At 35.0% G+C, this 42,981-nt stretch carries 34 protein-coding genes and 1 pseudogene (1 of these 35 cut by a window edge); 28 read left to right on the forward strand and 7 right to left on the reverse strand.

What is annotated here, in order from left to right; all coding sequences use genetic code 11:
- Both PBV87_RS16050 and PBV87_RS16055 read left to right on the forward strand, forming a co-directional pair.
- On the forward strand, positions 1–1,542 hold the 3' portion of the coding sequence (locus PBV87_RS16050; RefSeq protein WP_271012934.1) for an ATP-binding protein. The gene continues 780 nt to the left of window position 1, outside the view; only the last 1,542 of its 2,322 coding nucleotides appear in the window; the start codon falls outside the window, past its left edge; it ends in the stop codon at positions 1,540–1,542.
- A gap of 85 nt (positions 1,543–1,627) precedes the next feature.
- Positions 1,628–2,587, forward strand: coding sequence for an RluA family pseudouridine synthase (locus PBV87_RS16055; RefSeq protein WP_271012935.1), 960 nt, complete (start codon positions 1,628–1,630; stop codon positions 2,585–2,587).
- A 72-nt stretch (positions 2,588–2,659) separates the two neighbouring features.
- Here PBV87_RS16055 and PBV87_RS16060 read toward each other — a convergent pair whose 3' ends face one another.
- Positions 2,660–3,364: an MIP/aquaporin family protein gene (locus PBV87_RS16060; protein WP_271012936.1), complete on the reverse strand. Its 705-nt coding sequence runs from the start codon at positions 3,362–3,364 to the stop codon at positions 2,660–2,662.
- Positions 3,365–3,411: 47 nt separating this feature from the next.
- A complete protein-coding gene (glpK, locus tag PBV87_RS16065) occupies positions 3,412–4,902 on the reverse strand; it encodes a glycerol kinase GlpK (protein WP_053985900.1) in 1,491 nt (496 codons plus the stop codon).
- Between the two features lie 247 nt (positions 4,903–5,149).
- Here glpK and PBV87_RS16070 point away from each other — a divergent pair, with 247 nt between their 5' ends.
- The 4 genes from PBV87_RS16070 to PBV87_RS16085 all read left to right on the forward strand — a co-directional run bounded on the left by PBV87_RS16070 (position 5,150) and on the right by PBV87_RS16085 (position 8,979).
- Positions 5,150–5,716 (forward strand): glycerol-3-phosphate responsive antiterminator, encoded by a 567-nt coding sequence (locus tag PBV87_RS16070; RefSeq protein ID WP_053985899.1) that lies wholly within the window; start codon positions 5,150–5,152, stop codon positions 5,714–5,716.
- A gap of 195 nt (positions 5,717–5,911) precedes the next feature.
- On the forward strand, positions 5,912–7,372 hold the full coding sequence (locus tag PBV87_RS16075) for an NAD(P)/FAD-dependent oxidoreductase (RefSeq protein ID WP_271012937.1): 1,461 nt from the start codon (positions 5,912–5,914) through the stop codon (positions 7,370–7,372).
- Complete coding sequence (locus PBV87_RS16080) at positions 7,365–8,621, forward strand: NAD(P)/FAD-dependent oxidoreductase (RefSeq protein ID WP_271012938.1); 1,257 nt, start codon at positions 7,365–7,367, stop codon at positions 8,619–8,621. The genes PBV87_RS16075 and PBV87_RS16080 overlap by 8 nt, the downstream gene beginning before the upstream one ends.
- Before the next feature lie 10 nt (positions 8,622–8,631).
- A complete protein-coding gene (locus PBV87_RS16085; protein WP_053985896.1) occupies positions 8,632–8,979 on the forward strand; it encodes a DUF1667 domain-containing protein in 348 nt (115 codons plus the stop codon).
- Between the two features lie 382 nt (positions 8,980–9,361).
- Here PBV87_RS16085 and PBV87_RS16090 read toward each other — a convergent pair whose 3' ends face one another.
- Positions 9,362–10,012, reverse strand: a complete 651-nt coding sequence (locus tag PBV87_RS16090) for a GNAT family N-acetyltransferase (protein WP_271012939.1) — start codon at positions 10,010–10,012, stop codon at positions 9,362–9,364.
- 378 nt (positions 10,013–10,390) lie between these two features.
- Here PBV87_RS16090 and PBV87_RS16095 point away from each other — a divergent pair, with 378 nt between their 5' ends.
- The 4 genes from PBV87_RS16095 to PBV87_RS16110 all read left to right on the forward strand — a co-directional run bounded on the left by PBV87_RS16095 (position 10,391) and on the right by PBV87_RS16110 (position 19,134).
- The gene (locus tag PBV87_RS16095; RefSeq protein WP_271012940.1) at positions 10,391–14,776 is read left to right on the forward strand and encodes a PolC-type DNA polymerase III; all 4,386 of its coding nucleotides are present in this window, start codon (positions 10,391–10,393) and stop codon (positions 14,774–14,776) included.
- Between the two features lie 166 nt (positions 14,777–14,942).
- Positions 14,943–15,443 carry a hypothetical protein gene (locus PBV87_RS16100; RefSeq protein WP_271012941.1) on the forward strand — a complete coding sequence of 167 codons (501 nt, stop codon included), beginning with the start codon at positions 14,943–14,945 and terminating at the stop codon, positions 15,441–15,443.
- 215 nt (positions 15,444–15,658) lie between these two features.
- Positions 15,659–17,383 carry an ABC transporter ATP-binding protein gene (locus PBV87_RS16105; protein ID WP_271012942.1) on the forward strand — a complete coding sequence of 575 codons (1,725 nt, stop codon included), beginning with the start codon at positions 15,659–15,661 and terminating at the stop codon, positions 17,381–17,383.
- 2 nt (positions 17,384–17,385) lie between these two features.
- Positions 17,386–19,134 carry an ABC transporter ATP-binding protein gene (locus tag PBV87_RS16110; RefSeq protein ID WP_271012943.1) on the forward strand — a complete coding sequence of 583 codons (1,749 nt, stop codon included), beginning with the start codon at positions 17,386–17,388 and terminating at the stop codon, positions 19,132–19,134.
- A gap of 83 nt (positions 19,135–19,217) precedes the next feature.
- On the opposite strand, the gene PBV87_RS16115 is transcribed toward PBV87_RS16110, so the two are convergent.
- Positions 19,218–20,105: an alpha/beta hydrolase gene (locus PBV87_RS16115; protein WP_271012944.1), complete on the reverse strand. Its 888-nt coding sequence runs from the start codon at positions 20,103–20,105 to the stop codon at positions 19,218–19,220.
- A gap of 132 nt (positions 20,106–20,237) precedes the next feature.
- On the opposite strand from PBV87_RS16115, the pseudogene PBV87_RS16120 reads away from it, so the two are divergent.
- The 11 genes and pseudogenes from PBV87_RS16120 to PBV87_RS16175 form a co-directional block, all read left to right on the forward strand.
- Positions 20,238–20,534: pseudogene (locus tag PBV87_RS16120) on the forward strand (undecaprenyl-diphosphate phosphatase); the annotation flags it as partial.
- Positions 20,521–21,258, forward strand: coding sequence for a tRNA pseudouridine(38-40) synthase TruA (gene truA, locus PBV87_RS16125; protein ID WP_082238873.1), 738 nt, complete (start codon positions 20,521–20,523; stop codon positions 21,256–21,258). The pseudogene PBV87_RS16120 and the gene truA, both read left to right, overlap by 14 nt.
- A 141-nt stretch (positions 21,259–21,399) precedes the next feature.
- Positions 21,400–22,122 (forward strand): selenium cofactor biosynthesis protein YqeC, encoded by a 723-nt coding sequence (gene yqeC / locus PBV87_RS16130; RefSeq protein WP_271012945.1) that lies wholly within the window; start codon positions 21,400–21,402, stop codon positions 22,120–22,122.
- An 18-nt stretch (positions 22,123–22,140) separates the two neighbouring features.
- On the forward strand, positions 22,141–22,932 hold the full coding sequence (gene yqeB, locus PBV87_RS16135) for a selenium-dependent molybdenum cofactor biosynthesis protein YqeB (RefSeq protein ID WP_198524949.1): 792 nt from the start codon (positions 22,141–22,143) through the stop codon (positions 22,930–22,932).
- Positions 22,925–23,749, forward strand: a complete 825-nt coding sequence (locus tag PBV87_RS16140) for an XdhC family protein (protein ID WP_271012946.1) — start codon at positions 22,925–22,927, stop codon at positions 23,747–23,749. The genes yqeB and PBV87_RS16140 overlap by 8 nt, the downstream gene beginning before the upstream one ends.
- Positions 23,750–23,867: 118 nt before the next feature.
- Positions 23,868–24,548 (forward strand): YoaK family protein, encoded by a 681-nt coding sequence (locus PBV87_RS16145; protein WP_271012947.1) that lies wholly within the window; start codon positions 23,868–23,870, stop codon positions 24,546–24,548.
- 130 nt (positions 24,549–24,678) lie between these two features.
- Entirely contained in the window at positions 24,679–27,537 is a 2,859-nt protein-coding gene (locus PBV87_RS16150; RefSeq protein WP_271012948.1) for a glycoside hydrolase family 38 N-terminal domain-containing protein, read from the forward strand.
- Between the two features lie 458 nt (positions 27,538–27,995).
- Positions 27,996–28,958: an ABC transporter ATP-binding protein gene (locus tag PBV87_RS16160; protein ID WP_271012949.1), complete on the forward strand. Its 963-nt coding sequence runs from the start codon at positions 27,996–27,998 to the stop codon at positions 28,956–28,958.
- A gap of 306 nt (positions 28,959–29,264) precedes the next feature.
- Positions 29,265–29,627, forward strand: coding sequence for a DUF2089 domain-containing protein (locus tag PBV87_RS16165; RefSeq protein WP_271012950.1), 363 nt, complete (start codon positions 29,265–29,267; stop codon positions 29,625–29,627).
- A gap of 20 nt (positions 29,628–29,647) precedes the next feature.
- Positions 29,648–30,025: an SHOCT-like domain-containing protein gene (locus PBV87_RS16170; protein WP_053985876.1), complete on the forward strand. Its 378-nt coding sequence runs from the start codon at positions 29,648–29,650 to the stop codon at positions 30,023–30,025.
- A gap of 8 nt (positions 30,026–30,033) precedes the next feature.
- Positions 30,034–30,273, forward strand: coding sequence for a hypothetical protein (locus PBV87_RS16175; protein ID WP_053985875.1), 240 nt, complete (start codon positions 30,034–30,036; stop codon positions 30,271–30,273).
- 849 nt (positions 30,274–31,122) lie between these two features.
- Here PBV87_RS16175 and PBV87_RS16180 read toward each other — a convergent pair.
- Together PBV87_RS16180 and PBV87_RS16185 are read right to left on the reverse strand one after the other, a co-directional pair.
- Positions 31,123–33,000 carry an aryl-sulfate sulfotransferase gene (locus PBV87_RS16180; RefSeq protein WP_271012951.1) on the reverse strand — a complete coding sequence of 626 codons (1,878 nt, stop codon included), beginning with the start codon at positions 32,998–33,000 and terminating at the stop codon, positions 31,123–31,125.
- A 26-nt stretch (positions 33,001–33,026) separates the two neighbouring features.
- Positions 33,027–34,493 (reverse strand): SLC13 family permease, encoded by a 1,467-nt coding sequence (locus PBV87_RS16185; protein WP_271012952.1) that lies wholly within the window; start codon positions 34,491–34,493, stop codon positions 33,027–33,029.
- Positions 34,494–34,677: 184 nt separating this feature from the next.
- On the opposite strand from PBV87_RS16185, the gene PBV87_RS16190 reads away from it, so the two are divergent.
- The 6 genes from PBV87_RS16190 (at position 34,678) to PBV87_RS16215 (ending at position 41,237) form a co-directional block, all read left to right on the forward strand.
- On the forward strand, positions 34,678–35,361 hold the full coding sequence (locus PBV87_RS16190) for a Crp/Fnr family transcriptional regulator (protein WP_271012953.1): 684 nt from the start codon (positions 34,678–34,680) through the stop codon (positions 35,359–35,361).
- A gap of 300 nt (positions 35,362–35,661) precedes the next feature.
- Positions 35,662–37,005 (forward strand): MATE family efflux transporter, encoded by a 1,344-nt coding sequence (locus tag PBV87_RS16195; protein WP_271012954.1) that lies wholly within the window; start codon positions 35,662–35,664, stop codon positions 37,003–37,005.
- A 13-nt stretch (positions 37,006–37,018) separates the two neighbouring features.
- The gene (locus PBV87_RS16200) at positions 37,019–38,470 is read left to right on the forward strand and encodes a DEAD/DEAH box helicase (protein WP_271012955.1); all 1,452 of its coding nucleotides are present in this window, start codon (positions 37,019–37,021) and stop codon (positions 38,468–38,470) included.
- A 722-nt stretch (positions 38,471–39,192) separates the two neighbouring features.
- On the forward strand, positions 39,193–39,726 hold the full coding sequence (locus PBV87_RS16205; protein ID WP_271012956.1) for a GNAT family N-acetyltransferase: 534 nt from the start codon (positions 39,193–39,195) through the stop codon (positions 39,724–39,726).
- Positions 39,727–39,821: 95 nt separating this feature from the next.
- Complete coding sequence (locus tag PBV87_RS16210; protein ID WP_271012957.1) at positions 39,822–40,562, forward strand: NAD-dependent protein deacylase; 741 nt, start codon at positions 39,822–39,824, stop codon at positions 40,560–40,562.
- A 39-nt stretch (positions 40,563–40,601) separates the two neighbouring features.
- A complete protein-coding gene (locus PBV87_RS16215) occupies positions 40,602–41,237 on the forward strand; it encodes a YczE/YyaS/YitT family protein (RefSeq protein WP_271012958.1) in 636 nt (211 codons plus the stop codon).
- A gap of 94 nt (positions 41,238–41,331) precedes the next feature.
- On the opposite strand, the gene PBV87_RS16220 is transcribed toward PBV87_RS16215, so the two are convergent.
- A complete protein-coding gene (locus PBV87_RS16220) occupies positions 41,332–41,961 on the reverse strand; it encodes a superoxide dismutase (RefSeq protein WP_271012959.1) in 630 nt (209 codons plus the stop codon).
- Between the two features lie 234 nt (positions 41,962–42,195).
- On the opposite strand from PBV87_RS16220, the gene PBV87_RS16225 reads away from it, so the two are divergent.
- On the forward strand, positions 42,196–42,948 hold the full coding sequence (locus tag PBV87_RS16225) for an exodeoxyribonuclease III (RefSeq protein WP_271012960.1): 753 nt from the start codon (positions 42,196–42,198) through the stop codon (positions 42,946–42,948).
- Positions 42,949–42,981: the final 33 nt, after the last annotated feature.

Here is a 42,981-nt window from a genome sequence, read left to right on the forward strand (position 1 = left end):
TTTAATATAGAAAGGATTCAGAAAGAATTTGAGGGGCATATAGATTTACCATTATCAAAGCATCAAGCAGAAAGGATTAAAAATGGAGGAGAGGTTGTTGTTAGGACCAATACGTTTCCATTTAGACGAAACAATATTAGGTTAGATCAAACAAAACCTATTTTTTATACGTTATATTATCCTATTGTATATGAAAATAAATTATTAGGGTTATTAAATATTGTATTAGATAAAGAACCTAAACAGTTTGTTGTGAAAAATTATTATATGAACAGCATATGTCAGCATATTGCTATTATCTTGGCGACACAACATCTAAGCAATCAACTGCAAAAAGAATGTGAGCAAAGAATTAATATTGAAGAAGATTTGAGAAAGATTGTAAGTATTGTTACGGACCTTATTATAGTAGTAGATACAGAAGGCTACTTTAAATGGGGAAATGAAGGCTGTAAGCAAATATTAGGGTGGAATGAAGAAGAATTTCTACATATGAAATGGCAAGACATGATTCATCCAGATGATTATGAAAATGCAAAGAGTAAACAAAAAAAATGGATTCAATATGGTAAACAAGAACCTTGTATCAACCGGTATCAATGTAGAGATGGAAGTTATAAGTGGCTTAGATGGGATGGCTACTATAAAAAGGCAAGTGATACGTTTATTGCTACAGCTAAAGATATTACTTATGAGATAGAGTTAGAAATGAAAGAAAAGTTAGCAAAAGAGGTACTTCAAATAGAAAAATTGCGAAATGAATTCTTTGCTAATCTATCTCATGAATTTAAGACACCTCTTACTCTTATTATGTCTGCTTTGCAAATGTTAGAAGGTTTTATGAATGATTCATTAGAAGATCAATCATTAACAACTAAATATGTAGGTATTATGAGACAAAATAGTTATCGGTTACTAAGGTTAGTCAATAACCTTATTGATGTTACTAAAATTGATGCAGGATACTATGAAGTAACAATGCATAATTATAATATTATTAATGTAGTAGAAGAAATTGTCATGTCGGTGGCAGAGTATGCAAAAAATCAAGAGATAGAAATTATATTTGATACAGAAGTAGAAGAAGAAGTCATTGCTTGTGACCCTGAGAAGATAGAAAGAATCATACTTAATTTACTTTCTAATGCACTTAAGTACACTTTGGGAGAAGGGAGAATTCAAGTAAGTATAGAAGTAGGCACAAAAGACGTACTTATTATAGTACAAGATAATGGGATAGGTATTCCAGCTGAAAAGGTTCCTTATATTTTTGAACGTTTTGTACAAGTAAATGATGTTTTAACGAGACATTGTGAAGGAAGTGGTATAGGGTTATCACTTGTGAAGTCTCTAGTAGAACTTCATGAAGGAACAATAGATGTAGAAAGTAGTCTAGGAGAGGGAACAAGATTTGAAATAAGATTACCTCGCATACAAAAAGCTGGAGAAGAATTATTAATAGAAAATATAGATGATTGTCAAATGAGTCAAAGAAGAATTGAAAAATGCCATATAGAGTTTTCGGATATTTATAAGATATAACTTTTACAGTAACCTTTTGAAACTATGATATAATTTAATTATTAAATGACTATACTTTGATTAGAACAAAAGAGTAGGAGAAGAAATGACACGAAGGTTACAATATAAGATACAAAAACAACATAATGGCAAGAGTATTGGGATGTTTTTAAAGGAAAAGGAGTACTCAAGAGCAGTTGTTATAGAACTTAAGAAAACACAAGCAGGCATTAAAAGAAATGGTACTTGGGCAGGTGTAAATGAAATTATAAAAACAGGGGATATTCTAGAGATTTGTTTAGCAGAACAGGCATATTCTGAAAATATTGTTCCTAAGAAAGGTAGATTAAATATTTTGTATGAGGATGAAGATATTCTTGTAGTTAATAAACCTTATGATACACCTATCCACCCATCAGTTAATAATTATGATAATACTTTGGCAAATGCCATCAGCTATTACTACCATCAGCAGAATAGACCTTATATATTTCGCTGTATTAACCGATTAGATCGTGATACTACAGGCGTAACCATTATTGCAAAGAACTTGCTTAGTGGAAGTATTCTATCAAGGCGAATGAAAGAACACCATTTAAGTAGAATCTATGTAGCGTTTGTAGAAGGTATTACAGAAGAAGAAGGTACCATTGATCTACCTATTGGAAGAATGGAAGATAGTATCATTAAAAGAAAAGTAGATAAAAAAGAGGGTAAGAGTGCAGTAACTCATTATCGTAGACTCGAAGTATTTCAAATAGAGGGGCAAGCAGTATCGGTTGTTGCATTACAACTAGAGACAGGACGTACCCATCAAATACGGGTGCATATGTCTGCTATAGACCATCCTCTTCTTGGAGATTTTTTATACAATGAGAATAATCACATGCTTACAAGACAAGGGTTACATGCTGCTTATTGTGCCTTTTATCATCCTATCACAGGAGAATATATGAAAATAGCGGCACCGCTATCTCAAGATATGGAAAGACTAATACAACAAGGGCTTAATAGAAGTCAGGAAGGGTATGACTTAGAAAATAAGTTACTGGCTTTAAAATGGTAAAAAATAGGGATCACTTCATTAAATGAAGTGATCCCTATTTTTAGTTATTATAGAAATGATATCTTTGTATGATTAGAAGATTAAATTGAAGATTAAAGCAGCTACAATCCCACCACAAATTGGTGCTACAACTGGGATCCAAGCATATTTCCAGTTAGAATCCCCTTTGTTTGGAATAGGGAGAAATGCATGAGCAATTCTTGGTCCTAAGTCACGAGCAGGGTTGATTGCATAGCCTGTAGGTCCACCAAGTGTAAGACCGATTACCCAAATAACAAGACCTACAACGATAGGTGAAAGACCATCTACCATAACTGTATTACCAATACCAAGTAAGGCAAATACTAGAACGAAAGTTCCAAGGAATTCAGAGATAAAGTTACCAGTTGTACTTTCGATAGCAGGACCTGTTGCAAAGCAACCAAGTTTAGCGCCTTTGTCATCAGTTTCTTTCCAGTGTGGAAGATAGTGAAGGTATACAAGACAAGCACCTAAGATGGCACCTAGCATTTGAGCAATGATATACATTGGTACATCTGCCCAAGCAAAGTTACCGATTGATGCATTTGCAAGTGTAACAGCAGGATTGAAGTGAGCCCCACTAATAGGTCCAAAGATATATACAGGAATTGCTACGGCTAATGCCCAACCAGTAGCAATAACAATCCACCCACCATCTTTACCTTTTGATTTGTTAAGAGATACGTTTGCTACAACACCATTCCCTAAAAGGATAAGAAGAGCCGTTCCTAAAAATTCCGCAAGAAATGTTGACATATTAATTCCCCCAGTTTATTAAATTATTTATTTGATTAATTTGCTTATTAGTTTGCCCAGCCAAGTGAGTGACCAACAGCACGATGCCAACCTTCAAGGAGTTCATTTTGTTTTTCTTCAGCCATTTTTGGTTTGAATGTTTTAGAGATAGCCCAGTTGTTGCGAGCATCTTCAAGATCTTTCCAGTAGCCTACAGCAAGACCTGCAAGATAAGCTGCACCAAGAGCAGTTGTTTCAATAACTTCTGGACGTTGTACAGGTACCCCTAAAATATCTGTTTGGAATTGCATTAAGAAGTTATTTGCGCAAGCACCGCCATCAACTTTAAGTGTTTTAAGTTCGATACCAGAGTCTTCTTGCATTGCTTTTAATACATCAAATGTTTGATATGCTAAAGATTCAAGAGTAGCACGGATGAAGTGTTCTTTTTTAACACCACGTGTTAAGCCTAAGATCGCACCTCTAGCGTATTGATCCCAATATGGAGCCCCAAGTCCTGTAAATGCAGGAACAACATAGACACCATTTGTATCAGGCACAGCTTTTGCATAAGTTTCTGTATGTGATGCATGATCAATAATACGTAATTCATCACGTAACCACTGGATAGCAGCACCAGCCATAAATACGCTGCCTTCAAGAGCATATTCAACTTTATCACCAATACCCCAAGCGATAGTTGTTAAAAGGCCGTTTCTAGATTCAATAGCTTGCCCTCCTGTGTTCATAAGCAAGAAGCAACCTGTACCGTATGTATTTTTTGCAGTACCTGGTTCAAAGCATGTTTGACCAAATAAAGCAGCTTGTTGGTCACCAGCAGCTCCAGCAATAGGAATTTCACCACCTAAAAGTGAAGGATCAGACATGCCGTATACACAGCTTGATGGTTTAACTTCTGGTAACATACAAAGTGGAATATTTAATTTTTCTAAGATTTCTTTATCCCATTCTAAGGTGTGGATGTTGAATAACATTGTACGTGATGCATTAGAGTAGTCTGTAACATGTACAGCACCTTTTGTAAGGTTCCAAATAAGCCAAGTATCGATTGTACCAAAGAGAAGGTCGCCTTTTTCAGCACGTTCCCTTGCACCTTCTACATGATCTAAAATCCATTTTACTTTTGTGCCAGAGAAATAAGCATCCATAATAAGACCTGTTTTAGCTTTTACGATTTGATCAAAGCCCTCAGCTTTTAATTCATCGCAAATATTAGATGTACGACGGCATTGCCATACAATCGCATTGTAAACTGGAGCCCCTGTGTGTCTATCCCATACAACAGTTGTTTCGCGTTGATTTGTGATACCAATTGCAGCAATATCACTAGCTGTAGCGTCAACATTTTGTAAAGCTTCGCGAGCTACACTAAGTTGAGTAAACCAGATTTCTTCTGGATTGTGTTCAACCCAACCTGGAGTAGGAAAGATTTGAGTAAATTCTTTCTGTGCCACACTTTCGATAAGTCCTTTCTCGTTGAAAAGAATACACCTTGAACTTGTTGTACCTTGATCTAAAGCCATAACATATTTTGCCATTGCAATTCCCCCTCGAATGGTTATTTTCTACACAAAATAAAAAAGTGCACAAAAAAACTGTTGAAGTTTTTTGTGCACTACTCTTGGTCTCTTGTGCAAAAGTTATAAATGAATTATAATTAAATAAATTTTATAAGTCAATATTGATTGCAAAAGTTAATTATTTGTCAAGTGAAATTTGAAAAGTGTATAAATTGTGGTAAAGTGATATGGAGGAAATGAGAGTATATAGAAGGGATGTTATGCGATGAATAGAACAATTATTGACCAATTAGAGGATACACCTATTGTAGCAGCTATAAAGGATGACAATGGACTTGAAAAATGCTTAACTTCTTCAAGCCAAGTAGTTTTTGTTTTATATGGAGATATTTGCAATATAGGGGGAATCGTTAAACGTTTAAAAGATCATGGGAAAACTGTAATGGTTCATTTAGACTTAGTAGAAGGATTAGAAGCAAAGAGTGTTAGTGTAAAGTTTTTAAAAGAAAATACTTTATTAGATGGGATTATCTCTACGAAGATTGCTGTAATTAAAGCGGCTAAGAAACAAGGCTTAGCAACAGTAATGCGATTCTTTGCTTTAGATTCTATGTCTTTAGAGGGGATAAAGAAACTTGTAGAGCCAGATCTTATTGATTTTATTGAGATTTTACCAGGGGTAGCGCCAAAGATTATTGGTAAGCTAGTAGCAGAGATAGATATTCCTCTTATTGCAGGTGGATTAATTGCAGACAAAGAAGACGTTATAGGAGTATTGCAAAGTGGTGCAATAGCTATTTCTACAACCAATCAAAAAGTTTGGGAAATGTAAAGTTGGACGATATACATATAATGTTTGTTAAATTTTAAATAAAATTGACAAATACAACTAAATTAGATATGATAAAGATAATTCAATACATGATAGCAGAGAAAAAGAGTAATGCTAAACAGGGATATAATACCTTTGTTTGCGTTGCTCTTTTTTTGCTTTTCAAAAACAAGTTTTATAGAGGAGGCATTAACGATGTATGATGTAATAATAATTGGAGCGGGCGTATGTGGGGCAAGTATTGCAAGAGAACTTTCAAAATATGAGGTAAATGTAGCAGTTGTAGAAAAAAATAATGATCTTGCATCAGGCACAACAAAAGCTAATAGTGGAATTGTACATGCGGGCTATGATCCAGAACCTGGCACACTTATGGCAAAATACAATGTAGAAGGCAACAAGTTGATTGAAGTGTTATGCAAAGACCTGGATGTTCCATATAAAAAAGTGGGTTCTTTAGTACTAGCTTTTGACGAAAAAGATTTATTACATCTACAAAAGCTTTATGAAAGAGGCGTGGAAAATGGAGTTCCAGGCTTAAAGCTTCTAACTAAAGAAGAAGTATTAGAAAAAGAGCCATCTATTAATAAAGAGATACACGGTGCCCTTTATGCACCATCTGCTGGGGTAGTAGGACCTTATGAACTTGCTATAGCTCTTATGGATAATGCAGTAGAAAATGGCACAAAAGTATTCCTTAACCATGAAGTTGTAAATATCCATCAAGAACAAGATAAGTTTAAAGTAGAAGTGAAAACTGCAAAAGAAACAAAAGTAATGGAAGCACGCTATGTCATTAATGCAGCAGGACTTCATGCAGATGATGTTTACAATATGATTGAGCCTACTGATTTTCATATTATAGCTAATAAAGGACAGTATTACCTTTTAGATCAAGCACAAGGTGGACTTGTAAGTCATGTTATTTTCCAATGTCCAACAGCAAAGGGGAAAGGGGTATTAGTTTCTCCAACAGCCCATGGCAATCTTATTATAGGACCAGATGCTGCAGATGCAAGTGCCAAACATGATGTAGCAACCTCACAAGGTGGATTAGATTATGTAAGACAAATGGCTGCACTTACATGTAGTAACATTGTATATAGAGATAATATTCGTAACTTCTCAGGAAATCGTGCATTAACTAATCGTGATGAATTTATTATAGGACCAGCAAAAACCAATGCACATTTCATCAACGTTGCAGGGATTAAATCACCTGGTTTAACATCAGCACCGGCAATTGCAGTAGATATTGTAAAAATGCTTGAAGATAGTGGACTTAGCTTAGCAGCAAAAGCAGAATTTAAAGGTACAAGAAAAGTAAAGTCTTTAGAGAAACTTACAAAAGAGGAGTTACAAGCATTAATCAAAGAAAATCCAGCTTATGGACGTATCATTTGTCGTTGCGAAAAGATTACAGAAGGTGAAATTGTTGAGGCCATTCATTCACCAGTACCAGCAACTACAGTAGAAGCGGTTAAAAGACGTGTACGTGCAGGGGCAGGAAGATGCCAAGGTGGTTTCTGCTCACCTAAGGTTGTTGAGATTATTGCAAGAGAACTTAACATACCATTAGAAGCAGTAAGACAAGAAGACTTAGATTCTTATATCTTAATTGGTAAAACTAACAAAGGGGGCGTTGACCATGAATAATAGAAATTATGAACTTGTTGTTATTGGTGGTGGACCAGCAGGTCTTGCAGCAGCTTATAAAGCTTATGAAACAGGCGTGAAAAGTATCTTGATTATTGAAAGAGATAAAGAACTTGGCGGGATTTTAAATCAATGCATACATAATGGATTTGGTTTACACTACTTCAAAGAGCAGTTAACAGGTCCAGAGTATGCACAAAAATTCATTCATATGTTAGAAGATACAACAGTAGAAGTCATGACAGATACAATGGTACTTGAACTTACTCAAGATAAACGTATTTATGCAATGAATAGTACAGAAGGGTATATGGAAATTCAGGCAAAAGCAGTTGTCCTAGCAATGGGATGTCGAGAGAGAACAAGAGGTGCCATTGCCATTCCTGGTGATAGACCAGCAGGAATCTTTACAGCAGGTACAGCACAACGCTATGTGAATATGGAAGGCCAAATGGTAGGTAAACGTGTTGTAATCCTTGGATCTGGAGACATTGGACTAATTATGGCAAGACGTATGACATTAGAAGGTGCGAAAGTACTAGCAGTTGTTGAGCTAATGCCATATTCAAATGGATTAAGCCGTAATATTGTACAATGCTTAGAGGATTTTGATATTCCATTATACTTATCTCACACTGTAACAGGTGTAGAAGGTAAATCACGTCTTGAAAAAGTTATTGTAAGTCAGGTAGATGAAAATAGAAGACCAATAAAAGGTACAGAAATGACGTTTGATTGTGACACGCTTCTTTTATCCGTTGGACTGATTCCAGAAAACGAAGTCACTAAGTCTGCCAATATTACTATTGATCCACGTACAAATGGAGCCGTTGTATATGAAGATATGCAAACAGAATGTGAAGGAATCTTTGCGTGTGGGAATGCACTTCATGTACATGACCTTGTTGACTTTGTAACCAAAGAAAGTATGCGTGCAGGTGAATCAGCAGCCAAGTATATTGGGTCACACTATACACATTCAAATCAAGTCATCACCCTCAAAAATGGTAATTGCATTAACTATACAGTACCACAGAAGGTAGAATACGATAGAGTAGGTAACTTTGTAGAATTATTCTTTAGAGTCAATCAAGTACTTCATGATGTGAATATTGTTGTAAAAGCAGGTGATGAAGTGATTACAACAGCTAAACGTGAACACATGTTACCAGCGGAAATGGAACGCTTAGTATTACCTAAGAAGCTTTTAAAACCAGAGTATAATGAAATCCAAATTGAGATTAATTGAGGTGAAGAAAATGGAAAGACAACTTATTTGTATTGTATGTCCTAAAGGTTGTAGATTAACTGTATCAGGTGAAGAAACATTAAGTGTAACAGGCAATACTTGCCCAAAAGGTGCTGAATATGGTGTAAAGGAAGTAACTGCTCCAACACGTGTTGTTACTTCAACAGTAAAAATAGAAGGTTCCATTCATCCAACTTTGCCTGTTAAAACCAATGGAGATATTCCAAAGCAAATGATACCGGAATGTATGGAAGTGATTAATAGCTTAACTGTTCAATCACCAGTTAAGATGGGTGACGTACTTGTTGCTGACTTACTAGGTACTGGAGTTGAACTTGTAGCTTCAAGAGATCAATAAATATGGGGGGATAAGTGAGGGCTAGAGGCAATCTTATTGTATTCCAACTTCTAGTCCTCGCCTTTTAAGAGAGGCTAAGTTCATTTCATCAAACTAACGGTCAAAACTCGGAAAAGAAGTTCACTTTTCCTCAAACATTTCCCTAAAACCAGTTTGCTTCCATTCACTAAACCTCTCTAAAAAGTCTGTGGAGAAAGTCTCCATACAATAGCTTACCTACATCCCATCACTTAGTAAACTGCACCGACGAAGACAATATTGATGATATAGCAAAAAATTAGCCTTACCCCAACGATAGTGGAGTAGGGCTAATTCAAGTAAACAAATAACTATTTTATTAGTTATAAGGATAATTATTTAATTTCTATTATCCTTGTAACACTTAGTAATCCATTTTATCAATTTCAGCTACTGCCTGTTCAAATACTCCCTGACATTCTTTTACTTCCTTTTTGAGCTGTGGAAATTTTGCATCAAAGATATCAAGTCCGCTTTCCCCTGGCTCCAACGCCTCACTAAAATAAACGACACCTTTTTTTATATCATCCAGATAATTATCCTTTAATGGAAGTGCCATAATGCCAGTGTAGTAATTCCCATCTTCTAAAGCAATATTATATTTTTTTGCTCCCACAAAACCGTATGGTTTGTAATGATATGGAAAACCACCTATAATTATTGCTCCATAATCCTGTAGCTTTGCTTGGTCTATAGAATGAGAGATTAACATTCTCCCAAATCCTTGGCGATGAAAATCAGGTCTAATACTAACTGGACCAAATGTAATGGTTTTGTATTCTGTTCCGTCTAAATCAACAACTTTTGAGTGGCTATAAAAAATACTTCCGATAACCTCACCTGCCCTTTCAAGAACAAAGCAAAGTTCAGGAATAAAATCCTTGTGATTTCTCAATTTATGAATCAGAAAGTGCTCATTACAACCAGGTGTATATAAATTCCAAAATGCATCCCGAGTTATTTTTTCAACTAAAAAGCGTTCTTCTTCCTTTTCATTTCTAATGGTAATCTTCATGTGCAATTCCTCCAAGTATACAAACTTCCTAATATTTGATTACTATATTTGCTTTATGCATATAGTATATGTTCATATTTAATTTTAACTCTTTAAAACAAATTATAAATACTATCAACCAAACAAATATCTAATTGTTTTATGTAGATTTATTATTAGTATTATAACAAGATTTATTGATTAATAATAATATTTAGGTATTTTCATACTTTTGCTTATTGAATTCAATATTTGTTTTTTAAACACAGAGAGGCTTTAATGTGAAGCCATTCTGTGTTTTATTATTTGTTCCCCCAAAATAGAAGGGGAATCTTCCTTGTTATTTGTAGCAAACAATTATAAAATAGGTATATTGAAAAAAATTGTGGAGGAGAGAGCATGAGTCAAGATACAGAAGTAAGAAGCTTTTTTGAAGTATTGCCAGAACTTAAAGTAGACGACAAGCTTCATCAGCTTTTTCGTGACATAGTGGTAGACAAAGTTGTTTTTGATAATGCTACCACCACACTAGCCATTCATATGAGAAGTAGGCAGATTGTTCATTTTGCTCAGATTGAGAAAATGCAAGATGCTATTAAAAATAAACTATTTCCAACAACAGATTTAACTGTGCGACTTAACCAACAATATGTGCTGTCAGAACAGTATACATTGAAATATTTAGTTCAGGAGTACAAAAGTAGTTTACTTCACGAAATAGGTTCACAAAGTGAAATGTTTTCTGCTTTAATGCGTTTATCTGAATGGGAAGTAGAAGGTGATACATTAACCGTTACATTAGATAACAGTTTATTTGCAAGACGACGTTCAGAAGATATTAAGAAGCAACTTCATGATATTTTTATGAATCGTTTTAGCATGAATGCACAAATTATATTTGAGTTTAGAGCATTCTCTAACAATACACTTATGGAAGAGAATGAAAACAAGCTAGCAAGAGAGGTGCATACTGTTATGGGTAATGTAAGACAAACACCAAAATGTGACGAAGAGCAACCCAAAAAACAAGAAGAAGAGAAAAAGCCAGCACCAAAGAAATATACCAAACAGCCAGCTGACCCAGATGTATTTTATGGACGTTCTTGCGATGGTGAAGTGACAAACATTGATGAAATTCAAGATGAAATCGGTGAAGTTGTTATCCAAGGACAAATTGTTGGTATGGATACCCGTGAGATTCGTATGGAAAAAACAATCATTATGTTTGATATTACGGACTTTACAGATACCATTACAGTGAAGCTTTTTGTGAAGAATGAAGACCTTCCAGAGATTATGGGTAACTTGAAAAAAGGTGGTTTCTACCGTATTAAAGGTATGGCGATTTTAGATAAGTATGATAGAGAAGTAGGTATTGGTTCTGTACAAGGGATTAAGCCTATTGCAGATTTTACAACAAAGCGTATGGATATGAGTGAAGAAAAACGTGTAGAACTTCACTTACACACAATGATGAGTGATATGGATAGTGTTGTAGACATTAAGAAGATGATCAACCGTGCCAAATCATGGGGGATGCCAGCCATAGCGATTACAGACCATGGTTGTTTACAAGCCTTCCCTATTGCCAACCACTGTGTATCTAAGGATGAACCTTTTAAAATTATCTATGGTGTAGAAGCCTACTTTGTAGATGATTTAAAAGAGATGATTATTAACTCAAAGAATCAAAGTTTACGTGAAAGCTATGTAGTCTTTGACTTAGAGACAACAGGATTTAGTGCACATCAAAATCGTATTATTGAGATTGGGGCAGTAAAGGTTGTAAATGGTAAAGTCGTTGATCAGTTTAGTGAGTTTGTCAATCCAGAAGTTCCTATCCCTTATGAAATTGAGAACTTAACAGGGATCAATGATAGTATGGTTATGGGCTCACCGACTATAGAAGTTATCTTACCTAAGTTTATGGATTTCTGTGAAGGTAGTATTATGGTTGCTCACAATGCTGACTTTGATATGAGCTTTATTAAGGCGAATGCAGATAGACAAGGATTAACTTGTGAATACACGGTTCTAGATACTGTTGCTTTAGCACGTGTTTTAATGCCACACTTAGGGAATTTTAAGTTAAATAATATTGCTAAACACTTATGTATTAGTCTAGAAAATCACCACCGTGCAGTAGATGATGCTACTGCAACAGGGGAAATCTTTATGAAGTTTATAGAGATGCTAGAAGAAAAGGAAGTGCATACACTAGATCAAATCAATGATTTAGTAGATGTGTCACCAGATTATATTAAGAAGCTTCCAACATACCATGGGATTATTCTAGTGAAAAATGAAACGGGTCGTATTAACTTAAATCGTCTTGTTTCAGCATCTCACTTAGATTACTTCCAACGTCGTCCACGTATGCCAAAGAGTCTGATTCAAAAATACCGTGAAGGTCTTATTATAGGTTCAGCTTGTGAGGCAGGAGAGGTATTCCAAGCTATTTTACGTGAAAAGGATGAAGCTGAGATTGCACGTATTGTAAGCTTCTATGACTATTTAGAGATACAGCCAATAGGTAACAACAGTTTTATGCTTAGAAGTGATAAATATGCTGCCACAACAAACGAAGACTTAATGGACTATAACCGTAAGATTGTAGAGCTTGGAGAAAGTCATAATAAACCTGTTGTAGCAACGTGTGATGTACACTTCTTAGATCCAGAAGATGAAGTATATAGACGTATTATTATGGCAGGTAAAGGTTTTAAGGATGCTGATGACCAACCACCTCTTTATTTACGTACAACAGAAGAAATGTTAGATGAGTTCAAATATCTAGGGAAAGAGAAGGCAAGAGAAGTTGTTATTACCAATACTAACTTAATCAATGATCAGATTGAGCGGGTATCTCCTGTACTTCCAGATAAATGTCCGCCAGAGATTGCAAACTCAGATGAAACACTTAGAAGTATTTGTTATGATAAGGCCCATGAAATCTATGGACCTAATCTACCAGAAGTCGTAGTAGAGCGTCTTGAACGTGAGCTTAACTCTATTATTAGCAATGGTTTCGCTGTAATGTACATTATTGCACAGAAACTAGTATGGGATTCTAATGACCATGGTTACTTAGTAGGATCAAGGGGATCTGTAGGATCCTCATTTGCAGCAACCATGTCAGGGATTACAGAGGTTAATCCTCTTGAACCACATTATATTTGTCCAAACTGTTATTACTGTGACTTTGATTCACCAGAAGTTAAGGCTTATGCAGGAAGATCAGGATGTGATATGCCAGATAGAAAATGTCCAGAGTGTGGACATGATTTAAATAAGGAAGGACATGATATCCCATTCGAAACATTCCTTGGATTCAAAGGTGATAAAGAACCCGATATCGACCTTAACTTCTCTGGAGACTACCAAGCTAAATCACATAAATATGTAGAGGTACTCTTTGGAGAAGGAAAAGCCTTTCGTGCAGGAACCATTGGTACAATGGCAGAAAAGACAGCGCTTGCTTATGTGTTTAAATACAATGAGGAACGTGGTATCCACAAAAGACGTGCTGAGATGAGACGTATTGCTGAAGGCTGTACAGGTGTTAAACGTACAACAGGACAGCATCCAGGAGGGATTATCGTAGTACCTCATGATAGAGAAATCTATGAGTTTACAGCCATACAGCACCCTGCTAATGATACGACAACCCCAATTATTACAACTCACTTTGAGTACCACTCCATTGACCATAACTTACTCAAACTAGATATTCTAGGGCATGACGATCCAACGATTATCCGTCGCCTAGAAGATATTACAGGTATAGATGCTAAGACCATTAGGTTAGATGATCCAGCGGTTATGTCTTTATTCCACTCAACTGAAGTCCTAAAAATTAAGCCAGAAGATATAGGTGGGATTAAGTTAGGCTGTCTTGGAGTACCAGAGTTTGGTACAGACTTCGTTATCCAGATGGTACTAGATGCAAAACCACAAAGTTTCTCTGACTTAGTACGTATATCTGGACTTTCACATGGTACAGACGTGTGGCTAGGGAATGCACAAACTTTAATTGAAGAGGGTAAAGGAACCATTTCTACCGTAATCTGTACACGTGATGATATTATGACTTACCTCATTAACCAAGGGGTAGAAAAAGGGTTATCGTTCACCATCATGGAAAGTGTACGTAAAGGGAAAGGATTAAGGCCAGAATGGGAAGAAGAAATGCTTGCTCATGATGTACCAGACTGGTATATTGATTCATGTAAGAAAATCAAGTACATGTTCCCCAAAGCCCATGCGGCAGCTTACGTTATGATGGCATGGCGTATTGCTTGGTTTAAGGTATTTTATCCACTGGCTTACTACACAGCTTACTTTAGTATTAGGGCATCTGCTTTCTCTTACGAAACTATGTGCTTTGGAAAGGAACGTCTCGAGTACAATATGAAAGAGCTGCAAAGTAAAGGTAAAGAGAATCAGACTACCAAAGAGCAAGATACAATTAAAGATATGCGTCTTGTACAAGAAATGTATGCGAGAGGATTTGAGTTCGCACCTATTGAGTTAGAAATTGCACATGATAAGAACTTCCAAATCATTGATGGTAAGATTATGCCATCATTAAGTGCCATTGATGGTCTTGGTGAAAAAGCGGCAGAAGGTATTGTGAATGCCATTAAAGATGGTCCATTCCTTTCAAAAGAAGACTTTAGAAACCGTACAAAAGCAAGTAAGACCATTACAGATAAGATGTGTGAGTTAGGTATTTTACAAAACTTATCTGAATCCAACCAATTAAGTTTAGATTTATTTGCATAGGGGTATACTTAAGCCAATAAGTCTAAACGTACAGGGAAAAATTATTATCCAAACATATTGTCATGGGATAAAGTGATGCAATACAATAGTAGACAGATAAAAGTATGGCTAGGAAGCTGAAGTCTAGTAAAGCTTCCTAGGCTATGAGATAGAAAGAGGAAAGACAATGGAACACCACGTAGAAATTAGCGATTTAACTTACTATGCACCAGATTATGATTTAGAAGGCCTTATTCGTGTAGCAGATAATGTAGAAGCAGCATTTGTCCTTATGGAATATGATGACTTAGAAGGCAAATACTGCCGTAACCGTTATGATGTGATAGAGCCTCATATGAACATTGCAACCATCATAAAAGGTGTAGACCGTTATTTAGCACAAGGAGAAGAAAATGCTTTATTGGTTTCTTTTGCAGTAGATGATGGGAAGCAACTCATTGTTTTTGATGGAAGAGAGCAAAATTACAAAGGAATTGACTTAGGTGATTTAGAACTAGGCGAGAACCTTATTTATGGCTTACTTATTCGTCTAGAAGATGAGGCTTATAGATTTGAAGAAGTACTTTATCAAGATGGGGGACTTAAGAAACAATCTTGGGCAGAAAAAGTATATGATGCAGGTGAATTAACTTATTTACTTGCAGATTTCATTCAGCAGTTTATATAGAAATGAGTATATGACCAACAGTTTCTGAAACCGTACGTCGTAAGTTATTGGATACCAATAACCTACGACGTTTTTATTTATACTTAATTAAAAATTGTTTTTAAGCATGTTAAATAGATTTTAATTAAATATAAGTTTAAAAATGAAACTAAAAATGTTACCATTAATATGAAAAATACAGTGGGGTATAGTAGAGAAGAGGAGAGATGAAAAGGTTGAAAAAATTATTAGTCTATCTAAAAGATTATAAAAAAGAATGTGTACTAGCACCTTTATTTAAAATGTTAGAAGCTTCTTTTGAATTATTTGTGCCATTAGTAGTTGCTGCCATTATTGACCAAGGGATAGGGCTTAGTGATCAGGGATACATTACTAAAATGGTTGCCGTTTTAGTATTATTAGCACTCATTGGTCTTATTTGCTCTGTAACAGCCCAGTACTTTTCAGCTAAAGCTGCTGTAGGGTTTGGAACCAAGTTAAGACATTCACTTTTTGAGCATTTATTAGGGTTATCCTTTACTGAAGTAGATACAATAGGAACTTCAACAATGATTACCCGTATGACAAGTGATGTCAATCAAGCACAAAATGGTGTAAACATGGTGTTACGCCTATTTTTACGTTCACCGTTTGTTGTATTTGGCGCAATGATTATGGCATTTACTATTGATGTAAAGTCAGCCATGTTGTTTGTAGGTGCGATTATTCTTTTATCTTTTGTAGTTTTTGGGATTATGTTATTAAATATCCCAATGCTTAAGTCAGTTCAACAAAAGTTAGATGGTGTACTTGGTAGTACAAGAGAGAATCTAGCAGGTGTGCGTGTTATTCGTGCTTTTTGTAAAGAAGAAGAGGAAGTAGAAGCTTTTGCAATCAAAAATGAAGGATTAACTAAGATACAACAAAAAGCAGGAAGAATTTCTGCTTTAATGAATCCTTTTACCTATGTCATTATTAATGTGGCTATTGTCCTATTGATATGGACAGGCGCTATCCAAGTGGATCATGGTGTACTGAGCCAAGGGGAAGTGGTTGCTCTTTATAACTATATGTCTCAAATTTTAGTGGAGCTGATTAAGCTTGCAAGTTTGATCATTACCATTAATAAATCTGTAGCTTGTGGCAATCGTATTTCAGAAGTATTTGACATACAATCCAGTATGGAAGAAGGCTTAGAAAGAATCTTTGGCCAAGCTACTAAGGCACCTGTTGTTGAATTTAAAAATGTATCTTTAACTTATGAAGGTGCAGGGGAGGCTTCTTTAACAGGAATAGACTTTAGTGTACAAAGAGGCCAAACAATAGGTATTATAGGTGGAACGGGTTCAGGTAAAACATCTCTTATACATATGATTCCTAGATTTTATGATGCTACATCCGGTGAGGTCCTCATCAACGGAAAGAATGTTAAAGCTTATGCTTCAGACATTTTAAGAGATAAGATAGGGATTGTGATGCAAAAGGCAGTCCTTTTTAAAGGAGATATTGAAAGTAATATTAAATGGGGTAAAAAAGATGCGACTCATGAAGAGTTAGAAGCAGCCATTGAGATTGCACAAGGAAGTGATGTGGTTGCAAGTAAGGGCGGCTTGAAAGGGCAAATTGACCAAGCAGGGAAGAACTTATCAGGTGGGCAAAGACAGCGCATGAGTATTGCACGCGCGCTAGTGAAGAAACCTGAAATCTTAATTTTAGATGATAGTACCTCTGCATTAGACTTTGCAACAGATGCTAAACTCCGTAAAGCAATTAAAGAATTAGAGGGTAGTCCCACAGTCTTTATAGTTTCTCAAAGAGCATCTTCCATTCAATATGCTGATCAAATCATTGTATTAGATGATGGCAAGATGGTTGGTAAGGGGACACATACTGAACTTTTAGTAAACTGTGAAGTGTATAATGAGATTTATTATTCTCAATTTAAAAGAGAGGAGGCATAAGGATGAAACAAGATAAAAAAGGCCAACAAGCTATCCTTAAGAAAGTCATGCAGTATATTAAAAGATATACTAGACTGATGGCGCTTTCCATTCTACTTGCTGTTGTGATTGTTATTTTAACCCTTTATGTACCTATTTTAATAGGTAAGGCCATAGATGGTATTGTATATGGTGGTGTAGAGTTTGAAGGCATTTTAGGACACTTGGTTAACGTTGTAATCATAGTAGGTGTAACAGCTCTTGCCCAGTGGATGATGAATACGATTAATAATAAAGTGACCTATCAAGTAGTACGTGATATTCGTGAAGAAGCTTTTGATAAAATAGAGATTCTTCCACTTAAATATTTAGATGGACGCTCACAAGGTGAGATTGTAAGCCGTGTCATTACAGATGTAGACCAATTTGCAGATGGATTACTCCTCGGATTTACACAACTCTTTACAGGGGTAATGACCATTGTAGGGACACTCATCTTTATGCTTAGGATTAATGTAGGAATTACTTTTGTCGTTGTACTTGTAACGCCACTATCTCTTTTTGTAGCAAGTTTTATTGCGAAGAAAACGTACAGTATGTTCAAATTACAATCTGAAGCACGTGGTGAACAAACCGCTTTCATCGATGAGATGATAGGCAATCAAAAAGTTGTTAAAGCCTATGGCCACGAAGAAGAAGCCATGAAGCAGTTTGATGAAATTGGAGATAGACTTGCTCAATACTCTTTGCGTGCTATTTTCTTCTCATCTTTAACTAATCCTTGTACACGTTTTGTAAATAGTATTGTTTATGCTGGCGTAGCACTTACAGGCGCATTTGCAGTTATTACAGGAAAAATGACAGTGGGAGCATTATCTTGTTTCTTAAGTTATGCTAATCAATACACAAAGCCATTTAATGAAATTTCAGGCGTTGTAACAGAACTTCAAAATGCCATTGCTTGTGCAGGGCGTATCTTTGAACTTATTGAAGAAGAGCCACAAGTAGAAGAACCAGCAAATGCTATTGTATTAGAAAATGTGCAAGGAGAAGTGACTTGTAAGGATGTAAGTTTTTCTTATGTACCAGAGAAAAAACTTATTGAAAACTTTAATATTGCCATCAAGCCAGGACAAAAGGTAGCCATTGTAGGACCTACAGGCTGTGGTAAAACAACGATTATCAACTTACTCATGCGTTTTTATGATGTAGATCAAGGTGCAATTTGTGTAGAAGAAACAGATATACGTCAGATGACAAGAAAAAGTCTACGATCTAATTATGGTATGGTGCTTCAAGAAACTTGGCTCAAAAAAGGAACCATCAAAGAAAATATTATCATGGGTAAGCCAGATGCCACGGAAGAGGAAATCATTCAAGCAGCGAAAGCTTCTCATGCCCATTCCTTTATCAAACGTCTGCCTAAGGGGTATGATACGGTTATTGGTGAAGATGGCGGCATGCTTTCACAAGGGCAAAAGCAGCTTTTATGTATTACAAGAGTAATGCTTTGCAAACCACCTATGCTGATTTTAGATGAGGCTACCTCATCTATTGATACAAGAACAGAAATTCAAATTCAAAGTGCCTTCAACAAATTGATGAAAGGTAGAACAACCTTTATTGTAGCTCATCGACTTTCTACTATTCAAAATGCAGATGTGATTTTAGTGATGAAAGAGGGCGAGATTATTGAACAGGGCAACCATGAAAGCCTTTTAGAGCAAAAAGGTTTCTATGCTGAACTTTATAATAGCCAATTTGCAATATAGAATAGATCTAAAATACAAAAGCTCTCAAACTGTAATGTACTACAGCTTGAGAGCTTTTTATGTTATAAAAGGATAATTATATATTAAGTCAAATAAAGATCAAAAAAATCAAAGACTAAGTCAATATTATCAGGCGTTTGAAATTGAGATCCACCGTGACCAGCACCATCTATAAGGCGGAGATTAATAAATGTATCTGGGATGTTATACATTAATTGCTGAGAGAAGACGACAGATTGTTGATAGGGAATATTTTTATCTTTTGTACCATGTTCAATAAGAAAAGGAGGGGCTTTGCGGTTTAAGTAGGTCTCTGGATTACTTTGTTTAACTTTGCCAGGAACTTTAGTGATTTGCGCACCTAAATATAAGGATTCAAAAGAGTCAGGAGCATCATGAACTTGACCTGCAATCCCATTAATAACAAATTGAGGATCCATAGTTAAGAAGTTAATAGGTCCAAAGAAATCAACTACAGCCTGAACATTCCAAGGAACTCTAGGTGCCCCCAAGCTTGAATCTACAAAAACAGGGGTATATCCTGTTGTACCTGCTAAAGCAGCTAAATTACCACCAGAGGAAGAACCCCATAGCCCAATTTTGTCAGGATTTAAGTGATATAGAGAAGCATTTTTACGTATAAATCGGATGGCGGCATTAACATCTTGAGGAGCAGCAGGAAAAGTAGCCTCTGTACTCAAACGATAATTAATAGAGACTATGGCATAACCACGCTTAAGACCAGGTTCTAAAGCCATTTTTAATTCAATACCTTGTTTATCACCAAAACGAAAGCCACCTCCATGAATAATAATAATGACAGGATAATGGTCGCCATTTCCATTAGGTAAGAAAATATCAAGTTTTTGGGCAGGGGACTTATTTGCATAAGGGACATTGAGCCATTTACGCTTAATAGAAGAAAAATCAAAGGTTACTTGTGCTTCTTCAGGAAGAAAAGGTAAATCCATAGCATATTCCTCCAATATAAAAGTATTCATCTCATTTATATACAGATAATGACCTAGAGTATTACAAGTAAATAAGGAAGCAAGTCTAATAAACAATGATTTAGAATGAGAGAGCGTTGATAATTAATGTTTAAATTTACTTTCTTCTTAGCTATTCCGGTCATGTTTGGAGCAAGCTTGCTTAAAGTACTTAAGTTTGGAGTTGTCTTTACAAGTGCAGAGCTTACCATATTATTAGTGGCAATGGTAGTAGCTGTTGTAGTATCTATTATAGTTATTAAAGGGTTAATGCAATACATTAAGAAACATCACTTCACTGTATTTATAAGGAGAGCCAATAAAAGGGACTATCTAAATCATAAAATCAACGTTATAATAAAGGCTACATTCAAAAGAAAGTATATAGGTAAATTTAATGAGAAATTTTAAAATGGTTATTCAATATGATGGAAGTCGTTATAAAGGTTTTCAAACTCAAAAAGACACAGATCTTACAGTACAAGCTAAAATAGAAGCTGTGCTTGAGAAGATGGCAGAGGAAAAAGTAGAGCTTATTGGGTGCGGTCACACAGATGTTGGGGTTCACGCAGAAAACTATGTAGCAAATTTTAAAACAGAATGTACATTAAGCCCTGAGCTTATGTTAGATTATTTATATGAGTTTTTACCAGAAGATATTGTGGTAAAAAGTATAGAAGAAGTGCATGAGCGTTTCCATGCCCGTTATAATGCAAAAGCTAAAACTTATATGTACACTATTAATTGTGGAAAGACTAGAAATGTCTTTACAAGAAAATATGTGCATCATATGGATGAGGACTTTGATCTTGAAAACATGCAAAAAGTTGCTGCTGTTTTTGAAGGGACACATAATTTCCAAAGCTTCACTAGTTTAAAACCAAATGGTAAATCAACAACAAAAACAGTTCATAGCATTGAAATTATTAAATCAGAAGATATGATTCAGATTAAAATAACAGCAGATGATTTTCTACTTCATATGCAAAGAATGCTTATCGGAACACTTATTGAAGCTGGTAGAGGTACAGTAACAGCAAAACAAACACAAGAAGTAATGGATAAAGAAGAAAAGGCTGCAGGCTATCCTATAGCTAAACCTAAAGCGCTTTCATTAGTAGAAGTAAAGTATTAATATAAAGGTATTTTAAAGCCCTTGCTAGAGATATAAGTTAATGTCTCTAGCAAGGGCTTTTTAGTTCACTATTATTGTAAAGTAAGTTATAATAGAAGTAGAATTTGTTAAATATAGGAAACTATAAAAGAAGGAACGCAAATGAAAAAACTTATAGAGTGTCTAGAGATTAATCCAGGGGTAACCACTTTTGTTGGAGGAGGAGGCAAGACTTCGTCTATTTTTCAAGTAGCTAAGGAATTACAGGCACAAAATAAAAGTGTTATTGTTACAACGACGACCAAGATGTATTATCCGACTAAAGAGCAAGCAAAAATTGTCCTAATCAATCCAGCTAAGGAGCAAATAAGAGAAGCTTTAATGCAAAACACACTCATTGTTATAGGGCAAAGTCATGAAGAAGGAAAAATTACAAGTGTATCAGATGAACAAATTGAGATGATGGAGCAGTTGGCTGAATATGTATTAGTTGAAGGAGATGGCTCCAAGCATCTACCTATCAAAGTACCAGGTGAGCATGAACCTGTTATCCCTAAATCTACCCAGAAGGTGGTTATTGTAGTAGGTATGAAAGCCTTAAATGTACCTCTTGAATCCTGCTGTTTTAGAAAAGAAAGAGCAATGGCACTATTAGAAGTACAGGCATCTCATCTCATCAGTGAGATGGATATTATAACCCTTATAACAAGTAAAGTAGGATTGCAAAAAGGCATAGATGAGAAAGCACAAACTATCCTTATCAATCAGATTGATTTAATAGAAGCAAAAGTATTAGAATGCTTTTCACAGTGTTTAAAAGAAAACTATAAAGACACAATTGTACTTGCAGCAATTAACCAAGGATATTGGAAACAAGTTCAATAGGAATTGAGGAGGATGATGATGTTAGTCATTATAAAAGGTGCAGGGGACTTAGCCACAGGCATTGGCTATAGATTAAGTGTAGCTGGATTTGATGTTGTGATGACAGAGATTGCAAAGCCTACAGTTGTACGACATACCGTAGCTTTTGCAAGCGTAGTTTATACAGGAAGTATCTGTGTAGAGGGTGTAACAGCAGTACTTTGTAACAATCTACAAGAGGTAGAAAACACCTTAAAGCATAAGCAAATACCAGTAGTTATTGATCCTGAAGCAGAAATTATCAAGTCACTTAAACCAGATGCAGTAGTAGATGCCATTATAGCCAAGCGTAATATAGGAACAAAAAAAGAAGATGCACCCATTGTAATAGGTGTTGGACCAGGCTTTACAGCAGGACAAGACTGTGATTATGTAGTAGAAACAAAACGTGGACATTATCTAGGACGTGTTATTGTAGAAGGAAGTGCTATACCTAACACAGGTGTTCCAGGTGATATAGGTGGCTATACTACAGAACGTATTATTCGTTCAACTAAAGAGGGGGTATTTAAACCTGTTGCACATATAGGTGATCAGGTACAAAAAGGAGATATTGTAGCCTATGTAGATGATACACCTATTTTAGCAGAGTTAAGTGGGATAGTAAGAGGGATGTTAATAGACAACATGATGGTGCCCAAAGGCTTTAAATGTGGGGATATTGACCCAAGATGCGTAAGAGAGCATTGCTTTAGTATATCTGATAAAAGTAGATCTATAGGTGGCGGCGTATTAGAAGCCGTTATGAGAGGAGCATGTAAAAATGAATAGAGAAGCGTTAAGGGAACTTGCACAAGAAATGGAAAGATTTAAACCAGTCCTTGTTATTTGTGGTGGAGGTCATGTAGGCTACTATATAGCCAAGATGGGGCACATGCTAGACTTTGAAGTGGTTGTGATTGATGATAGAGAAAGCTTTGCCAACGCAGAACGATTTCCAAATGCAACAGTTATATGTAAGCCTTTTGTAGAGGCGATTGGTGAGATTGAACATCCTGAAGCCTGCTATTTTACCATTGTTGCAAGAGGGCATGCACATGATACAGATTGTTTAAAAGCAGTACTTGATAGAGACTTTGCATATGTGGGTATGATGGGAAGCAAAGTTAAGATTAAAGTAGTTATGGAACATATGAAAGAAGTCGGTTATGATGAAGCTTTACTTAAACAAGTACATACACCAATAGGCCTTCCATGTAGTGCAATCACACCGGCAGAGATTGCAGTAAGTGTGGCAGCAGAGCTTGTACAGGTGAAAAACACATTAAATAGTGAAGGCTATGTAGGGAATGATGTGACTCAAGCTATGTTGAGGGATGAAGTAGCAGTTATAGCAAGGATTGTAGAGAAAAAAGGAAGTGCGCCTAGAGGCATAGGGTCTACTTTAGTACTGAAAAAAGATGGTACAGTTGTTGGAACTGTTGGTGGTGGCAATGTAGAGAACCTTGTTATAGAAAGAGCAAAAGAATTAGTAGGAACAGATACTACAGAATATATGGACTGTAATATGATAAGTAAGGCAAAAGGTAATATTAATATGGTATGTGGTGGTATTGTTAAAGTACTCATTGAAACCATAGTTGAATAGGAAAAGTTATAAGAGGAATCCACTGTTTAAAACGATAAACAGTGGATTCTTTTTGGAATAAAAGTAAGCAGAGTGGACAACTCTATTTTTAAAGAAAATAAGGATAGAGGATAAAACAATGAAGCAACTTTTAAAGCAAGATAAACTGGCAGAGTCTTTTAGTATTGCCATGCTCCTTGCACTTGTAGGCGGTTATTTAGATATTTATTCTTATTTAGCAAGGGGCAAAGTTTTTGCCAATACACAGACAGGCAATTTAGTTTTGTTAGGATATAATATTGCTCAAGGTAATTTGGAAAAAATACTTTATTATATCTTACCTATTTCATCTTTTGTAGGGGGAATTTGGCTTGCCAAAATTATAGAGTACAAAATGAAGGAAGGGAAGTACTTTGACTGGTTACACTTTTTACTAGGTATTGAGATAGTAGTGTTATTTATCGTTATGTTTATTCCAGAGGGGAAACTTAATGTCATTGCTAATATTATGGTTTCTTTTGTATGTGCCTTACAAGTACAAGGCTTTCGTAAGGTCAATGGCAACTCTTATTCAACAGTGATGTTTACAGGTAACTTAAAAAACGTGGCAGAGCGCTTTTCACATTATTCTATAACTAAAGAATCGGATGCATTAGAAAATGGAATGATCTATTTAGGGATTACCCTTATGTTCGTAATAGGAGGATGGTTGGGGGCTTTAATAACAATGGAATATGAAGCCAAAGCTGTGGGCCTTGTAAATATTGTGTTAGGACTAGTTTTTATTTTATTGTATATAGAAAAAAGAAGAGATATTTAATCTATTTAGTAGGATTAAAGATAGGTAAAAAAGTACATGAAAAGGATAAGATAGGACATGTTGATAGGAGATAGAATTCGGTATAATTGAGGTATAGCAAAATCACTCTACTAAAAAGGATGATCAAGATATGAAAGCATATAATGAACTGATGAAGTACAGAGAAGATTATACCGGGCATTATTGGAATCAAATGGTTGAGGTGAATAACCCAGCTCTAGATGGACGTACAAGTTATTGGGAAGACCGTATTTTACAACAAATACGTTTTGCCATGGCATGTTCATTAGCACAAGAGGGCACAGATCATGCTCTTATTGAAAATGTTAGTGAGAAAGTCCTAAACCTTAAAAAGACACAAGGTTATATTACAAAAGAGCAAGTATTAGAATTTGAGCAAGAAATGATGAGTTTAAGTGAGAAAATGAAGGCTTATACGGTACACTGTGTGGCACATGCTCATATTGATATGAACTGGATGTGGGGATGGCATGAGACTGTGTCAGTAACCATTGATACTTTTAGAACCATGCTGAATCTCTTAGGTGAATATAAAGATTTTACCTATTCTCAATCACAGGCATCTACTTATCAAATCATTGAGAACTATTGTCCAGAGATGATTGAAGAAATCAAGCAATATGTACATGAGGGCAGATGGGAACTAGCTGCTTCTACATGGGTTGAAAATGATCGTAATATGTCTAGTGGGGAAAGCTTTGCAAGACATATTCTTTATACTAAAAACTACTTATCCAAACTTTTTGATATAGATGTAGATACATTACAATTAGATTTTGAGCCAGATTGCTTTGGACATTCAGCCCATATTCCAGAAATTTTAGCAAATGGTGGGGTTAAATACTATTATCACTGTAGAGGTTTAGAAGGTCATAGTTTATACAAATGGCAATCTCCGTCAGGCGCAAGTCTTTTAGCTTATAGGGAACCTATTTGGTATGCGAATTCTATTACAGGCAATTCTTTTAGTCATATTCCAGAAATCTGTAATCCATTTGGGGTTAAAGATGGTCTGTATGTTTATGGTGTAGGTGACCATGGGGGCGGACCAACAAGAAGAGATATTGAAAAACTTCAAGATATGAATACTTGGCCAATTTATCCAACTTTAAAATTCAGTACCTATCATAATTATTTTAAAGCTGTGGAACATGCAAAAGACACATTACCTGTTGTGGATCATGAATTAAACTTTACACTTACAGGATGTTTTACATCTTCTTCACGTATAAAAATGGCAAACCGCTATAGTGAAAATGTACTTGTAGATTCAGAATATATCAATAGTATGACACATGCTTTATTAGGCAGACCGTACTCTAATAAAGGTTTTGAAGATGCTTGGCAAAAAACACTCTTTAACCAATTCCACGATATCTTACCAGGATGTGGTATCAACTTTACAAGAGAATATGCATTAGGCAAATTCCAAGACATTATGGCTGGAGCAAATACCATAAGAAAACTGGAGTTAGAAAATCTAGTTAGACAAATTGATACAACAGAGATTACAAGTAAGTTGAGCCATGAAGTAGAAACAGCAGAAGGTGCTGGAGTTGGTGTACATACAAGACGTATGATTGGTAAAGAAGGCGTATCCTTTAACTTAGGCCTTTCACAAAATGCCAGATATGGCGGTGCAACAAGACTTTATACTTTATTCAATCATACAGCTTATACAGCTATGCGTTATGTAGAAGTGATGATATGGGACTACAAAGAAGACTTGAATCAGTTAGCAGTATACAACTCAAAAGGAGAAGCACTTAACTTCGAAAAGCAAGAAGATGGATATAATCAATATTGGGGCCATTGGTATACTAGACTTTTAGTAGAAGTGGCACTTCCAAGCTATGGTTATGAGACCATTTTAGTGACACAAAAAGAAGACATGAGTCATTCATCAGCCTTTGCAAAAGATTCTCGTGTGAACACTTATATGGATTATACATTAGAAAATGATTATGTAAGAGCAACTTTTGATCCTACAACACTAGATATGACTTCACTCTTTGATAAAGTAAGAGAAGAAGAAATGCTAGAAGAGGGAAAAGGTGCAGGCTTCCACTATATTAAAGAAGATGGTAAAGAAGCCAATGCGTGGATTGTTGGGCGCTATGTAGCCATAGATGATGTAAAAAGAGAATGTATTGATATTAAGAAACATAAGGGGGCAACCGCTGAGAGTCTAAGCTATACAATGAAACTTGCTCATTCTACACTTAAGGTGACAGCAACCCTTTACAAAGGCAAACATTCAGTGGAATATCATGTAGAGACTATGTGGAATGAAATAGGCGATACTACCTATACACCACAACTTAATTTCCAAGCGCACTTAAAACAACATACAGGAGAATTTATCTATGACGTGCCAATGGGCGAAGTGACTCGCTTGCCACTTGTAGAAGATGTACCAGCAAGTAGCTTTGGATGGGCACATTGTCAGTCTAACTATGGACTTTATTTAACAAGTGAATCTAAATATGGCTATAGAGGACTTCAAAATAGTTTAGCGCTTTCACTTCTTAGAAGCAGTCATCATCCAGATACACATCCTGAAAATGGTACACATAGCTTTGACTTTGTAATAGGTGTAGGTAGAGTTGAAGAAGCTAGACAAGAAGCCGCACTCCTTAACCACCAAGTGGATGTCATTGGTTGTAAACCAAATCAAGAAGGAAGTTTGCCACAAACCATGTCATTCCTTAAAGTAGAAGGAGAAGGGATTATCGTTGATACTATTAAGAAGGCAGAGGGCTTAGATCAAGCATGGATTGTACGCTACCATGAAGTAAATGGCTTAGAGACAACTGTTGCATGCCAATTTGCAAGAGAAATTGAGACAGCCTACCCAGTTGATTTCTTAGAAAGACAAGTAGGGGAAGAGCTTACAGTAGAAGGAAACTGTGTAAGTAGTCTCATTGCACCTTACAGTATTCAAACTTTATATATTAAAGCTAAATAAAATTTCCAAGGATTTAAAAATAGAACCTCTAGAATAGATAGTGAAAATCTATTCTAGAGGTTTTTTATACAGATAAATGCTTCAATCTTCTAATAGATGAAGAAGTACTAGAAGGAGCGTATATAGGATGCCACCCATGTATAAATACTTCTAGCCTAAAAATCAGTACAAGAGATATCCTTGAGAAGTTTATTCCTTATACGGGGCACAACGTTCAATATGTGAAGCTCTAAATTTTATGTGGATGGCGAAAGGATTAAAGTTTGATAACAAAAACATATAAAGCCAAAGTGAAAAAGAGAATAATATTAAAAACAGAATAATCTAACTAAGATGTAAAATTTAAGTAAATATTCTTGACAATCTATCTATTTTGCTTTAAGATGAAAAACTAAAAAGCCGATGAAGTCTTTTGACTCATCGGCTTTTTTAATTTGGAAGAAAGGTAGGTGAAGGATGTGCCTAATATTATATCGATTCAACATTTAAAGGTTAGATTAATGTCTACAGGTGGCATAGTACATGCCGTGCGTGATATTAATTTAGAAATTAAATCAGGAGAAATTCATGGGATTCTAGGTGAAAGTGGTTGTGGTAAGACAATGACAGCTAAATCTATTCTCAGGTTATATGATGAAGAAAAATTAATTTATGATGGAAATATTATCTTCAATGGAGAAAAAGATATATTAAGTATGAATAAAAAAGAACTAGAAAACTTAAGAAGTAAGGAAATAGGAATGATTTTTCAAGAGCCTATTACCACACTTAATCCACTGATTACAATAGGTAATCAGCTCAGTGAAGTTCTACGTATCCATCTTAAAATGACAAAGAGAGATGCAAAAGCAAGAACCATTGAATTGTTAAAAAATATGAGCGTATCGCCAGCTGAGGATAGATATAATCAGTATCCTTTTGAATTAAGCGGAGAGTTATTGCAAAGGGTGATTATGGCAATGGCAATTGCGTGTAATCCAAAGCTTATTATAGCAGATGAGCCAACAATAAATCTTGGTGGAAGCATGCAGACACAAGTGCTGCAAATGATTCAAGATTTACGTTGCAACGAGAATATGGCATTTATGATTATTACCAAATATTTTGATGTAATTAATGAAGTATGTGATACAGTGTCTATTATGTATGCAGGGAAAATTGTTGAATCAGGTAGTGTAAGAGAAGTGTTACATTCACCTAAGCATCCTTATACACAAGAACTGATTGAAAAAAGCAAAATAGCAGAGAATAGTGATGAAAAAGGAGTAGCAAAGACAGATAGCATTAAACCTGATTCACATAAACATATAGAAGGGTGTCCCTATGCTTTAAAATGCAAATATGTAAGGGGAGAATGTCATAGTAACTTACCAGATAAAATACGTGTTTCAAAGTCACATATATATAACTGTTTTAAATAATACAATATAGGACACACCTTAGTAGGGCTTAAGAAGTTACCAATAGGTGTGTCTTTTATATGAAATCATAAAAATATAAAATGACATATTAAATAAATTGATATAGATATTTATAAAATGAAATATTAAATAAATGGACAGATGGATTTGTAAAAGAGAAATTAAATAAATTAATATTAAAATTGATAAAATGAAGTATAGATACGTATGATATTAATATTTTTAATTTTAAATATAAAAAAATTAAAATATCACTTTACAAAATGAGTAGTTCTGAATATAATGAATTTAGAAAGAGGTGAATGAATGCACAATATAATTAGCCAGTGTCCTGTATGTTCACATCAACTCATAGCACAACGTTTGAAATGCCAACATTGTGATACTAGTATCGAGAATAATTTTAAGCTTTCAAGGTTTGATTATTTATCAGTAGAGCAACTTTATTTCATTGAGACTTTTATTAGATGTAGAGGAAGTATTAAAGAGGTAGAGAAGGAACTAGGGATTTCTTACCCCACAGTAAGAGCGAAGTTAGATGAAGTGATTATAAGTTTAGGATTTACACCTAAAGAAGGGAAGCAGTCTAAAGCAAACAGTGATATTTTAGATGCTTTAGAAAAAGGTGAGATTTCAGCAGATGATGCAATTAAGGAATTAAAAAAATAGGGATTTGGGAGGAATATATAATGAATGAAGAAGTATTACGTATATTAAAAATGGTAGAAGAAGGTAAGATTTCAGCAGATAAGGCAAAGGAATTAATGGAAGCTTTTAATAGTTCTAATGTACCAGCAGTAAGTACCAAAAAGTATGAAGATAAATTTTTAAGAATCAAAGTATTTAGTGCTGATGGGGATAAAGTTAATGTACAATTACCAGTTAAAGTGATTAAAGAAATTCTAAAAGTTTCAGGGACACTTCCTATAACGAAGGGGAAATTACAAGGTGTTAATGTAGAAGAACTTGTAGAAACTGTTGTTGCTTGCTTAGATAGTGAAGTAATGGGTGAGATTGTAAGTGTAGATTCAGCAGATGGAGATACAGTTAGAATTGTTATTGAGTAGGTGAAACTATGCGAATCATTATTAAGACAGAGGGACGTAGATTCTTTATTCCTGTTCCACTTTGCTTAAGCGGAGTAGGTGTAAGAGCTGCTATGAGGTTTGCTGTGAAGGAGCAATTATCTAAGGAGCAAAAGAAATCTATTTTGCAATGTTGTAAAGTAATAAAAAAATCATTAAAGGGTTATAAAGGACTTCATCTTGTAGATGTACAAAGTGCAGATGGAGATGAAGTGAAGATTATCGTATAAACACAACAAGCCAACCGAAATTAGCCTCCCCCTTAAAATGGGCTGACTTCGGTTGGCTCGTTGTGTTTGTGGCAATATGATTTATTGACTAAAGAGTAAAGCACGGGTTCAGTACGATAGAATCATTCATATAAAGGTGAGAGTATGAACTATTTGTGTTGGTGTGTATAACAGAGGTTCCGTTGGTGAAAGAGCTATTATTATAGTTATCACTGCAGGTTGTCTGGGTAACTAACCGTAAGCAAAGAGATCTGAATCATACCTTTAGATGAAGTGTGTTATAGCATTGAACATGGCTTTAAGAAAAGTGTCAATAGATATGTAACTAAATGAGAAGACTGCCACGGTCAACCCATTTAGTGCCTAAGAATAAGTTTAAATGTCCTTAGAAGGGGGAGACTAAAACTTTTCAAACTTCTTCTTAGTGGTTTAGATAAGACCATGTGCCTAGGATGGTGATTTCATCTAAACTTTTATATTAGATTTTGTTGTAATGTAGTGACTATAGTAAAGTTATACACCTGAGTAAAGTGTAAATACAATTGACATTATTCACAAAAACAAAAAGAGGTTTCAAGGTGAAATAGGAGTGATTTTAATTGATTTTATCTCTAAATGAAAAAAGTGAATTTCTAGGAAAAGAGCTATTTTGTTGTTAAAATATCTAAAATAAAAAAGCAAAAATAGACAAGTTATACAAGTAAATAAAGCAAAAATGAAAAAAGCTAATTAGTAGATTTAACTAAGTTAAAGTAGAAAATGAAGAAAAATATAAAATAAAAAGATAAAAAAATAAAATGTAGCGCCTCAAGTAAAAAGTGTAGGGCTACATTTTATTTTTTACAGTGATTAGAAAGTAAGTGTTGTATCTAAATCATAAGTTTCCATATCAACAATAAGTTTAGCAGCGAAAGAACCTTTTAATCCTTCTTTACTTAAGTTCATACGTACGATACGTTCATCAGTTGTTTGGAATACGCCTACGCACATTGCGGCATTTGGAGCACCTGCTGCAGTTGAGATATAGTAGCGATGAACTTCATTGTTATCCCCTTCAAGTACGAGCATAACAAGTTGGCCTTTTTCAAAAGCAGCGTGGAATACGTAACGGTCACACTCTTCTTCGAAACGTGCGTTAAATTTTTCACTTGCTAGGTCAGTAGCTTGGCTAGTGCCATCAATAGGTGTATCAAATTCAGCTGTTACACCTAGTGTACCGAGAATTTTACCTTCACCTAATGTAAAGAGATCTCTTGCATCATAAAGAGGCATTTTTTCTGCACGATAGTAGTTTGCAGGTAAGTGCATTTCAAAGACTACATTATCGTTTAATACTTCTACTGTAATAGAAGAAAGTTTGATATTTGGATTGTTAAGAGCAGCACGACTGCCTATACCTTCAACTGTCACACCATCTTCTTGTGCCATACCACCAGAGTGTACAAGATAATGACCATCTGCATAGTATTCAACATTTGAAATATATGGAGAGAAGAAGTCTTTACCTCTTTCTTTACCAAATTGCCATACTTGACGAATGGTCATATCTTCTGTGTTAATCGCGTAGCGTACACCACGAGAGAAGTTATCATCACCTTTTAAGTAGTGTTCTGGATTTTTAGAGCGGAAGTGACCATTGTCAAATACCATAACGTCGCCTTCAGCTGTAATCACACATGCATGTGGTTCATAATGCCAATCAAAATCTCCTTCGCCAACAGGTTTGAAGAAGTACTTATCTACCATTTCTTGTGGCCAACCTTCAGGATCACCAAGCATCCAGTTAATTTCACTAGTCTCGTAATCGATATTTACAAGAATATCTTGATGTCTACCAGAGAGTGTAATGCTATTCGTTTTTTTATCATACCAAAGGGCATTGTTGTGAAACCAATCATCGTCACTCCAACTACCAGACTTAGCTACATCTTGTGGTAAGAATTTTTTGTAATCCCAAGTTTTAAGAATTTCTCCAGTGTGACGATCAACAAGAACACACATATCTTCTACAGTATGAGAAGTGAAATCTTGAGTAAGGATAAGAATATTACCATCTTCCATTTCCCATTTATCATGGTGGTAACCACCTGGAATACGGTATTCAGCATAAACTTTACCGAGTAAGCTCATTTCAAAGATACCTACAGTATTATAAGGCTTTTCTAAGAAACGGTAAGAACCAATAAGGATACGTCCATTACTAATACGTTTTAAGTCAAAAGTAAGATTTTCAGTTGTAAACCAACGGCAATCTCCATTGTAGTCATAACCAGCAGCTACAGAACGCATTGCAGAAGTAACAAACATAATGTTATCTTGCATATACTCACTTGTTGTTTCCATTTTAGTTGGAGCATAAACGTTATCTGGTAAACCAGGTGTTTCAATAGAAACAATATGTACTTCACCTGTAGAAAGTGTTAAAACAACTTGGTTAGCATATCCACCATATAATCCAAGAACAGGGATGTGATGTACAGTATTTTCTGGGAAATGATGAGTAATATCTGCAGCAGATGCTTTACCTTTTACTGTGAGTTCTACACTGGCTGGTGTTTCTGTTTTAAATAGAATAAGTGCAGTAAGTGGACAAATGGTATAAGGATTTAATTTAACAAGAGGATTGGAAAAAGTATAATGACCTTGTTCAAATTCTTGTAGAAAAGCTTTCTCAGCTTCAGCTTGGGTATGAATAATGTGTTTGATTTGTTTAATTTCAGTTGACATATTAAAGACCTCCTTTAATGGTATAATTAGAATATAAGATTAAGTAGTGGTAGACCAACTACAAAAGCTACAATAAGTGTTAATAAACTCATAATAATTGTGTATTTGTAAATATCTTTGACCTGTAACCATTCCTGATTACTGTGTAAGGCAGCTCCTAGTGCAGAAGATGCAGGTGTAACCAGTGCAAGACATACAACAAAGAGCATAATTATACCCATTGGAATTGGAGAAATGCTATTTTGACTTGCAAAGATATTAATGATAGGAATAAAGAGCATTCCGACTACGATGTTATTGCATAGGTTTGTAATAATAATACAAATCACCATAATGAGTACTGTAAAGGCAAGTACACTTTTACCTTCAAAAATAGGCATTAATGCAGATTGTAAAAATGGTGTAACACCTGTTTGCTCACTTGTTAGTGCATTTAAGATAGAGTTAGAAGACGCAACCATTAAGAATACTGGCCATGACATATACTTTGAGGTGATTTTAGCAAAAGGAATAAGTGGTCTGCCATCTATTTTTAGGAACCCGCCTAGTGCAATGCATAAAATAGGAGAGGCATTTTGTGTACTATTTAAAAAGGTTCTAATAGGCCCTTCAGGAAGGAGTGAAGGGACAAGCATCCAAAGAATAAAGATGCCTACTAAACCAATAAGAACTTTTTGACGTGTGTTCATAGGTGGTAAAGGATTTTGATTGAACATATCAGTATGTATATTTTTGAGCTTACTTACATCTGGTTTAAAAACATATTTCATAAGTAAGATAATACCTAGAATGCTTACAAGAGAGATACAAGTTCCTACAAACATATAAGGAAGATATTCAATGTTAGAGCCTGTTACTTCTTTAAAGCTATTTAGTAATCCAGGTAAAATACTTTTAAATGGTGTAGAAGCAAAAGATAATGTCGCTACCATTACAACGGAGATCAGCATTAATGTTGTATATTTATCTTCTTTTTTCAGGTCAAGAACTTGGAAAAGGCTATAAAGAATGGGCCAAAACATAAAGATTGTAGCAGTTGCCATTGTAAGTGTTGCTAAGAGATAAACACCTAAAAGGAGCATAAGAGAGAACATCCAAGGACGACCATTAATGATTTTACGTGTAACAAACCATCTTGAAACATATTCACAGATACCTTCTTCCGAGATTGCACCTGTTAAAATGATAACATACATAAGAAGGATAGCGAGAGGATTACCAAAAGTAGTGGTAATTACGCTATTCATTGGAGCAAAGCCTGAAATGCCTAAGAAGAGTATACCTACAAAGCTAGGCCATATAGTATCTACTGTTGTCCAAAGGTATAGAGTACAGAGCAAAATACCTACTACACGCATACCTAAAGGTGTGATACAATTAATGGGAGGTATTACCCAAAATATGAACATAAGAGCAAAACCTATTAGACAATGTATATAGTGAGAACGAGATGAATTGATGCTTTTTGTAACATTTGATGATGAACTTTTCATAAGACCTCCTAATAAAATAAAATCCAATGGCGCCATTGATAGATAAAAAATTAACTAACTTGAATATAACATTGATTTGATATGAAAAAAATAATGTACATTAAGAATTAGGTGTTATAAAGAAAAAAATATAGCATATGTTAAAAATTTAAAATTTTATAGGCAAAAGGGGGATAATGGTAAAATGAATCAAATGAGACAAAAACTTATCAATGTAATCATGGAACAAGGTATTAGTGAAGTCATTACAAAAGGTGAAAGCCTTGGGAAAAATAATCAAGTAGCAAATGCTATTTATTATCTTGAAGAGGGAGTATGTGGTCTTGTAAGATATACAAAAGCAGGAGAGGAAGTTGTCTATCATTACTTTCAAGCTGGAGATATTTTGGGAGGGGTGTACTTTAATTTAGCAGAAGAGCCAAGTAGCTATAATTATAAAAGTGATGCTAGATCTTATTTTTTAGCCAAGACTACATGTAAGATTTATAAGATTTACTATACTCAACTAAATAGTGCCATTCAGCAAGAGCCAATGCTTGCCAATATTATTTCTCATAGTATTGCTTATAATTTTCATCAAGTTATAGGACATGTTCATGAGGAGAAAGAAGAGTATACCCATGTAAGGCTAAGTCGTTTTTTACTTAAATTAAGTCGTGAAATAGATGGGGAAGATAGATTAGATAAGCATTTTAACTATATAGAGATTGCCAAGTATTTAAGTGTACATACAGTGACTATATCACGTATTATGGCTACATTTAAGAAAAAGGAAATGGTAGAAAAAAGAGGACATCAAATTATTATAAAAGATAAGTGTGCACTGTTAGAAGTGGCACAAAATATGAGAAACGAAGAGTTTTTATAATCTAAAGTATAAGAAACTAGAAGGTGGCTTGACACCAAAAATATGCTGTGATACCATTAAGTTGCTCAATCGGAGGGTATATAGAATACAATATGCTGGATAAGATTGCTAATGTTAATTAGTGATTTTATCCAGCTCTTTTTTTGTTTAAAATTAATTTTTTACATTAAAATCAAGTAGATATGTATTCCTAGAATACCTTGATTGTTAATGAAATAGATAAGATATAAGTACACAAACAAGCAAAACACAAAAGCAAGCAAGACACAAAGATAAGTAAAAATAAAGGAGGAAAAAATAATGGAGAACAATCAAGAACTTTTAACAGGACGTATTTTTCCTACATTGTTGAAATTTGCTATGCCCTTTTTAATTGCGAACTTGCTACAAGCTTTATATGGAGCCGCTGACCTTGTAATAGTAGGCTATTTTGCAGATGCAGCAGGGGTTGCAGCTGTTGCAACAGGAAGTCAAGTAATGCAGACGATTACAGGCATTGTAGTAGGTCTTACCACAGGAGGAACAGTGCTTATTGGTCAATATTTAGGTGCAAATAAGAAAGAAGCTATTTCTGAAATTGTAGGTAATATGATAAGTTTGTTTGCTGTGATTGCCTGCATTTTAACAGTTATTATGGCGTTAGGGGCAAATCCAATTGCTCAATTTATGCATACGCCGGTAGAGGCATTGAAAGATACGATTCACTACATAAACATTTGTGCATTAGGTATTTTGTTTATTACAGGTTATAATAGTGTAAGTGGTATATTAAGAGGACTAGGTGATTCAAAGACCCCTTTAATTTTTGTGGCTATTGCATGTATGATTAATATTATAGTAGATATTATTTTAGTAGGTGTATTAAAATGGGGAGCAAGAGGAGCAGCAGTTGCTACGATTACAGCTCAAGGACTTAGTTTCTTGTTGGCATTAGTCTATTTGAAGAAAAAAGGTGTGCCTTTTGAGTTTGGTAGACAGCATATTCGTTTTGTCCCGGTAAAGATCAAGGCTATTTTTAAGGTTGGGCTACCTATTGCTTTACAAGATGCTCTTGTAAATATATCCTTTTTAATTATTACAGCTATTATTAATTCAAGAGGACTTATAGATGCAGCAGCAGTAGGTGTTGTAGAAAAGGTGATTGTCTTTGCAATGTTACCTCCAACAGCTTTTGCTTCAGCTATTGCAGCTATGGCTGCTCAAAATATGGGTGCAGGGAAAGTAGAACGTGCGAAAAAATGCCTCTACACAGGTATTGGATGTTCTGCAATCTTTGGTCTCTTATGCTTACTTTATGGGCAAGGAGACAGTAGCCTTTTGATGGGAATGTTTACAAAGGACCAAGAGGTTATAGTAGCCAGTAGCTTATACTTTAGGTCCTATAGTATAGATTGCCTTATGGTATGTGTAATCTTTTGTATGAACGGATTTTTAAGTGGTTGTGGACATAGCTTATTTGCTATGATACATAGTTTAATTGCTACTTTCTTAGTACGTATTCCAATTGCTTATGGTTTAAGTAGATTGACAGAGATGACACTTTATGAAATAGGTCTTGCAGCACCTATTGCCTCTATGGTTTCTATAGTGATTTGTGTAATCTATATGAAAACAGGCAGGTGGAAAAAGACTGTGATCGAATAGAGAGGAAGAAAATATGACAACATTGAGTAATAACTTTAAAGATTATAATTTAAGTGAGGAATTGTTAAAGGCGATAGAGGGGCTTCATTTTACACAGCCTACCCCTGTACAACAAGCAGTTATTCCGAGGGCTTTAGAAGGGGAGGACTTATTAGTTAAGTCTCAAACAGGAAGTGGAAAGACAGCAGCTTTTGCTATACCTTTATGTGAGAAGCTTTGTTGGGAAGAAAATAAGCCACAAGTATTGGTATTAACACCAACCCGTGAGCTAGCACTACAAGTCAAAGAGGACTTCTTTAACATCGGACGCTTTAAACGTGTTAAAACAGTAGGGCTTTATGGAAAGGCACCTTTTCATATTCAACAAAAAGAGCTTAAACAAAAAACACACGTTGTTGTAGGTACACCAGGACGTGTATTAGACCATTTAGAAAGAGGAACTTTTATAGCAGAAGAGATTCGCTATGTGGTTATAGATGAAGCAGATGAAATGTTCAAAATGGGCTTTTTAGATCAATTAGAAAGTATTATGAAAGCCTTACCTAATAACCGTCAAACTTTACTTTTCTCAGCTACATTAGCGCCTAATGTACAAAGTATTAGTGAAAAGTATATGAATCATCCAGTAGATATTAGTATTGAAAGTAAACAGCTTACAGCAGATAAGATTGAACAAGTTTGCTATCTAGTGGAAAGAGAGCAAAAGTTAACTGAACTTTATCATACACTCGTTTCAAACAATCCAGAGTGCTGTATGATTTTTGCGAATACAAAAGATCAAGTAGATGAGATAGAAGCTTATTTACAAGAAAAAGATGTACGTATCCTAAAAATACATGGTGGGATGGAGCAACGAGACCGCTTTAGCGTTATGGAGGACTTTAGAGCTGGTAAGTTCCGTTACTTAGTGGCAACAGATGTAGCAGCAAGGGGTATTGATATTGATCATATTACTCATGTTATTAACTTTGATGTGCCAGAAGATAAAGAAAGCTATGTACATCGTATTGGACGAACAGGAAGAGGGGGGCGTGCAGGGAAGTCTATTACTCTTACAACTAAACAAGATAAAAGATTCTTAGATGCTATTTATAACTATATTGGTTATGAAGTACCTGTTACAACACCACCAGATGTAGCACATGTAGAAGCAGCTCTTGAGAAGTTTAATGAAACCCATGAAAAAACACTTAAGCTTGCACCAACAAAGGGTGAAAAGTTATCTAAAGACATTATTAAACTCCATATTAATGCAGGTAAGAAAACCAAAATGCGCCCAGTAGATATCGTAGGTACATTGTGCAACTTAAAAGGTATGAGTGCCGATGATGTAGGCATTATTAACGTACAAGATGTTTCAACTTTCGTAGAAATCTTAAATGGAAAAGGTGAAGATGTTCTTAATCAACTTCAAACCACACCGATTAAAGGAAGAATACGTAAAGTTACAAAGGCAGATAGGTAGTAAATAGCTTATAGAGTGAAAACTTAGCAGTTAAGAAGGAGGGGTGGGCACTACGTGTGCGCTCTCCCTTTTGCTTTTGCTCAAATGGACTAAGAAGGTGTAAACTCATACTCAGTCAGAATGTGCGAAAACTCGCTGGCGCTCAAACACTCGCACAAAATCCTTCCTTCATATTCGTTAACACATTCTAAGTCCATCCTCGAAAAAAGCTCCAGTGAGGTCACCTACGCATCACCGGCCTTTTCTACTCATTGAAGTAAGTTTTCACTTCCAGTGACACATCTTGGTGAAGAGACTAGAGTGAATATTTCTTATTTGAAGGCAAAGCCTCCAAGTGTTCGATAAGACGCCTTGAAAATGGAATCCTAACCCATAAAGTAAGAGCGTGCACATTCTAGTAGACTTGATAAACGGAGAGGGATGGGGTGCTCTACAGAACCTGGCTAGGTAACTTTTATTGAGTAGGTGCTAGGCGACATACGCCATAGGTATCTTCTAAGAGCTGTAAGGTAAGTTGAGTAGTACGAGACATAATCAGTTCTCCTTTCATATTAAAATAAAGCATATTTAAAATAGAATATATAAATAAAAGCCTAGAAGAATGACAAATAATCTTCTAGGCATTATATTTAGTAGAAAGTATATTACCATAGGAATAGTTGAAAAACAATATAAAAGTGGTTACAATAGGGAAGGAATATAAGAACGAAGAGGATTAACAAATGAATCAAATTAGACGTGCAATGATGGCAGATGTAGAAGCGGTAAGAGATTTATATGATACTTTAAATGATTATTTAGCAACCCATGTGAATTATACAGGATGGACGAAGGGTGTGTATCCCAATGCTGAAACAGCATTAACAGGTATTCAAAAAGAAGAGTTATTTGTTATATACGAAGAAGGGCATTTAGCTGGGACAGTTATTCTAAATCATGATCAGGCAGAGGCTTATGAAGAAGGAAGCTGGAGCGAGGAATTAAACAACGAAGAGGTATTAGTAGTACACACATTGGCCATACACCCGGAGTATACGGGCCGCGGTATTGCAACGAAGCTTTTAGAGTTTGCAGCAAACTATGGAAAAGAACAGGGGATTAAAGCAATTAGGTTAGATGCCTCTATTGGTAATACACCAGCCCAAGCACTTTATACAAAGTGTGGATATAAAGAAGCAGGTATTGTGGATTTAAGATTAGGTATTCCGGAATTGGTTTGGTTTAAACTTTACGAATTACCGCTTAATAAGATGTAACTTAAAATATTCAGAGTAGATCAAGTGAAAATGAAGTATTTTGACGGGTTTATTGAGTATATAAATATACTATGATAAAAAATGGAGATGACTACATGAGCGAAAAGATAGAACAGTTAGCAGAGATTTTAAGTAGTAGTAATAATATAGTCTTTTTTGGAGGAGCTGGTGTGTCTACAGAAAGTAATATCCCAGATTTTCGTTCAGAAAATGGGCTATATCAAGCATCTAATGGCAAAGGCTATTCACCTGAAACTATGCTTTCTCATAGCTTTTACAAAAGACACACAGAAGAATTTTATACCTTTTATAAAGAAAAGATGATTTATAAAGAAGCTATGCCAAATAAAGCTCATTTAGCATTAGCACAACTGGAAGAAATGGGTAAGCTTAAAGCTGTTATTACTCAAAATATAGATGGACTTCATCAACTTGCAGGAAGTAAGAAAGTATATGAATTACATGGTTCCGTTCATCGTAATTACTGTACAAAGTGTCATGCTTTTTATGATTTAGATTACATTATGGCAAAAGAAGGTGTACCTACATGTAGTGCATGTGGAGGGATAGTTAAACCAGATGTGGTTTTATATGAAGAGGGTTTAGATGATACAACAATTACAGAAGCTGTTCGTGCAATTAGAGAGGCAGATACGCTTATTATTGGAGGTACTTCTTTAGCAGTACAGCCAGCTGCTAGTTTGATTAATTATTTTAAAGGTAAACATCTCATATTGATCAATAAGAGTTCAACACCTTATGACAATCAAGCAGATTTAGTGATTCATGAGCCAATTGGTCAAGTATTGAGTGAAGCAGTAATAGGAATTCAATAAAATTAATCAAATAGTACCCATATAAGAAGGAGATAAAACGTGAAGAAATTAATTGCATTTTTTGGGGGACTTTTATTTTTGCATTTAGGAGTAGCAATGCTACTTGAATTAAATTTAGGTTCTGATCCGTTTACTTTATTTACACAAGGATTAGCAACCATCTTACATATCACACCTGGTTGGGCAAATAGACTTATAACCTTTGTATTTTTAGGGATTTTATTTATACTTGATCGTAAGAGTATCAAGCTTGGAACGTTTCTTTGTATGATTTTCGTAGGATTTGCTATTGATTTTAATTTAGCACTGATTGCACCCTTACAAATGGGAAGTTATGGCTTTGGAGTACGTATTTTACTCTTCATGTTGGCATGTATAATTATTGGAATAGGTTTTTCTATTCTCAAATGTTCAGACCTTGGCATACCTCCTAATGATCTTATGTATTTTATGTTTGTAGAGAAACTTAATAAGCCATATGGAAAAGTACGTATGGCATGTGATGGTGTATCAGCTATAGTAGGGATTAGCTTAGGCGGTATAGTTGGGATAGGAACAATACTTTGTATTCTACTTATTGGACCAATAGTACAATTTTTCTTACCAAGGGTAGAAAAGGTAGTTTTACCACTTTTAAATACAGCAGAAAACATCAATGCTACAGAAGAAATGTAAAAATATTTAATAGTTATAGGTTATTAATAACCCCTACCCTTTAGTAAATCACTAGAAGGTAGGGGTTTGTATATTTATGGGTGAGAGGAGATGATTATTTACAAAGACAGTCTAAGTCTTTAGTATAAAGGGTTTCTACTGCTGACCAATCAATGATATTCCAAATCTTATTAGCATAATCAATACGTAAATTTTTGTAGTCTAGATAGTAAGCATGTTCCCAAACATCAATGTTTAAGATAGGAGTCAATCCTTCAGGAAGAGGCGTATCTTGGTTTTTTACTTGTTTAATAGAGAGAGCACCCTTACAATCTTTGCATAGTACACCATAGCCTGAGCCAAATTGATTAATAGCGGCATTAGTAAGTTGATCTTTTAAACCTGCTAAATCACCAAAAGTTTTGTTAATCATTTCAAGTAATTTACCTTCAGGTTGTTTTTTAGGATTTGGAGAGAGTATAGAGAAATAGAGATTGTGATTATAAACACCACCACCATTATTAATAACAGCTTGCCTAATACCAACTGGAATTTGTTCAGGATTAGCGAGTAAAGCTTCAAGAGAATGGGTTTTAGAATCCCATTCACCCCAAGATTCTAAAGTGGCATTCAATTTTTCTACATAAGTTTGTAAGTGTTTGCTGTAATGTGTTTCAACAGTAGTGGCACCAATATAAGGTTCTAAAGCATTATAAGCATAAGGTAAATCAATTTTGTTATACATATAAATCCTCCTAATATAAGTTATTAATCTTATCATAACCTACATACTAAGAACTATACTTTAATCAATAAAAGGTTATTAATAAGGTAATGCTATATAAAGAAAATATGTGATTATAATATAAGTATGCCAGATATTCTTTATTTAGATAGAGAAATAGATTATAATAAAGTTAGCTAAATAAGAATAACTATTATTTGATGATTATATAGAGAAAAATGAGGAGGACAAAGGATGAAATGTATTTCATGGAACGTTAATGGTTTAAGAGCAGTTGTACAAAAAAACTTTATGGAATTTTTTAATGAGGTAGATGCAGATATTTTCTGCTTACAAGAGACAAAGATGCAACATGGACAGTTAGAGTTAGACTTACCAGGATATCATCAGTATTTTAATTATGCTGAGAAAAAGGGGTATTCAGGCACAGCTATTTTTACAAAGCAAGAGCCATTAGAAGTGAAGTTAGGGCTTGGTATCCCCGAATTAGATACAGAAGGTCGTGTAATCACACTAGAATTTGAAAACTTTTATTTTGTAACAGTTTATACACCAAATGCACAATCAGAACTTGCACGTATTGATTTTCGTATGATGTGGGAAGATGCTTTTAGAACCTATTTAGTAGAGTTAGATCAAAAGAAACCAGTTATTATTTGTGGTGATTTAAATGTAGCTCATCAAGAAATTGACCTTAAAAATCCTAAAACTAATAGAGGGTCAGCAGGTTTCTCAGATGAAGAGCGCGGGAAATTTACAGAGCTTTTAGCAAGTGGTTTCACAGATACTTATCGTCATTTTAATCCAGACCAAGAAGGGGCTTATACTTGGTGGTCTTATCGTTTTAAAGCAAGGGAGAAAAATGCAGGGTGGCGTATTGACTACTTTTTAGTTTCTAATCGCCTTCAAGAACAAGTTGAAACAGCAACGATTTACAATGAGGTTATGGGTTCAGACCATTGCCCAGTAGGAATCGAACTTAAATAAAAAGAATATAGATATGAGAAAAGAGGTCATAGA

It is taken from the genome of Holtiella tumoricola (assembly GCF_027857615.1).
GTDB classification, from domain to species: Bacteria; Bacillota; Clostridia; order Lachnospirales; family Cellulosilyticaceae; genus Holtiella; species Holtiella tumoricola.

Excerpts from the sequence above, each read along its gene's own strand:
- PBV87_RS16055 (WP_271012935.1), top strand. The coding sequence starts at position 1,628 with ATGACACGAAGGTTACAATATAAGATACAAAAACAACATAATGGCAAG.
- PBV87_RS16060 (WP_271012936.1), bottom strand. The coding sequence starts at position 3,364 with ATGTCAACATTTCTTGCGGAATTTTTAGGAACGGCTCTTCTTATCCTT.
- glpK (WP_053985900.1), bottom strand. The coding sequence starts at position 4,902 with ATGGCAAAATATGTTATGGCTTTAGATCAAGGTACAACAAGTTCAAGG.
- PBV87_RS16070 (WP_053985899.1), top strand. The coding sequence starts at position 5,150 with ATGAATAGAACAATTATTGACCAATTAGAGGATACACCTATTGTAGCA.
- PBV87_RS16075 (WP_271012937.1), top strand. The coding sequence starts at position 5,912 with ATGTATGATGTAATAATAATTGGAGCGGGCGTATGTGGGGCAAGTATT.
- PBV87_RS16080 (WP_271012938.1), top strand. The coding sequence starts at position 7,365 with ATGAATAATAGAAATTATGAACTTGTTGTTATTGGTGGTGGACCAGCA.
- PBV87_RS16085 (WP_053985896.1), top strand. The coding sequence starts at position 8,632 with ATGGAAAGACAACTTATTTGTATTGTATGTCCTAAAGGTTGTAGATTA.
- PBV87_RS16090 (WP_271012939.1), bottom strand. The coding sequence starts at position 10,012 with ATGAAGATTACCATTAGAAATGAAAAGGAAGAAGAACGCTTTTTAGTT.
- PBV87_RS16095 (WP_271012940.1), top strand. The coding sequence starts at position 10,391 with ATGAGTCAAGATACAGAAGTAAGAAGCTTTTTTGAAGTATTGCCAGAA.
- PBV87_RS16100 (WP_271012941.1), top strand. The coding sequence starts at position 14,943 with ATGGAACACCACGTAGAAATTAGCGATTTAACTTACTATGCACCAGAT.
- PBV87_RS16110 (WP_271012943.1), top strand. The coding sequence starts at position 17,386 with ATGAAACAAGATAAAAAAGGCCAACAAGCTATCCTTAAGAAAGTCATG.
- PBV87_RS16115 (WP_271012944.1), bottom strand. The coding sequence starts at position 20,105 with ATGGATTTACCTTTTCTTCCTGAAGAAGCACAAGTAACCTTTGATTTT.
- truA (WP_082238873.1), top strand. The coding sequence starts at position 20,521 with ATGAGAAATTTTAAAATGGTTATTCAATATGATGGAAGTCGTTATAAA.
- yqeC (WP_271012945.1), top strand. The coding sequence starts at position 21,400 with ATGAAAAAACTTATAGAGTGTCTAGAGATTAATCCAGGGGTAACCACT.
- yqeB (WP_198524949.1), top strand. The coding sequence starts at position 22,141 with ATGTTAGTCATTATAAAAGGTGCAGGGGACTTAGCCACAGGCATTGGC.
- PBV87_RS16140 (WP_271012946.1), top strand. The coding sequence starts at position 22,925 with ATGAATAGAGAAGCGTTAAGGGAACTTGCACAAGAAATGGAAAGATTT.
- PBV87_RS16145 (WP_271012947.1), top strand. The coding sequence starts at position 23,868 with ATGAAGCAACTTTTAAAGCAAGATAAACTGGCAGAGTCTTTTAGTATT.
- PBV87_RS16150 (WP_271012948.1), top strand. The coding sequence starts at position 24,679 with ATGAAAGCATATAATGAACTGATGAAGTACAGAGAAGATTATACCGGG.
- PBV87_RS16165 (WP_271012950.1), top strand. The coding sequence starts at position 29,265 with ATGCACAATATAATTAGCCAGTGTCCTGTATGTTCACATCAACTCATA.
- PBV87_RS16170 (WP_053985876.1), top strand. The coding sequence starts at position 29,648 with ATGAATGAAGAAGTATTACGTATATTAAAAATGGTAGAAGAAGGTAAG.
- PBV87_RS16175 (WP_053985875.1), top strand. The coding sequence starts at position 30,034 with ATGCGAATCATTATTAAGACAGAGGGACGTAGATTCTTTATTCCTGTT.
- PBV87_RS16180 (WP_271012951.1), bottom strand. The coding sequence starts at position 33,000 with ATGTCAACTGAAATTAAACAAATCAAACACATTATTCATACCCAAGCT.
- PBV87_RS16185 (WP_271012952.1), bottom strand. The coding sequence starts at position 34,493 with ATGAAAAGTTCATCATCAAATGTTACAAAAAGCATCAATTCATCTCGT.
- PBV87_RS16190 (WP_271012953.1), top strand. The coding sequence starts at position 34,678 with ATGAATCAAATGAGACAAAAACTTATCAATGTAATCATGGAACAAGGT.
- PBV87_RS16195 (WP_271012954.1), top strand. The coding sequence starts at position 35,662 with ATGGAGAACAATCAAGAACTTTTAACAGGACGTATTTTTCCTACATTG.
- PBV87_RS16200 (WP_271012955.1), top strand. The coding sequence starts at position 37,019 with ATGACAACATTGAGTAATAACTTTAAAGATTATAATTTAAGTGAGGAA.
- PBV87_RS16205 (WP_271012956.1), top strand. The coding sequence starts at position 39,193 with ATGAATCAAATTAGACGTGCAATGATGGCAGATGTAGAAGCGGTAAGA.
- PBV87_RS16210 (WP_271012957.1), top strand. The coding sequence starts at position 39,822 with ATGAGCGAAAAGATAGAACAGTTAGCAGAGATTTTAAGTAGTAGTAAT.
- PBV87_RS16220 (WP_271012959.1), bottom strand. The coding sequence starts at position 41,961 with ATGTATAACAAAATTGATTTACCTTATGCTTATAATGCTTTAGAACCT.
- PBV87_RS16225 (WP_271012960.1), top strand. The coding sequence starts at position 42,196 with ATGAAATGTATTTCATGGAACGTTAATGGTTTAAGAGCAGTTGTACAA.